This window comes from Bradyrhizobium sp. Rc3b (assembly GCF_900114915.1).
GTDB lineage: Bacteria > Pseudomonadota > Alphaproteobacteria > Rhizobiales > Xanthobacteraceae > Bradyrhizobium.
In genome coordinates, this window is sequence record NZ_FOUS01000010.1 from 170,943 (window position 1) to 227,278 (window position 56,336).

Consider the following 56,336-nt stretch of genomic DNA (forward strand, 5'->3'; position numbering starts at 1 on the left):
TGTCTTCGAGCGGATAGGAACCGCGCCAGTGCAGGAGATAGCAATCGAGACGGTCGGTCTTCAGCCGCTTCAGCGACCGCTCGCAGGCGGTGATGGTTCCGCCGCGCGACGCGTTGCTCGGCAACACCTTGGAGACGAGAAACACTTCATCACGACGACCCGTGATCGCATCGGCAATGACGAGCTCGGCATCGCCATACATCTCGGCGGTGTCGATGTGGGTCATACCGAGATCAAGCCCGCGCTGAAGCGCGGCAATCGCGCGCTTGCGGTCGCCGTGGTCGAGATACCAGGTGCCTTGCCCGATGACGGAGACGTTGGCGCCGGTTTTGCCGAAGAGTTTTGCGTTCATGTTCGTCTCCGCTGTCGCTCCTCCGCTCGGGCAACTGCCACGAAGCTCAGGAGTTCAATCCGCTGATATCAGCAACCAGCACGCTGCCGGTCGATGACTCCGTGATATAGAGACGGTCCTTGCTTTCGCCACCGATCGCGACATTGGTGCAATTCGGCCCCGCACATGACCTGATCCGCGCGATCAGCTCGCCGTTCGGCGCGAACACGAAGACGTGGCCGAGCGAGGCATGACCGACGAACAGGCGGCCCTTGGCGTCAATGGTCAAGCCATCGGGACCGCTGGTGCCGAACAGCGAGCAGAAGCGGCCGACCTTGGACACACTGCCGTCCTTCATGAACGGCAACCGCCACACCGCGTTGTCGCGCGTCATCGCGACGAACAGCACGGTTTCTGTTGGGTCGAGCACCAGGCCATTCGGGCTGATACCGGTGTCGATCAGGCAATCGAGCCGGCCATTCGATGCGAGACGATAGACGCGACCGCTGGGGTCGTGCAGGCCGGTCTGGCCCTGATCGGTGAAATAGATGTCGCCGTTGGAAGCAAGATGCAGATCGTTGCAGCCGCGAAACGATTCCGAATTGCGCGCAGTCAGGATGGGCTTGATGCGGCCAGCCTTGGCGTCGAGCTCCATGATGCCGTGCCTGTAGTCGGCCACCAGGATGCGCCCGTCCGCGGCGATCTTCAGTCCGTTCGGCCAGCCCTCATATTCGACGACCTGCGACCACTCACCGTCAGGCGCGATGCGAAAGATGCGACCGAAGGGAATGTCGACGATGTAGAGATTGCCGTCCCTGTCGAAGGAAGGCCCCTCGATGAAGCTGTCGGTCGGCACATTCGGCCGGTTGGCATCGGCCCAATCGGTCCGCACGCCCTTGCGGCGGAACTTTTCGGGCATGGTGGAGAAGAGCTTGGTTTCGATCAGGCGCGGCGGCGTTTCCAGGTACATCATTGTTGTTTTGGACGTGTTGAGGGGGAGCGCGCAGCATAGGGCACAATCGACGGCGCGTCGATTGAGGCGGAGGCATGGCGCCTCGCCCTCACTGTCATTCCCCGCGAAAGCGGGGAATCCAGTACGCCGCGGCCTCACCGCTTCATCACAGATGTCTCGGCGTACTGGATCGCCCGGTCAAGCCGGGCGATGACAGCCGAGCCTATGCGACGACCTTCGCCTGCTTCACCGGTGCCACGTCCGTCGTTGCAATCAGGCGTTTCAGCTCCGGAATGCAGGAGCCGCAATTGGTGCCGGCCTTGAGCTTGGCGCCGATCTCGGCAGCCGAGCGCGCGCCGGCCGCGATGGTCTCGCAGATGGTGCCGCGGCCGACACCGAAGCAGGCGCAGACGATCGGCCCGGTCGAGGCGGCGCCCTCGCCGGACTTGCCTGACAGCAACATGCGGCGCTGATCGTCGCTGACGTGGTCGGCCACGAACAGGCTCTTCACCACCTCCCAATCGCCGGCGTCATGCGCGGGACCGACGAACAAGCAAGTTTCGATCTGATCACCCGTGAACGAGGCCGCACGATAGACCCCGCCGCCGAAATCGCGATAGTCGGCGACGTCCTCGCCGGCGACGCTCTCGACCCAGGCCGGCCAGCGCGAAAGGTCGGCGTTGTCGGCGAAGAGATAGCCGAAACCGCCGGTGACCGTGACGCGGGTCCACAACAGGTTCGGCGGCAGATCGAGCTGCTTCCGCGACAGCGCAAAGCCACGGAAGACGAATTCGTAAGGCGCGATCGCGGCCGGCGTCGCCTTGGATTCCGGCTGCCCCGAGAACGGATCGGTGAAGGACTGAACCAGTGCTCCGACGCGGCCATGCGAGGCATTCATCGCGCTCCAATGGATCGGCGCGAACAACGTGCCACGCTGAGTGCTGTCGCTGACGACGACCTTCAGGATGCACTGACCGTAATCGGTGGTAACGCGGGCATAGCCGTCGTGAACGATGCCGTATTTGCCGGCATCATCAGGATGGATCTCGACGAAGGGCTCCGGCAGATGCGCGCCCAGCCGCTGGCTGAGACCCGTGCGCGTCATGGTGTGCCACTGGTCGCGGATGCGTCCGGTATTGAGCCTGAGCGGGCGCGAGGCGCCGGTCTCGCCGCGCAGCGACGGCACCTCCGGCGCGACGAAGCGGCCCTTGCCGTCATTGGTGAAGAAGCCGCCCTTTGCAAAGAAGCGCTCGCTGGACGTCTCGCCTTCGCGCACCGGCCACTGCACCGGCTTCAAGGCGTCGAAGGCCTCGTTCGACAGCCCGGTGAGCGCGCCGATGTCGAAATCGCGGCTACCGTCGTTCTCGAACGCCGAGAGCGCAGCATGCTCGCGGAAAATCTCCGCGGCGGATTTGTAGTTGAAGCTGTCGCCGAAGCCGAGACGCTTTGCCGTCTCGCTCAGGATCCACCAGTCCGGCCGCGCCTCTCCCGGAGCCGGCAGGAATGAGCGCTGGCGCGAGATGCGGCGCTCGGAATTGGTCACGGTACCCGACTTCTCGCCCCAGGCGAGCGCCGGCAGCAGCACATGCGGACCGGCATCGACCGTGTCGTTGGAGAGCACGTTCTCGGAGACCACGAACAGCTCGAGCTTCTTCAACGCCTCGCGCACGAAGTCCGCATCGGGCAGCGACACCGCGGGATTGGTGCCCATCACCCAGAGCGCCTTGACCTCGCCGCGATGGATCGCCTCGAACAGCTGCACCGCCTTCAAGCCCTCATGGGTGGCGATGCGCGGCGCCTTCCAGAACCGCCTGACACGATCGATGTCGGGCGGCGTGAAGCCCATATGCGCGGCGAGCATATTGGCGAGACCGCCGACCTCGCGGCCGCCCATCGCGTTGGGCTGGCCGGTGAGCGAGAACGGCGAGGCGCCGGGCTTGCCGATGCGTCCCGTCGCGAGGTGACAGTTCAGGATCGCGTTGACCTTGTCGGTGCCCTGAGCCGACTGGTTGACGCCCTGCGAATACAGCGTGACGACGCGGTCCGTGTCGCGGAACATCTTGAAGAAGGTGGCGACGTCCTGCTCGGAGAGGCCCGTCGCGAGCGCCGTCGCAGTGACGCTGCCGGCGATGCTGCGCGCACGCGCCAGCGCATCGTCGAAACCGCTCGTGTTCTGCGCGATGTAGTCCTGGTCCAGCGCACCATTGTCGGCGAGATGGACGAACAGACCGGAGAACAGCGCGGTATCGGTGCCGGGCTTGAGGCCGAGGAACAGATCGACATCGCTCGCAGTGTCGGTGCGGCGCGGGTCGATCACGATCATGCGCGCACCGCGCTCCCCACGGTTCTTCAGCATGCGCTGGAACAGCACCGGATGGCACCAGGCCGCGTTCGAGCCGACGAAGACCAGCAGATCGGCCTGGTCGAGATCCTCGTAGCAGCCGGGGACTGTGTCGGCGCCAAAGGCGCGGCGATGGCCGGCGACCGAGGACGACATGCAGAGCCGTGAATTGGTGTCGACATTCGCCGTGCCGACAAAGCCCTTCATCAGCTTGTTGGCGACGTAGTAATCCTCGGTGAGGAGCTGACCGGAGAGATAGAACGCGACCGCGTCGGCGCCGTCGCGCGCCACGATGTGCTGCATGCGATGGGCGACATGATCGAGCGCATCGCTCCAGGCGACGCGTTCGAGCGCGCCCTTACAGCGGATCATTGGATAGAGCAGACGGCTTTCGAGGCCAACGGTCTCGCCGAGCGCTGAGCCTTTCGAGCACAGCCGGCCGAAATTGGCGGGATGGTCAGGATCGCCCGCGATCGCCGCACCGCCCTTGCCATCCGGCGTCGCCAGCACGCCGCAGCCGACGCCGCAATAGGGACAGGTCGTCTTGGTGGCACGAAGCGCGGGATCGATCGCCGTCATATCAAGCTGCCTTGTCACGCCGGCTCTATCAAGCCGCCTCGGAAGAACGCGCAAGCGCGCGGCCGAACATCATGTCGGTGCGGATCGCCGCCACCTTTTCGCGATTGCGGATCAGCTCGAGATACCAGAGCGCATCGACGGTATCGCCGATCAGCACCGCGCCGGTGAGCCGGCCGTCGGCGATCACGAGCTTCTTGTAGGTGCCGCGCCTGCGGTCGGTCAGCACCAGGCTCTCGCTGCCCTCCCCGCCCATGAAGTCGCCGGCGGAGAACACGCTGACGCCAGAGACCTTCAAATTGGTCGAGACCACGCTGCCCTGATAGGCGGCGGGCCGGCCGGCCAGATGCCGTGCCAGCACCCGCGCCTGCTCATAGGCGGGCTCGACCAGGCCATAGCAGGTGCCGCGATGCTCGGCACATTCGCCGAGCGCGAAAATGTCGGGCGATGCCGTCTGCATCACATCGTTGACGACGATGCCGCGGTTGACGGCGATGCCGGCGTCCTTGGCAAGCGCCACGTTCGGCTTGATCCCGGCGGCGAAGATCACCGCATCGGCCTCGATGCGGCTGCCATCGGCAAGCTCGACGGCCTCGACATGACCATCGCCATGGATGCGGGCGGTCGAGGCATTGAGCAGGATGCGGATGCCCTTGCGCTCGACCAGCGTCTTGAGCAGGTCGGCGGCCGGCCCATCGAGCTGACGCTCCATCAGCCGGTCCATCAAATGCAGCAGCGTCACCGGCGCACCGGCCTTGGCAAGGCCGTAGGCTGCCTCGAGCCCGAGCAGGCCGCCGCCGACGACGACAACGCGCTTCTTCGCAGCGGCCAGCGTCAGCAAAAGGTCGACGTCGCGCGTATCGCGAAACGTGTGCACACCGGCGAGATCGGCACCCGGCAAATTCAGCCGCAGCGGCGTCGATCCGGTGGCGAGCACGAGCTTGGAATATTCCATGCTCTCCTCGCCTTCGATCTTGAGCTCGCGGCGGCCGGTGTCGATCTCGGTGACGCGATAGCCGTAGCGCACCGTGACGCCGCGATGGCGCCACCAATCGGCCGGGCGGAGCTCGATCTCGTGCGAGCCGGTCTCGCCGGCCAGCACGGATGAAAGCAGCACGCGATTGTAAGCGAGCCGCGGCTCTTCGCCGATCACGGCGACCGCGTAGCGGCCGAGTGCGGACTTGGCGAGCTCGTCGACCAGACGCGCGGCTGCCATACCGTTACCGACGATGACCAGCGGTTCACTCACGAGGCATCTCCTATTCAGCGGCCTGCGCTTGCGCGCCATAGGCCTCGGACATCATGTAGCCGGACAGCACGCCGTAAGCGTCGGTCCAGGCCTTTGCCAATTCCGGCGTCCAGGCGTCGCCAAGGCCCTTCTCAAGGGTCCACAGCAGGGTCTCGCCGACCACGGGGTAGTGCTTGGCGGTGGCGCCATAGGCGACATGACGCTTGGCGAGCGCGGAGGCCGCGGGAAGAATCGTCTCCAGGTTCGAGAGGCCGCTGACGACGGCGGCGAGCATGCCCATCAGCTTCTTGCGCTGCTCGGTCATGTCTTCAGGGAACATCGCACGCACGGACGGCGCCACTTCGAACAGACGATCGTAGAACAGCACGGAGGCAGCTTGCGAAATCGGCGCGACCTTGGCGAAGCTCTGCTGGATGAGGGTGATCTGTTCTGGCGTCATGATGTTCTCCTGCCTGTTGGGTTTGCCTTGGTGCGCGCCATTGCGAACCAGGTTCATGGTCAAACTGTCGGGCAATGCTTCTCCCCGCGTACGGGGAGAAGCGAGATTCGTACCAAGTGTCAGACTCGCGCCTCCGCGAGGCTTGACGCGCCCTCACCCTGCGGGCCGCGACGCAGGTAGAACCACCACGTCAAGCCGAGGCAGCTGGCGTAGAAGCCGAGATAGATCGCGAGCGCGAGCTGGGGGCCGCCGGTCAGGGCGATCGACTTGCCGAAACCGGTCGGGATCAGGTAGCCGCCAACGGCGCCGATCGCGCCGATGAAGCCGACCGCCGCACCACTCTCGATGCTCGCCGTCTTCAGCGCGAGCGCGCGCGCCGCATCGCCCTTGCCGCGCACCTTGAACAGGTTCTCTTCGCGGAAGATCGAGGGGATCATGCGATAGGTCGATCCGTTGCCGATGCCCGTCGTCACGAACAGGATCAGGAACATCGACAGGAAGCCGATGAAATCCTTTTGCCCGACGAAGTAGAGCACGCCGACCGTTGCGCCCGCCATCACGATGAAGTTCCAGAAGGTGATGACCGAGCCACCGATCTTGTCGGCAAGCCAGCCGCCGAGCGGCCGCGACAGCGAGCCGACCAGCGGCCCCAGGAACGCGATCGCAATCGTGATTTGCGGGAACTGGGTCTTGATCAGCAGCGGAAACGCAGCCGAATAGCCGATGAACGAGCCGAACGTGCCGATATAGAGATACGCCATGATCCAGGTGTGCTTGCGCTTGACGATCGCAAGCTGGTTCTTCACCGACGACTTCGCCGTGGTCAGGTTGTTCATGAAGAACACGGCACCGAACACCGCGATCGCGATCGGCAGCACCCACATCAGGCCGGCGTTCTGCAGGAAGATGCCGTCGACCGGCGTCGCCTGGAACAGGTTGAAGACGGCGAGCGTCATCAGGATCGGGGTCAGGAGCTGCACGCTGGAGACGCCGATATTGCCGCCGGCCGCGTTCAGGCCGAGCGCCCAGCCCTTCATCCGGTCGGGGAAGAAGAAGGAGATGTTGGTCATGCTGGAGGCGAAGTTGCCGCCGCCGAGACCCGCGGTCGAGGCGATCAGCAGCATCAGCCAGAACGGCGTATCGGGCTGGCTCACGAAATAGGCAAGCGACAAGGTCGGAATGAACAGGATCGCCGCGCTGAAGATGGTCCAGTTGCGACCGCCGAACGTGGTCACCGCGAAAGTGTAGGGAAAGCGCATCAGGGCACCGATCAGCCCCGGCACCGCGATCAGCTGGAACAGCTGGTCGGTCGAGTAGTGAAAGCCCGCCTGCGGCAGCTTGGTGGTGACGATGCTCCAGATCAGCCAGACCGAGAAGCCGATATGCTCGGCCACGATCGACCAGATCAGGTTGCGTCGCGCGATAGTCTTGCCAGTCGCATTCCAGAACGCCTCATCTTCGGGGCGCCAGTCTGAAATCCAAGTAGGATTCTTCGTCATTGAGTATCCCTTCCAGGCTCACCGCTGCGTCGTTGCAGGCTCTGCCTCACATGGAGGCGCGCTCCGAGGCTTCACCCCGGTGGCGAGTTCACGATGCTGATTGATGATGTTGAGGGACGTCGTCGTTGGCGTCGCGCAAAGACATTTCAATTTCCGTGCCAGTTGCGCGCACGCTGGAAATACAGGGATTTCAGGACGTTATTCGTATTGCCAGAAATTTTTGCAGGGCTTTTTCGCACGCAAAATTTGCGATTCGCTCAATCCTTGTGCGACGCACAAGGATTGAGCGGGATGTCGATTATTTGTGCGCAGGCATCCGCTTGCGTTAACTCTTCGTTACGCGGCCTCGACGAAGCGATGACGCTCATAGAGGAATTCGAGCACGCGCTGGCGGCACTTCAGATAGGTGGTGTTGGTGGCGAGCTCGAGCCGCTTGCGCGGGCGCACCAACGGCACCTCCAGCACCTCGCCGATGCGCGCGCTCGGCCCATTGGTCATCATCACGATGCGGTCGGACAGCAGCACGGCCTCGTCGACGTCGTGAGTGATCATCAAAATGGTGTTGCCGAGCTTCTGATGCAGCGCCATCACCGAGTCCTGCAAGTGAGCACGGGTCAGTGCGTCGAGCGCGCCGAACGGCTCATCCAGCAGCAGCACCTTCGGCTCCATCGCCAGCGCCCGCGCAATGCCGACGCGCTGTTTCATGCCGCCGGAGATTTCGGAAGGACGCTTGTCCTTGGCATGGGCCATCTGCACCAGATTGAGATTGTGCAAGACCCAGGCGTCGCGCTCGGCGCGGGACTTGGTCCTGGCAAAGACCTTGTCGACGCCGAGTCTGACGTTCTCGTACACGGTGAGCCACGGCAACAGGCTGTGGTTCTGGAACACCACGGCGCGGTCGGGCCCCGGCGAGTTGACCTCGCGATTCTCCAGCAGCACGCCGCCGGTGGTGGCGTTGGTCAGCCCCGCGATGATGTTGAGCAGGGTCGACTTGCCGCAGCCGGAATGGCCGATGATCGAGACGTATTCGCCCTTCTCGATCGTGAGATTGATCTCCTTCAGCACCTCCGTGGTGGCGGCGCCGCGGGTGAAGACCTTGTCGATGTGGTCGAGCTTCAGATAGGCGGTCATGTACCCTCTCCTCTCAGTTCAGCGCGGTGCCGCGGGTGACGACCTTGCCGAGGCCCGCGATCACGCGGTCCAGCACGAAGCCGACGATGCCGACATAGAACAGCGCCAGGATGATCTCGCTGATATGCGAGGAGTTCCAGGCGTCCCAGATGAAGAAACCGATGCCAACACCGCCGATCAGCATTTCCGCCGCGACGATCGCCAGCCACGACAGGCCGATGCCGATGCGAAGGCCGGTGAAGATGTAGGGCGCGGCCGCCGGGATCATGATCTTGGCGAAGAATTCCAGCGGATTGAGCTGCACCACCGCGGCGACGTTGCGATAGTCCTGTGGGATGTTGCGGATGCCGACCGCGGTGTTGATGATGATCGGCCAGATCGAAGTGATGAAGATGACGAAGATCGCCGAGGGCTGACCGTCGCGGAAGGCCGCGAGCGACAGCGGCAGCCAGGCCAGCGGCGGAATGGTGCGCAGCACCTGGAACAGCGGATCGAGCCCGCGCATGGCCCAGACCGACTGCCCGACCAGGACGCCGAGCGCGATGCCGGCGATCGCCGAGAGCGAATAGCCCAGGGCAACGCGCTGCAGACTGGCGGACAGATGCCAGAACAGGCCCTTGTCGATGCCGCCATGGTCGAAGAACGGATCGAGGATCAGCTCCTTGGTGTCCTTGAATACTTTCGACGGCGGCGGCAGCGCCGAGCCGGCGCGGCGGCAGACCAGTTCCCAGACCAGCGTCAAAAGCGCGATCACGACCAGCGGTGGGATCACGCGCACGGCAGTTTCCCGCGCCATCCGTGCATAGGCTTCCGTGCGCGGCGGGCGCTTCGGCGTCAGCGCGACGACCGGCGCGGCAACGGCCGCAGGCGACGCGATCTCAAGCTCAATCTTGGTGGCAGGAATGTTCATCGAAAATCCCTCTCCGGCTTCAAAGGACGAAGCGGCCGCCTGACGGCGGCCGCAGGCTCCATCAGACTTCGACGCGCTTGATCGCGAGCGACTTCAGATAGGCTGCCGGATTTTCGGGATCGAACACCTTGCCGTCGAAGAAGGTCTCCTTGCCACGCGAGGTGGAGGTTGGAATTTCCGCGGCGGCGACGCCCAGAGTCTTGGCCGCATCGCGCCACATGTCCTCGCGATTGACCTTGGCGATCAGCGCCTTGGTGTCGAAGCCAGGCTCGTACTTGCCCCAGCGGATATCCTCGGTGAGGAACCAGAGGTCGTGGCTCTGGAACGGGTAAGAAGCGAAGTCGCGCCAGTACTTCATGATGTGCGGCGAGTTTTCGACCACCTTGCCGGGGATGCCGTAGTCGAACTTGCCGGCGCTGCGATCGAGCACGTCCTCGACCGGGCAGTTCATCCACTGCCGTTTGCCCATGATGGCGGCGAGCTCGGCCTTGTTCTCGGCCTTGTCGGCCCATTGCTGGGCTTCCATCACGGCCATCAGCAGCGCCTTGGCAGCCTTCGGATATTTGTCGACGAAGGCGGCGCGCATGCCGAAGGACTTTTCCGGATGCTTGTTCCAGAGCTCGCCGGTGTTGACCGCGGTGTAGCCGATCTTCTGATTGATCAGCTGCAGATTCCAGGGCTCGCCGACGCAGAAGCAGTCCATGGTGCCGACCTTCATGTTGGCCACCATCTGCGGCGGCGGCACCACGATGGTCTCGATGTCCTTGTCGGGATCGATGCCACCCGCGGCGAGCCAATAGCGGATCCAGAGATCATGCGTGCCGCCGGGGAAGGTCATCGCGGCCTTCACGGCCTTGCCGGAGACTTTCTTCTTCTCCAGCGCCGCCTTGAACGGCGATGCGTCGACACCGAGCTTGAGGTCCGCATATTCATTGGCGACCGAGATGCACTGACTGTCGAGATTGAGCCGCGCCAGGATGTACATCGGCGTCGGCTGGTTGTTCTGCGTCACCTTGCCGGCCGAGATCAGGTAAGGCATCGGGGTCAGGATGTGCGCGCCGTCGATGCCGTTGCCTTCGGAGCCGAGCACGAGATTGTCGCGCGTGGTGCCCCAGGAGGCCTGCTTCTGCACGTCGGTGTCGGGCATGCCATATTTGGCGAACAGGCCCTTGTCCTTGGCGACGAAGAGTGGGCCGGCATCGCTCAGCGCGATGAAGCCGAGCTTGGCACCCTTGACCTCGGGGCCTGAATCCTGCGCGAAAGCGCCGGCGGGGAAATTCAGTTTTGCGGCGGCGAGAAGTGCGGCGGTCGAGCCGGTGGCCTTCAACAATTGACGGCGGCTGAGGCCACTCTCCGAGGGCCGGCGGGTGCGCTTGGTCATAGGCAGTGTCGTCCTTTGCATCGTTGCAGAATTGATGGCGTCAGTGCACACGAGCAGCCCGTCCGTCCGGCGGCGCCGCCTTTGGCGCATGCGAACGCACGGCGGGGAGACCCCCGCCTGATGGCGTCGGCAAGTCGGATGAGAAGTCTCGCGGGACGGCTTCAATGGCGTCGGCATGGAACTATTCAAGCTTCATGCCAAGCCCGACACACCGAAAACTTATTATAGATCAGTACATTAAAGAGACTGCGCGCGACTGTCGCAGGTCCAGCCCGCATGCGAAAGTTGCGGCCTGCTTAATTCTTGTGCGGCGCACAAGCCTTGTGCAACCGATCAAGCAACAGGCCGCCAAGTGCTGTGACGCCGGATTGGGCCTAGATCCATGTTATTGATGTGACTATATTTTTCTTGCCGGACGGCGCGGCACGCAACTTGCTTCTCTATGAACGTCAACGAAGACTGCGGCTCGCCGCATTGTGCAGCCTCTGGCGGCTGCATCCGGAAGCTCAACTGCCTCGCGGCCGTTCCTGGCTTTAGTCCTCGTGACGCGATTCCCAAGGCTTCCAGACATTCCATAGCCCTCGTGCGCGGCAGGCCAGCCGGCACGGCCCATGACGTTGCAGCCGCGCTCCCGGGCGCGTCGATCTCTCTTACGAAGCAAAAGGAACCATTGATGTCGTATCTCGCGCCTTCGGAATTCGTCACCAAGATGGTGGATGCGGGCGAGTCCAAGATCTTCATGTCCACCCGGGATACCATCATCCGCGCCTACATGGCCGGCGCCATCCTCACGCTCGCCGCATGGTTCGCCGTCACGATCAACGTCAACACGGGTCAGCCGCTGGTCGGCGCGCTCTTGTTTCCGGTCGGCTTCGTCATGTTGTACCTCCTCGGCTTCGACCTCCTGACCGGCGTGTTCGTGCTCTCGCCGCTTGCCCTGATCGACAAGCGTCCCGGCGTCACGATCGGCGGCGTGCTGCGCAACTGGGGCCTTGTCTTCATCGGTAATTTCGCCGGCGCGTTCACGGTCGCCTTCATGATGGCCTTCGTCACCACCTTCGGCTTCACGCAGCCGCCGGACAAGGTCGGCACCGCCATCGGAATCATCGGCGAGAGCCGGACGCTCGGCTACGCCGCGCACGGTGCAGCCGGCATGGCGACGCTGTTCATGCGCGGCATGCTCTGCAACTGGATGGTCTCGACCGGCGTCGTCGGCGCCATGATCTCGACGTCGGTCCCCGGCAAGGTCATCGCGATGTGGATGCCGATCCTGGTGTTCTTCTACATGGTGTTCGAGCATTCCGTCGTGAACATGTTCCTGTTCCCGTCCGGCCTGCTGCTCGGCGCAAAATTCTCGATCCTGGACTATCTGATCTGGAACGAGATCCCGACTGTGCTCGGCAACCTCGTCGGCGGCCTCGCCTTCACCGGCATGACCCTTTACGCCACGCACGTCATGACCCTGCCCAAGCGGCAGGTCGACAAGGCCGCGAAGCCCCGCGTTGCGGCCTGATCAAACACGTCTCGACAGGGGAGCCTCGCCCAGCCAGGGTGAGGCTCCTCTCTCCTGGTGATGACGATGACCCGCGGACTCCTGATCTCGGTCGGCCAGCACTCCGACAAGGGCCGCAAGCCGGTCAACCAGGATTTCCACGGCGTCCTGATTCCGGAGGAGCCGCTGCTCGGCCTGAAGGGCATCGCGGCGGTCCTCGCCGACGGCATCTCCTCTAGCACGGTGAGCCAGATCGCCAGCGAGTCGGCGGTCAAGAGCTTCCTGATGGACTATTACTGCACGTCGGAATCCTGGACGGTGAAGACGTCCGCCCGCCGCGTGCTGGATGCGACCAATTCCTGGCTGCACGCGCAGACGCGCAAGAGCCAATACGCCTATGACCGCGACAAGGGCTATGTCTGCACGCTGAGCGCCATGGTCATCAAGGCGACCACAGCGCACATCTTCCATGTCGGCGACTGCCGCATCTACCGCGTCGCGGGCAAGGCGCTCGAGCAGCTCACCGACGATCACCGGATCATCGTATCGTCGGAGCAGACCTATCTCGGCCGCGCGCTCGGCATCAATCCGCAGCTCGAGATCGACTACCTGGCGTTCGAGGTCGAGGCCGGCGACACGTTCCTGCTGGCGACCGACGGCGCCTACGAATTCGTCGACGCGCGCTTCATCACAAGCGCGCTGAACGAGCACGCAGGCGAGCTCGACGGAGCGGCCAAGGCGATCGTCGAGGAGGCCTACCGGCGCGGCAGCGACGACAACATCACCGTCCAGATTATCCGCATCGACGCGGTGCCGCAGCGCGAGCCGGCCGGCATCTTCAATCAGACCTCACAATTGCCGCTGCCCCCGCTGCCAGAGCCGCGCGCGATGTTCGACGGCTACCGCATCGTCCGCGAGATCCACGGCAGCAGCCGCAGCCACATCTATCTCGCCGTCGATGTCGAGACCGAGGAGCCGGTCGCGCTCAAGCTGCCGTCGGTCGATTTGCGCGACAATGCCGCCTATCTCAAGCGCTTCCTGATGGAGGAGTGGATCGCGCGCCGGATCGACAGCCCGCACGTGCTGAAGCCGCTGTCACAGTCGCGGCGCCGCAATTATCTCTATGTCGCGACCGAGTTCGTCGAGGGGCAGACCCTGAAACAGTGGATGACCGACAATCCGCGCCCCGATCTCGAGACGGTGCGTGGCATCATTGAGCAGATCGCCGCGGGCCTGCGCGCCTTCCACCGCATGGAGATGCTGCATCAGGATCTCAGGCCCGACAACATCCTGATCGACAAGACCGGCACCGCGAAGATCATCGACTTCGGATCGGTCAGGGTCGCGGGCGTCGCGGAGGCCGCGCCACGGGACGAGGCCGACGAAATCCTGGGCACGGTCCAGTATACGGCGCCGGAGTATTTTCTCGGGCAAGGCGGCTCGCCGCGCTCCGACATGTTTTCGCTGGCGGTGATCTGCTACCAGATGCTGACGGGAAAGCTTCCCTACGGCGCCCAAATTGCCAGGATCCGGCGTAAGGCGGACGTGCGGAAGCTCAAATATCGCTCCGCGGACGACGACCGCAGCGTGCCGGCCTGGATCGACGGCGCGCTCCGCCGCGCGCTTCATCCCGATCCCTACAAGCGGCACGAGGACCTGTCCGAATTCGTCTTCGAGCTTCGTACGCCCAATCCGGCCTATCTGGACACGCGGATCACGCCGCTATTGGAGCGCAGCCCGCTGATGTTCTGGAAGCTGACCTCGGCCGCTCTCGCCTGCGCCGTCGTCGTGCTGCTGGCGCTGCTGCACGCCCGCTAGGGCCGAAGCGTCGACTCTTGACGGTCATGCAGGAACTTTATCGAGGTCTCCCTAGATCAATCTTTTGTCGGACGCGTCCATCGGCGCCGACTATCCGCCAGCGTGATAGCGCCTGCAGCCACTAGGACAATGATGATGACCGTGGCAAGCGCCTCCACCGACGCCAGGGTGTCGTACCAGCTGTTCCAAAGCTCAAGCATGCGCTGGCCTCTATCGAGCGCCGCCCATCAGCGATAGAATACACTTTGTCAAAAGGACGCGCCTTCGCGCGCAAGTACAATGCTGCGTTTCGTCGCGTGCCTTTTGATCGCGCGGCAACGTGACCCATGCCGGAGGCCGGAACGTCGAGCGAACCTAGTTGAGGTCGCCCCGTGGTGAGGTCGCCGGCCCCTATGTCGAAGATGTTGACCAACTGTGAAGTGGTTTACATCCTTGGGTCTTGGCTCGGGCTAAAGTGACGAAAGCTTCTTACTTTGAAGGAGGCATCCAATGCTCGCGGCAATCAAATGGAACTCCCGATATAACGCTCGCGAATGGGTGATGAAGGCCGGGGCGCTCGTCGTCCAACTCCGCGCACCGAATGCAAACCGACAGAGCGGTGAAAGTAAGTCAAGGCGGCCACTCTGGAAACAGTTCGACGACACCCATCATTGGGACTCAACCGCGGAGGAATGGGTCCCAAACCCTGATCGGTGATCGTGCAACGCATCGTGCGCGCACCGGCCGAATTCCGAGACTTCAAGATCCCCGTCGCTGACGGGCCCATCTAGCGGTGAGGCCGCGTCTTGAGTTTTGTTTGCCTGACATCCGTATCACGGACAGACGCGGTCGGCCCTACGGGGCTTGATCGTAGGCCTGCAGGATCCTGACAAAATCAGCCATGCTGGATCGATCCTGGTTTTCAGCGATAGCCGCAATCTGAGTATTGGACGCGGGTCGGCTTCCCTGCCAGAACCGCATCAGGAGATCGGCGATGTTTCTCATGGCGTACTCTCTGCACCAACCATGGCAATCAGCAGCAATTGAGCGGCAAAGCGCCGGTTAGTTCGGGAGAAGGGCCGGCGGGCGCTACGCCGCCGGCCTTGTCCCGCAACTGCCGGCTCGCAGGCCGGTTCCGTTGCTTTTCACTCTGGATGCATCGGTACCACCAAGCACTTGGCCGGCGCCATCGCGCGCAGGTATGAAGTGACCATACCTAGGTAGACTTGGGTGGTGAATCGGGATCAGTCGACCAAGTGGCGACTTAATCGCTGGTAGGTTGACGACTTCCGTGGATGGCCCAACTCCGAACGCTGAGGTCCGTTATTGCGCCGCTATCAGAAACACAGCGGACTTCGTACGCGCCCGGAGTGCCGCGGCATCCCGGCGGGCCATCAGGCCCGCTCCACAGCCTTCACACCAAGCGGCGTCGGCGCCATGCCGCCACCGGGCTTGAGGTGGAATTCATAGCTCATCAAATGCCACTGACCGTCCGCCTTGGAGCCGTCAGGCATCGCGGGATCGTTGCGCGGCTCGACCTTGGCGACGAGATCATCCTTGACCCCGAACACCACGTCGGAATCCAGATATTTGTCGCCGTCCATGAAGACGTGCGTGATCAGCGGCTCGTATCCCTTCGCGTTGACCAGGAAGTGCACATGCGCCGGGCGCATCGGATGACGCTTGGTCTGCATGATCATCTCGCCGACCGGGCCGTCGGTCGGGATCGGATAGCTGCATGGCAAGATGGTACGGAAGAAGAAGCGGCCATCGTCATCGGTGATGAAGCGCGCCCGCGCCGAAGCGCCGACCTCGTCATAATTCGGCTTCTGGGAATCGTAGAAGCCGTCGTCATCGGCATGCCAGACGTCGACGGGGACATTGGCCAGCGGCTTGCCCTTGAGATCGGTAACGCGGCTCTGCACGAACATCCGCTCGCCGGTTTGATTGTTCGGCGAGATGTCGGTGCCGTGCGCGGCCACCTTGTGCTCGCCGACATAGAACGGGCCGAGCACGGTTGTCTGGGTGGCGCCCTCGCGGTCGCGATGGTTGACCGCGTCGACCAGCATGGAGACACCGAGCACGTCGGACAGCAGGATGAACTCCTGGCGGGTGTCGGTGCATTTCTGCCCGGTGCGGGTCAGGAAATCGATGGCGTAGTCCCATTCCTCGAAGGTGAGACCCGTCTTGCTCACGTAATCGTGCAGCGACTTCACCAATTCCTGGAGCAGGAATTTCGCGCGCGGATCGGGCGTGCTGTCGAAGCTTTTGACGACGGCCTGGGTGAGATCAGTCTCGTTGAACTGGGTCATGATGGTTTGCCCTGCGTTTTCTCATTGGCCCCGGGGGGGCCTGGAGGCGTTCCAGGGGCCAGCCTACACCAGCCGGCCCGCTCGCGTTAAGCGCGAGCGGCTTGGAATGGGGCCGTCATTTGGCTATCAACGGACCGACAAAACTGCCCGGAGGAACTGATGCTCGCCCCCACCCCCGCCTCGCCCGAATCCGTCGGCATGTCCAAGGCCGCGCTCGACCGCATCGATGCGCATCTGAAGAACCGGTACATCGATGCCGGCCGCTTCCCGGGCACGCATCTCCTGGTCTACCGCCGCGGCAAGGTCGCGCACAGCTCGGTTCAAGGCTTTGCCGACGTCGAGCGCAAGCTGGCGGTCAAGGACGACACCATCTACCGCATCTATTCCATGACCAAGCCGCTCACCAGCGTCGCCTTCATGATGCTGGTCGAGGAAGGCCTGGTCGCGATCGACGAGCCCGTCGCCAAATTCATTCCGGAATGGAAGGATCTCGGCGTGTTCGTCGCCGGCACTTCGCCTGCCTTCCTGACCCGCCCGCCGTCCCGGCCGATGCTGATCGTCGACCTCCTGCGCCACACCTCCGGCCTCACTTACGGCTTCCAGCAACGCTCCAATGTCGATGCCGCCTACCGCGCCGAGAAAATCGGCGAGGTCGAGAAGTCAGGCACGCTCCAGACCATGATCGAGAGCCTCGCAAAAATCCCGCTGGAGTTCTCGCCGGGCGAGGCCTGGAACTATTCGGTCTCGACCGACGTGCTCGGCTATCTCATCGGCAAGATCTCGGGAATCCCCTTCGAGCAATTCCTGAAGCAACGCATTCTCGACCCGCTCGGCATGACCGACACCGATTTCCACGTGCCTGCTTCCAAGGCCCACCGGTTCGCCGCCTGCTACTCGGCCGACCCCGGTGGCGGCATGACCTTCCATGCCGGCCAGCGGCGCGAGGGCCTGACGCTTCAGGACGACCCCGCAACGAGCTCGTTCCTTACCCCGCCCTCCTTCATATCCGGGGGCGGCGGCCTCTGCTCGACAGTGGCAGACTATCTCACCTTCTGCCGCGCGCTTCTCAACGGCGGCGAGCTCGGCGGCGTCAGGCTGATCGGGCCGAAGACGCTGGCGCTGATGACCAGCAACCACATTCCGGGCGGCGGCGCCCTGCCCGAAGTGTCGCGCTCGCTCTTCTCCGAGGCCACCTATAACGGCATCGGCTTCGGCCTCGGCTTCGCGGTGACCATGCGCCCGTCCGAAACGCTGATCGCCGGCAGCCCCGGCGAATACAATTGGGGCGGCGCAGCCACGACCTCGTTCTGGATCGATCCGGCCGAAGAGCTGATCGCGATCTTCATGACGCAGGTGCTGCCGTCGAGCGCCTACCCGATCCGGCGCGAGCTGCGCAGCATGGTCTACGCCGCGATCACCGAGAGCAATCTGTAACCAATCCAACCGATCCCGCGGCCCACCGCCGCGGGATCGCGCCGTCAGACGCTCATTTAAGCATCTCCGGCACGATCAGACGCGGCAGGAACAGCGACACGCTGGGCCAGACGATGACTGCCGCGAGCACGAGCAGCATCGGAATCAGCATGATGACCGTGTCCTTCAGCGCATAACGCAGCCGCACGCCCGCGATCGAGCAGGCGATCATCAGACACAGGCCGTAGGGCGGCGTCACCAGTCCGAAGGCCAGCGACACGATGGAGATGATCGCGAACTGAACCGGATGGAGATCGACCGACTTGGCGAGCGGCTCCAGCACCGTGCCGACGATGATAATGGCCGGGATGGCGTCGAGAAAGCAGCCGACGACCAGAAAGCAGAAGGAGATGAAGAAGCCGGCCGCAACAGCGCCCATGCCCCATGTCGAGACATTGGCCAGCAGTTCCTGAGGGATCTTGTAGTAGGCGAGCAGCCAGCCAAACGCACTTGCGGTGCCGACGCAGAACAGTGCCACGCCGGCGAGGCGCCCGGTATCGAGCAACGCCTTGTACAATTCGCGTAGACCCGTCTCGCGATAGAAGAATGCTGAGAGCACCACAGAATAGAGCACCGCAACACAGGCGGACTCGGTCGCGGTGAACCAGCCGAGCAGGATGCCGCCAACGATGATGAACGGCGTCATCATGGCCGGTATCGACCGCCAGATGGCGCATCGCATCTCGACCCAGCTTGCCTTCGGATAGGTCGGGTAGCCGCGGCGCACGGCATAGACATGCACCGTCGCCATCTGCGCGCCCGCGATCAGCAGGCCCGGCACGATGCCAGCCAGATACATCGCCGCAATCGAGGTCGAGATCAGCCCGCCCCAGACGATCATCAGGATCGACGGCGGGATGATTACCGCCAGAACCGCCGACACCGCCGTGATGGCAATGGAGAACGAGAGGTCGTAGCCCTCCTTGGTCTGCGCATCGATGAAGATCTTTGACTGGCTCGCCGCGTCGGCGGTCGAGGAGCCGGAGATACCGGCAAAGAACACCGATAGCACGACGTTGATTTGCGCCAGCGACCCCGGCCAGTGACCGACCATCGAGCGCGACAGCGCAACCAGGCGGTCGGTGATGCCGCCGATGCTCATCAGGTTCGCCGTCAGCAGGAAGAACGGCACCGCCAGCAGGATGAATGAATTGTACGCATTGAAGGTCTCCTGCGCGAGCGTCATCAGCGACAGATGCGGCTCGATCAGCAGGATCGGCACGCAGGCAAGGCCGAGCGCGAAGGCCACCGGCACGCGCACGATGAGCAGGCCGATGAAAACCCCGAACAGCACCATCGCGGCCTGTCCGGCAGAGAGTACATTGCCGCTCATCGCCCTGCCCCAACCAGAATGCGCATTTCATCGACGATCTGTTCACCCGCGAAAACGATCCACGTGACTCCGGCAACGGGCCAGGCGACGTGAATCAGCCAAAGCGGCAGATCGGCCAGTTCCGAAGTCCTGTTCCAGGCGAAGCGGGTGAACTCGAGGCCGGCCGATACGAACACCAGCGCCAGCGCCAGTATGCCGAGCCGCGCGAGGATTCGCACCGCGGCCTCCGACCGCCGCGACAAATCGGGCCACACATCGACCTCGAAATGCTGCGCTTCGCGCACGCCGACCATGGCGCCGATCATGATCGTCCAGACGAACAGGAAGCGCGCCATCTCCTCCGTCCAGATGTAGGACGGAATGAAGGGCGTGTAGCGTGAGATGATTTGCAGCGTGACCGGAACGACCAGGACGCCGACGCAGACGGCCAGCAGGAATTCCAGCAGCTTCGCATAGGCCGCCGAGACGCGACGCCACAGCGACGGTGTGGACGGGACGGGCATTTCAGACATTGGGGCTCCGTGCAGCAACTCATCCGCCAGTTCCGGGCAAGAAGCGGGGCTTGCCCGGAGATGCTGTCGGCGGACGCAAAGACCTCAGACGACGTTGATCTTCTCGAAAATGCCCTCCGCACCGATTTCCTTGGCGTAGGTGGCCATCACGGGGTCGGCGAGCTTCTTCATGGCGTCCCGCTCCTCGAAGGGAACGCGCTTGAGCTTGCCGGCCTTCTCGAGCGTGTCGAGCTTGACGACCTCTTCGCTCGACTCGAGCTGACGGCCGTAGTCGCCGGCCTCCTTGCCGGCCTTCATGATCGCGTCCTGCAACTCCTTCGGCAGGGTCTTCAGCGTCTTCACCGAGAAGCAGATCGGCCGGATCGACACGGCGTGCTGGGTCAGGTTGAGATGCGGAGCGACTTCGTAGAACTTCATCGCCTCGACGCCGGCCGCCTCGTTTTCGCCGGCCGATATCACGCCGTTCTGGATCGCGTTGTAGATCTCGTTATAGGCGATCACCGTCGGGCTCATGCCGACCGCCGCAAAGGTCTTCGACCAGATCGGCGCGCCCTGCACGCGAACCTTGAGTCCCTTGAGATCGGCGAGATTCTTGAGCGGCTTGTTGGCGAAGATGTTGCGGATGCCGCCGCCGGCATAACCGATCAGGACGACCTCGGCCTTCGCCGCGACCTCGTCAGCGATCGGCGCCAGGATGTTGGCCTCGACGACCTTGTTCATGTGCTCGATGCCCTTGAACACGAAGGGCGCATCGATGAAGGGGGCCGCCTTGGCGAAGGTCGACATGTGAGCCGGCGAGACGATGCCGTAATCGACCGCCTTGCCCTGCGACATGTACTCGAAATACTGCTTCTCGAGGCCGAGCGAGGAGTTCCTGTGCAGCGTGAAGTTGACGGGCTTGCCGTAATACTTCTTCACCAGCTCCTCGAACCGGAGCAGTGCCCGGTTGAAGGCGTGGTCGTCGTTGAACTGGACCGCGCCGTTCAGCGAGATCGGCGCTTGCGCCCTGAGGATCGACGGCATCCCAATCGTAGCCGCCGCAGTGGTCGCACCGATACCAGCGAGAAATGACCTTCGCTTCATCGTCTCCCCTCCCTTTGATGCTCCGGCCCTGTCGCCGGGCCGTGAGCGCAGCCGGTATCCGGCTTGCGAAGGGGAAGGGTATGAAAAACGTCGGCGGGACGGAAGTCATTTCGCGCGCGCTGGAGGTACTCTTCGTCGCAGGGCTAAGCCCCCACCACCTGTTGCACTGCAACTCGCGCCCCTGCCGGCGCGGGCGGGCTGTATGGGCACAGTCGCACTCCCGGAGGAGGCCGGCCACGAGCGGACCTAATGTGCGGCACGCACGGACCCGCTCGCCCGCTGCTGCAGGCCTAGTGTGTATGCCCGATCAGATAGATGCCGCCGCCGATCACCAGCACGGCCGGCACAGCCCACAAGATCAATACCGGCGTTTGCCGCTCTCAGCTTCGGTCCGCGATTTGTAGATCGTGCCCGACGGGCTGACGACGGTCATCGACGTGTCCGTCGGCTTCTTGTCGACGAGTACACTTCTTCGTCTTGACGTCCTGCACGACGCAGAATTCGTCGGCCGCGCGGCGCTTATTCTCGTGAGGAGGACAAAGATGAAGAAGCTGCTCCTGCTATCCGCCGCGGCGGTTCTGATCTCGACCAGTGCGTTTGCGCAATCCACCGTGGTGACAACCACCGGAACCGGTCACGAGGCAGCTGTTCAGATCGAGCCGCAATACCGGACCAGGATCAAATCCTACGTCACCGAGCATCACCTTCGCCCGATCACGACAAAGGAAAAGATCATCGTCGGCGCGACCGTGCCGGGCGACGTCGAGCTGGAGGCCGTGCCGTCCGATTGGAGCGCGGACATCCCGAACTGCGCTGCAACATCTCGTTTCCGAACCGCTCGCCATCTGCGAAAAACATGGCGCCGCGCAAGTCCCGCACGTATGGTCTGCCCAAAATCATAATCCGGCGCCGCTGCGCCGGAACCGGGACGCCCGCGTTTGTCAAAGCTCACCCTGCCGGTCCGGCTCGCTCTTCTGGTGACAGGAACGATGTTGCCGCTGATCGTCTTTGCGGTTGGCATTGTATTCTACAATTACAAACAGGATCGAAGCGACGCGACCCGCCGGGTGCTGGAGAACGTGCGTAGCATGCGCCTCGTGCTCGACTCCGAGGTGCAGCGGATGACCGGCGGCTTGCAAGTCCTTGCACTGACGAATTCGCTGCGTAACGACGACTTCCAGAACTTCCGCCGCATCGCGCTCGGCTTCGTCGACCAATATGGCAAGGGCGGGTTGGTGCTGATCTCCGATCGCAAGGGCCGGTTGCTGTTCTCCTCCGCAACGGAAGACACCGCAAGCCTGCCGCCACGCGGCCATCTCGAGATCATCGAAAAGGTATTTGCGACCAGGTCGCCGCAATATTCCGACCTGTTCACCGGCGCGATCAACGGGCGGCAGGTGCTCACCGTCGAGGTTCCGGTGTTCCGCGACGGCGAGGTGATCTACGACCTCTGCTTCAGCCCGCCGATCAGTATCTTTCAGGAGCTGGTGGAGAAGCAACGGCCCGACCCGCTCTGGACCGTGACTCTGCTCGACACCAAGGGCATCGTGTTTGCGCGCGCGCCGAACCCCAGCGAGACCTTTGGCAAGCGCGCCTCGCCCTCGCTTTATGCCGAGATGTTTCGCCGCAGCGAGGCATCGCTCCCGACGGTGTCACTCGACGGCGTCGCTCTGGCCGCGGCCTACACACGATCGCGGCTGACGGGCTGGACGATCGCCGCCGGCGTCGACGAAAGCTCGCTGATCGCGCCGCTCTGGCGCAACATCGCGATCACCAGCCTGATCGGCGGCATCCTGCTGCTGACCGGCCTGACCTTCGCGGTCAGGATGGCGACCACGATCGCGCGCGGCGAGATGCTGCACAATCTCCTGATCGATGAGCTCAACCATCGCGTCAAGAACACGCTTGCCTTGATGCAGGCGATCGCCGTGCAGACCTTCCGCAGCGCCAGCCGGGACGAGCGGATGAAATTCGAGGGACGGCTTGGCGCACTGGCCGAAGCGCATAATTTGCTGAGCCAGGAGAAATGGGCGGGCTCCGAGCTGCGGGAGGTGATCGCCCGCGCGCTTCAGCCGTTCCTGATGAACAGTCCCGACCGCATCCGCATGGCCGGACCCGCCGTACCGCTGTCGCCGCGGCTCGCCGTCGTGCTGTCGATGATCGTGCACGAGATCGCCACCAACGCCGCGAAATATGGCGCGCTGTCCAACGAGACCGGCCGGGTGACGCTGGATTGGGAGATCATCGCCGATGCCCCGAAACCGCGGCTGCGCCTGATCTGGACCGAGATCGGCGGACCGCCGGTGACCGCGCCGGTACAGCGCGGCTTCGGCTCGCGCCTGATCGAGCGCAGCGCACGCGACCAGCTCGGCGGCGAGGCCACCGTCGATTTCCTGCCGCGCGGCGTGGTCTGCACGGTGGTCTGTACGCTGGACGAGGCGCGGTGAGCGGGAGAGCAGAACTCCCGCGGCAAGCCTGGCAGACCATCACGAGAGCCGGGGAGCCCCCCTGGGATCGGCCTTCATGGCGGCCTGTACGGCATAAGCGCCGGGTCCATAGCAGGCGATGAGAGCAAGGGCGCCGAGCAGGCCGAGATTCTTCAGGAAGTTGATGGTCTGCATGACGACCGCGGCTTCCGGCACGGCCCAGAAATTGTGGAACATCAGCGTCGCGGCGACGGTGAACGGAATCAGAGCCATCGCCGCCTGGCGCGCGAACAGCCCAAGCAGCAGGGCCATGCCGCCTCCGAGCTCGACCGCAATCGCGCCCGCGGCGAGAACGGCCCCTAACCCATCCGCTCCTCCCGGAAGCCTGCCGGCGGTCACGGCAAATGCCAGCACCTTTCCGACGCCGCTGTAGAGAAACAGCGGCGCGATCGCGACGCGCGCGAACAGGAGCACCCAGGCATCGAACTGGCCTGCGGCGTCAGTGGAACGAGTGGATATCGGCATTCGGGATCTCCTTCTAGTTTTTAGTTTTCGTCGGGGAAAGCGGAGGGATGATCCACATCACCCCCATGGATGGATCAACGCGCCTCGTCACTCCGCGGCGGCGACATCGGCCGTCGGCAGGCGCGTTGCAGCGGCAAGACCAAGCGATCCGATCGCCAGCGCGCCGACGATCGACGCTCCGCCGATCGCCCAGAACACGGCATCCGGACCGCCGGTGGCTTGCTGGAGGAGACCGATGACATAGGGGCCGAGGATCGCTCCGACACGGCCGATGCCGAGCTCCATCCCGACGCCGCTGGCGCGGAAGCAGGTTTCGTACGAGCCGGCGGTGAAATTGTTGAGGACGTGCTGCGCGCCGATGATGCAGAAGCCGGCAATTGCGACGATGGCGAGATTGACGCCGTGGCCGCTGACGAAGACGAGCGCCAGCACCGCGATCCCGCCGCTCAGCCACCATGTCGCCAGATAGCGCGGCGTCAGCGTAAAATTGCGGTCGGCCAGCATGGCCAGCGTGAGACCGCCGATGAAGGACATCGCCTGCATCAGGGCCCCGAAGCCGAACGAGGCGGCAAAGGTCTCGCCGCGCTTCAGCATCACCGTCGGAATCCAGCTGGTGAGACCGAAGATCGCGAACAGGCTGAGGAACGCCGTGACCCAGATGGTCAGCGAGACGCGGCGATAGCGCGGACCGAGCAAGGCACCGATCGTGCTCTGCGGCGTCCCGCCGCCGGCCGCGGCGAATGTCGCAGTCTGGTAGACGGACGCCCGCTCCGGCCGCAATCGCGCAAGCAGCGCGCGCAGCTCCGGGACCCGCGACCTCGAGGCCAGAAATTGCGGGCTTTCGGGCAGGACGGCGTGCGCCACGAAGGTCAGCGGGATCGACAACGCGCCAACATAATAGAGGATCTGCCAGCCGTGTTGCGGCGTCAGGAAAACGCCGACGAGACCGGCGCAGACGCCGCCGAGCGACCAGCCCAGCGTCACGCCCCAGAGCGAGAACGTGTTGCTGACACGCTTCGGCGCAAGCTCGTTGATGAAGGTCGTGCCGAGCGGCAACAGCACGCCGAGGCCGAGCCCGGTGACGAAGCGGAGGGCGCAGTAGCTCCAAAAATCGTTCGCCAGCACGGCAGTCAGCAGCGTGAAGACGTTGACGATCCACAAGCCCGCGAGCAGCGTGCCGCGCCGGCCGAAGCGATCCGCCACGCTACCGTGTCCGATTGCGCCGAACAGGAATCCGACGAGACCCGAGCTTACCAAAAACCCCGCCTGGCTTGGTGCGAGCCCCCAGGGCTGGACCACGTAATGGATGACATAGGCCGGATTGAAGGTGTCATAGCCGTCGAACAGCGTGATGAGCGTGATGAGAATGCCGAGCAGCTTGTGGAACGGGCCGATCGGAGCGGCGGACAATTCCTCATGCACGTCGATTTCGGACGAGATGCTCACGGGGTTCCTCCATGGAAATTGATGAATTGCTCTGCTCTGCGGCAGATTGAATTGAGGCCTTGCCGAGCCCGAACAGGGCGCACGCGTTGTCGCGGCCGATCTTGATGCGGTCGCCTTCGGAGATGGCAGCCGTGTCAAACCAGTCGGCGGCGTGGCCGATGTTCTCGAATGGCCAGTCGGCGGAGAAGAGGATGCGGTCGGCGCCGATTTCGAGCATCGCGTCGATCAGCGCCTGGGTGCGGAAATTGCCCGACGTGGTGATGTAGAAATTTTCCCTGAAGTAGTCGGCGATCTTGCGCCGTGCGGGATAGACGTTCTGCGCCCGCATCCACTTGTTGTGGTTATCGACGCGCCACATCGAATAGGGCAACCCCTCCCCCATGTGGCCGAGGATGATCTGGAGCCGCGGGTGCGCGTCGAACAGGCCGGATCCCATCAGGCGCAACGCATGCACCGCGGTCTCCTGCCCGAACGCCCAGGTTGGGCCGAGCAGCCAGCGATGCCCCTCGTAGATGGCCGCGTCCTTCGGCAACGGATTGCGCGGATGCAGGTAGAAGGGAACGCCGAGACGCTCGACCTCCGACCAGAACGGCCAGAACTCCTTGCGATCGTAATAGATGGCCTGATCGACACCGGCGAGCTCGCTGAAACCGTTGACGAGCGCGCCGCGAAAGCGAAGCGCGCTGACGCAGCGATCGAGTTCGCTTGCCGCCGCCTCGGGATCCTGCATCGGCAGCGCCGCGAGGCCGCGGAAGCGGTCAGGCCGTCTTGCGACCTGCTCCGCCAGAAAGTCGTTAGCGCGGCGCGACAGGTCCAGCGCCCGGTTGCGGTCGGGAATGGCCTGCACGGCGGGCGCGTTCAGCGACAGCAGCATCATCTCGATGCCGTGGGCGTCCATCTCCGCGAGCCGGCGATCGTGGATGTCGAGCAGCCGGGCCTTCAGCTCGACCCAGTCCTCGGTCGGCGCGAAGCCCGCGCTGTCCTGGACGGTCTCGTCCATCGCGAAATGCTCCTCGAGCGCAATCTTTCCCTGCATGGCGTCGTTCCTTCGGCTCCGCTTTCGGCGTTGACAAAGCAAAGCGCCTGATCCAGATACTTGTCAATGAGAAAGTTGTATTTGCAAATGATTGATATGCAAATATTGCACATGCGAAGGTTGACGCTTATTCCGGGCGTAGCTCTCCCGCCAGGACCCAAGCCCGGACCTAAACTCATGTACCGATTTTCGAATTCGCTTCCCTATCTGCTCGCCCGGCTGGGCGTGCGCATGGGCGACCTCTTCGCGCGCGTGATCCGTCACGAGAAGTTGACGCTTCCGATGTACCGCGTGCTGGCCGCTCTATCCGAGCAGGGTCACCCGCTGCGTCTCGGCGAAATCGCCGAGCTGACATCGGCCGACGTGTCTACCTTGTCGCGCATCGTCGCGGAGATGAGCCGTGCGGGCCTGTTGACGCGCGACCGTCCCGAAAACGACCAGCGCAGCCTCCAGGTCGTCCTGACGCCCAAGGGCACCGAGTTGGCGGGAAGGCTGATGCCGCTCGCCGCCTATTATGAAGAAGTCGTCACCGGCAGCATGTCCGCCAAGGAAGCGGCGGAGCTCAAGCGCGTGCTGGTCGAGCTCTACAAGAACATCGACCGGCTCGAGCAGGAAGTCGAAGCCGGATCGATCAAGGTCCCGCCGCCCGCGCGGCCGAAAGAAATCCGCGACGAGCGGCCCGAGGCGAAAGCCAGGACGAGCCAGCCGCGCGGCAGGACATCTAGAAAATAGGGAAACCAAGGAGAGGCCATGCGACAGGATCCCATCATCATTGCAGGCGGCGGCATCGGCGGGCTCGCAGCCGCGATCGCGCTGGCGCAGAAGGGTTTCCAGGTCACGGTCCTCGAGCGCGCGTCGCGCTACCAGGAGATTGGCGCCGGCATTCAGCTCGGTCCCAACGCATTTCACGCCTTCGATCGTCTCGGGCTCGGCGATGCCGCGCGCGCGATTGCCGTCTTCATCGACAAGCTCCGCCTGATGGACGCGATCTCGGCGGAGGAGATCACCCATGTCGATCTCGCCAGCTATTTCCGTAGGCGCTTCGGCAATCCCTACGCGGTGGTCCATCGTGGCGACCTGCACGGCATCTTCGTCCGCGCCTGCGAGGCGCATCCCAATGTCACGCTGCGAACCGACTGCGACGTAGTCGCCTATGAGCAGAACGGCACAGAGGCCTCGGCAGCGCTCAAGTCCAGCGAGCGCGTCACCGGGTGTCTGCTGATCGGCGCGGACGGGCTTCGCTCCCGCATTCGCCAGCAGATGGTCGGCGACGGCGCGCCGCGCATTGCCGGCCACACCACCTATCGCTCGGTCATCCCGACCGAACAGATGCCCGAGGATCTGCGCTGGAACGCGGCGACGCTGTGGGCCGGCGCGAAGTGCCACCTCGTGCACTACCCGCTTTCGGGCTGGAAGGTGTTCAACCTCGCGATCACCTGCCACAACGACCCCGCCGAGGCCTTCGCGGCGAGGCCCGTGACCCACGAAGAAGTCCTCGCAGGTTTTCCGGATGTGCATCCGCGCGCAAAGGCGATCATTCATCACGGAAGGGACTGGAAGGCGTGGGTGACCTGCGACCGCGATCCCACCGAACGCTGGATCGACGGCCGCGTCGTTCTGCTGGGCGATGCCGCGCATCCGATGCTGCAATATTTCGCGCAAGGCGCCTGCATGGCGCTGGAGGACGCGGTTTGTCTCGCTGATGCGCTCGACGAGACGCAGGACGACATCGCGCATGCGCTCGATCGCTACAGGAATGCCCGCCTGCTGCGCACCGCGCGCGTCCAGCTCCAGGCCCGGGAGCTCGGCACTCACGTCTATCACCCGGCCGGCGTCCATGCGCTGCTGCGCAATCAGCTGATGCGCGAGACCAGCCTGGAGCGCTTCTGCGAGAATCTCGCCTGGCTCTATGAGGACCCGTTCTCCGAGCGGCCGTCAGATGCGGCACGGCGAGTCGCGCAGTCCTGAGCCGATGTGGCTTACCCGGCCGGGCTTGGCTCTATCCGAACGTCTGCAGCGCCGGGAACGTCTCCAGCAGCCAGATGCTCACATTCGAGACCGCGCCGGTGAGAAAGCCGATGCCGGTGATCACCATCAGGACGCCCATGGCGCGCTCGACATTGACGAGATGGCCCTTCATGCGCGCGAACAGCGCGGAGAACTGCTCGATCATCAGCGCGGCGATCAGGAAGGGAATGCCGAGACCGGCCGAATAGACCGCAAGCAGGCCCGCGCCCTTCGCCACCGTGGCCTCAGCGGCGGCGATCGACAGGATCGCGGCGAGGATCGGGCCGATGCAGGGCGTCCAGCCGAAGGCGAAGGCGAGCCCCATGATATAGGCGCCCCAGAGGCCGACCGGTTTGGGGATCGGCAGCCGTCCCTCGCGCATCAACAGGCCGATGCGCGTCAGTCCGAGGAAGTGCAGGCCCATGATGATGATGACGATGCCGGCGAGGATCGACAGCTCCGCCGACCAGGCACGGATCAGCCCGCCGATCAGCGAGGCGCTGGCGCCGAGGGCGACGAACACCGTGGAGAAGCCGAGCACGAACAGGAGCGCCGACATCATGATCGCGCGCTTGGAGGCCGAGCCCGGCTCGTCGCTCTCGACATGCTCGATCGTGGCGCCCGTCAGGTAGATCAGATAGGGCGGGACCAGGGGCAGGACGCAGGGCGAGAGGAAGCTGACGAGGCCGGCAATCAGCGCCGCCGGGATCGAAACATTTTGCATGATGCCGTCTGAGCCATCTCAGGCACCGGTGCGGCGCGCCGGGAATGCGCGCGGCCAGGAGCCGAACCGGCTCTGGTGTAACCGATGCCGGAGAATGCGCAACAGAGGCGCACCAAACCAGGGCTCCTCCCGATGCCGCCTGCGATCACAGGTGCGGCATCGGGACGCGCACAAACCTCGCCAAAAAGCGAGATTCGGCGGCGTGGCTACTTCACCACGCGGAGCAGCGGACGCCGGGGCTGGTCCTGCGTCTGCTTGGAAGGGGACGGCGGCTCGCTCGCAGCGCTCCGCAACATTTCGTCGCACAGTGCCTTGAGTTCGGCACTGTCAATTCCTTTGAGTTTCATCCTGACGTCGAGGATGACAATCGACAGCAGCTCGGCCGACTCACGGCTGTCGCACGCGTTGAGAACCCTGCGGCACCCCTCGAGCGTTTCCAGCACCGACTGCAATTGTTCGTCTGAATGCGACACCGGCGTTCTTTCCGTTAATTCGGCCTGCGAGACGTGTTGGTGACGACCCCTTCGGCCCCCATGGAATACGGAGGATAGCACGAGGCCACAGCGCCTCTGAACCTGATTTCAGTGGGTTTCTGCCGCGGAACAGCGGTTCTGGCTATCTTCGCCGCGCTGCGCCGTTGGCCGCGATCGAAGCAGTCCGAGAGCAAACGCCCGGCCTGCTGTGATTGATCCATTGAAGGAGACGGCGCCGGCTTTCGCGCAAGCACATTCATTACGGACAGCGCCTGCAATCCCGCAGCCATTTCACGGCTCGCAACGGAACTCACGCCACACCCCTCATCCGGGCGATGGTCCGCCCGATTCCCAGCCTTGGCAGCATTCAGATACCACCCACGAGGTAGTAAGGATGACGTTCAAAACTCATCATCCCCCAACTCGCAGTAGTTGTGGTTTGCGCCAGATTCTGCCAGTTTAGCCACCCGAAGGAAATTGTATGCACTCCTTGGCGGAAAGGGGCGTTCCTGTGGCGGAACGCCCAAAAACAAATCTCAGCGGCCTCTCTGATTGGGATGCCGCCCGCATATTCCTTGAAGTCGTCCGATCCGGAAGTTTCCGATCGGCGGCCGAGCGCCTGTCGCTGTCGATCAACGCCGTGCGCCGGCGAATCGACGATTTCGAACGCCAGACCGGCACCACACTGTTCACGCGTGACGTCCACGGCACCCATCTGACCGATGAAGGCGCGCTGGTGGTCTCCGCCGTCGAGCGCATGGAGGCCGCCACCTTCGACGTGCTGCGCGCCAGCGATTCGATGGCCAACGCGCTGTCCGGCGAGGTGCGCGTCGCCGTCACCGAGGGGCTCGGCACGTTCTGGCTCGCCCCGCGCCTGGTTGAATTCCAGCAGGCCTATCCGAAGATCCTGGTCGACCTGCATTGCGCGATGCGCTCGGCCGACGTCTCGCGCCACGAGGCCGACGTCGCCATCCATCTGTCGCGTCCCTCCGCGCTCGACATCAAGCTGGTGCGGCTCGGCCGCATGCATCTGATGTTCTGGGCCTCCGAGAAATACATCGAGAAGCATGGCGCGCCGCGCACGGCGGCGGAATTGATCAAGCATCGCCTGGTGCTGCAATTCGCCGACCAGCTTGCCGCCAAGGAATCCTTCGAGAGCTTCTTCCCGGGCGTGTCGGAACGTGACCTTCTGGTCATGAAGACCAACGTCTCGAGCGCCAACTACTGGGCGGTCGCGAACGGCGCCGGCATCGGCGTCTTTCCGAGCTACGCCATTGCGCTTGGCGGGAAGTTGATTCCACTGGAGGTCGAGTTGAACCGACCGCTGGATATCTGGTTGTCCTACCATCCCGGTAGCGGCCGTATTCCGCGCGTGCGGCACATGATTGATTGGCTGATCGAAGCTTTCAGTCCGGCTCGCTTCCCGTGGTTTAAGGAAGAGTTCGTGCATCCGCATGAATTCAAGGACTCGTATATGGGCGAACCCCTGACCCAGCTCTTCGGGGGATTTTCAACCGAAGAACAAAGGTGAAAACGAAGATGAAAGCAGCGGCGAAAAGAATGAAGCAGCGCAGCGCTGGCAAGCCGGACATCGAGCTTGGCAAGCGGATTCGTCTGCGGCGCGTCGAGATGAAGATCTCGCAGGCCGAGCTCGGCGAGAAGCTTGGCGTCAGCTTCCAGCAGGTCCAGAAATACGAGAAGGGCGTCAATCGCGTCGGCGCGGCTCGTCTGCAGCAGATCGCTTCCGCCCTCGACGTGCCCGTGACCTTCTTCTACGACGGTGACAACAAGGCGCGCGAAGTCGAGAGCCTGCTGTTCCTCGATTCGGCCTTCAGCCTCCGCTTGCTGCGCGCCTACAGCAAGATCAAGGACCAGACCGTGCAGCGTCAGCTGGTCTCGCTGATGGAATCGATCGCGGCGAACGAGAGCTGAGACCGGTCGGCGGTCTGGCCTTTACGGCCGATCTTCAATCCGCCGCGTCGCGGGGACGCGGCCGGATTGAACGATCATATTCCGGCTCGCGCGCTTGCGCGCGGCCTTTGCGGGGCGGCACGACCGCCCCTTTTCTTTGCACGCGCGACACTCGGGACGACGCGCCATGCAATCCCGGTACAGGCGGATGCAGACTCGCCCACCCTGCCGCGGTTGACCCCGGAAGCGCCACCGCAGCACATTGCCCCTCGCACATGACGAGCGAGCGCGCGATGTCCGACATATTCAGCACGACCGGTATCCCCTACGCGGGCGGCAAGATTTTCCAGCACACCACCGACGGCGTCGGCGTGATCACCTTCAACAATCCCGACAAGCGCAACGCGATGTCGCTGGAGATGTGGGAGGGATTTGGCGAGGCGCTGACCGCCTTGCGCGACGACGAGACGGTGCGCGTCGTGGTCCTGCGCGGAGCCGGCGGTAAGGCCTTCGTCTCCGGCGCCGACATCAGCCAGTTCGAGAAGACCCGGCACAACGCGGCGGCCTCTGAGGAATATGCCAGGCGCAGCGCCGCCCAGCGCGCACTGCTCGCAGACTATCCCAAGCCGACGATTGCCTGCATCGAGGGTTTTTGCCTCGGCGGCGGCATGCAGGTCGCGATGCTCGCCGACATCCGCATCGCCGCGCACGGCAGCCAGTTCGGCATTCCCGCGGCCAAGCTCGGCATCGCCTATGGCTTTGACGGCCTCCGCCACCTGGTGTCGCTGGTCGGCCCGTCCTGGGCGCGGCTCCTGATGTACACGGGCATGCGCATCGATTCCGCCGAAGCGCTGCGCATTGGCCTTATCGAGCGCGTGTTCCCGGTCGACGAGCTCTGGGGCGAGACCATGACGATTGCCGAGACGATCTCGCAGAACGCCCCGCTCGCGATCAAGGCCGCCAAGATCACCATCGCACAGGTGCTGAAGGATGAGAGCCAGCGCGACATGGACGCGATCAAGGCGATCGGCAACGCCTGCATGGATTCCCGGGATTTTCGCGAGGGCCGGCAGGCCTTCATGGAAAAGCGCAAACCGCAGTTCCAGGGGCGTTGAAGCTGAACCGACGTTCAGGAAGATTAAATTCCTCGTGCAACTCCGGGCGGTTGCAACCAGTTGATCTGACGAAAGTTCTCCCGTCACAACGAGGGAGATCGCGATGACACTGAAATCTGCTGTTCTTGCTCTGGTTGCCATCGGCGGTGTGACGCTCGCGTCGGGCGAGGCGCTCGCGGCCATGCCGAATGGCATCCCGCAGGCGGACAGGATTGCAAGCGGTCCGGCCGCTGACGTCGATCAGGTGCGCTGGGTATGCAACCCCTGGGGCCGCTGTTTCTGGCGTCCGAACTATTACGGCGCCTACGGCTATTACGGCGGCCCGCGACGCTTCTACGGCCCGCGTCCGTGGGGCTGGGGCCATCGCCACCATCATTGGCGCCGCTGGTGAACGACAAAGGGGCCGCGAGGCCCCTTTTTCTTTTGTGATGAACTGGCGCCGCGACTCGGCTGCTTCTCAGAGCGCCCCTAGCACCGCCTTCGTGATATCGGCGGTGCCGTTGTTGCCGCCGAACTCCATCGGCTTGATGCCGCCGGCATAGATCTGATCCACTGCACGCTCGATTGTCTCGCCGGCTTCCGCCGCGCTCTCGACGCCGTGCTTGTCGGCGAGCCAGTCCAGCATCATCGCCGCCGACAGGATCATGCCGGTGGGATTGGCCTTGCCCTGCCCCATGATGTCGGGCGCGGTGCCGTGGCAGGGCTGGAACACGGCGTATTTGTCGCCGATGTCGGCCGACGGCGCCATGCCGAGGCCGCCGATCAAGCTCGCGGTGATGTCGGAGACGATGTCGCCGAACATGTTCTCCATCACCATCACGTCGAAATCCCAGGGACGCTTCACCAGCATCGCCGAGCAGGCGTCGACATAGAGCCGGTCGGTCTTCACCTCGGGATGCTTCTTGGCGATCTCGTCGAAAATGCCGCGAAAGAACGCGAACGCCTTGAACACGTTCGCCTTGTCGACGCAGGCAAGCGCGCCGGGCTTGCCGCGCGCCTTGCGCCGCTCGGCGAGGCGGAACGAGAAGTCGAACAGGCGCTCTGATGTCCTGCGCGTGATCACCATGGTCTCGCGCGCGTCCTCATGGGTGACGACACCCTTGCCCATCGAGGCGAACAGGCCTTCGGTGGATTCGCGGATCACGACGAGATCGATGCCGCGCGCATCAGCGCCGATGATCGGGCTCGGCACGCCCGGAATGAGGCGCGCCGGCCGCACGCCGGCATAGAGATCGAAGATGAAGCGCAGCTCGATCTGCGGCGCGATCTCGGTATTGTCGGGGTAGCGCACCGACGGCAGGCCGCAGGCGCCGAGCAGGATTGCGTCCGCCTCCTCGCACAGCTTGATGGTCGAGTCAGGCATCGACTTGCCGGTGGCACGATAATTGTTGGCGCCGGCGGGTGCCTCGGTGAAGCGAAAGCGCAAATCCGATTTCTGCTCGATCTTGCGCAGCACCTCGAGGGCCGGCGCCATGACTTCGGGACCGATGCCGTCACCGGCGAGCACGGCAATGTGGAAGGCGTTGTTTGCGGACATTTAGGGCCTCAAGGAAAGGAGCTAGCCAAGTCGTCACTGCGAGCGAAGCGAAGCAATCCAGAAATCCATCCGCAGAGGCAGTCTGGATTGCTTCGTCGCTTCGCTCAATGACGGAGGAGAGAGTGTTCACTACGGCGTCAGCACTGTGCGCCCGACCACCGCGCCCTGCTGCAATTGCACCAGCGCGTCGTTGGCCTTGGCGAGCGGTGCCGTCGTCACCGGGATCGGCGGCACCTTCTTGGTGCGGACGAGATCGAGCAATTCCTGCGTCTCGCGCAGGTTTCCGACATAGCTGCCCTGAATCGTCACTGCCTTGATCGGAATCAGGGGCAGCGCCCAGGTCGCCCCGCCGCCGAACAGGCCAACGATCACGAGCTTGCCGCCCTTGGTCAGGCAGTCGAATCCAAGCTGCGTCGTCGCGGCATTGCCGACGAGGTCGATCACGGCGCGGATCGGCCCGCCCGCCTTCTTGGCAAGCTGCTCCAGCGCATCCGGCGCCTTGGGGTCGACGGTGGCGAGCGCGCCGGCCTTCTCCGCCGCCTCGCGCTTCCTGGCATCGATATCGACCATGATCGCGCCCTTGCCGCCCATCGCCTTCAGCAGCGACAGCGCCATCAGGCCAAGCCCGCCCGCGCCGAACATCACGATCGGGGTGTCGAAATGCTGCTCGACCTTCTTGAGCGCGCTGTAGGTGGTGACGCCCGAGCAGGCATAGGGCGCGGTCGTCGCCGGGTCGAGCCCTCTCAGATTGAGCAGGTAGCGCGGATGCGGCACCAGCATGTGATCGGAATAGCCGCCGTCGCAATAGACGCCGAGCGAGCGCGGCGTCAGGCACATGTTCTCGTCACCGGCCAGGCACGTCGCGCATTTGCCGCAGCCGATCCAGGGATAGACCAGGCCGACTTCGCCGAGCTTGAGGTCGCCCTGGTCGGTCGGTTTCACGTCGGGGCCGAAGGCCAGGATTTCGCCGACCGTCTCGTGACCCATGGTCAGCGGCAGGTTGATGCCGCGGTCCTTCAGCGACAGCGGCTTGCGGCCGTGGCCGAGATCGTAGCCGCCCTCCCAGATGTGGAGGTCGCTGTGGCAGACGCCGGCGGCCTTCACCTTGATCAGCACCTGCGTGCCCGACGGCTGCGGCGGCGCCTCGTCGAACTCCTGCAGCGGCGCCTTGAAATCGGCAACCTTGAAACTCTTCATCGGCGTCCTCCCGCATTCTTCTTGTCGCCGCGCCACCATGCCATGGCCGGCAAGGCGAGACAAACCGGTCTTAGTTCAGGCCAGCGGATGATGGCAAGCCGCGAACTGGCCGGGTGCGATTTCGCGCAACTCCGGTATCTCAGCGCTGCATCGCTGGTCGGCCCGCGGGCAACGGGTTCGGAAGCGGCAGCCGGACGGCGGCGCAATCGGCGATGGTGGCTCACCCGCTGCCACACTCCCGGCGGGACGCATATCCGGATCGGGCACCGGGATCGCCTGCAACAAGAGCCCGGTATAGGGATGCGCCGGATTTGCAAACAATTGCTCCGACGGACCGACCTCGCAGAGCCGGCCGAGATACATCACCGCAACGCGGTCGCTGACCGCTTTGACCACCGCGAGATCATGCGCGATGAACAACAGCGTCAGGCCGAAGCGCGCTTTCATCTCCTCCAGCAAATTGAGGATTTGCGCACGGATGGAGACGTCCAGCGCCGAGACCGGCTCGTCGCAGACAATGAACTCGGGGTTGAGCACCAGCGATCGCGCGATACAGATGCGCTGGCACTGCCCGCCGGAGAACTCATGCGGCAGGCGGCCCGCGACGAGATCAGGATCGAGCCCGACCGCAGAGAGCACCTCGTAAACCCTACGCTTGCGCTCGGCGGCATCCCTGACGCCGGCGATGATCAGCGGTTCGGCCACGATGTCGCCGATGCGACGGCGCGGATTGAGCGAGGCGATCGGATCCTGGAAAATCAGTTGCACGCGGCGTCGCATCTTGCGCAGCGCCTCGCCCTCCATCGCGGTCAGGTCCTCGCCGTCGAACAGCACCCGGCCGGATTTGGCGCGACGCAATTGCAGCACGGCGCGCCCCAGCGTCGACTTGCCGCAGCCGGATTCTCCGACCAGCCCGAGCGTCTCGCCGCGCGCGACCTGGAGGCTGACGCCGGAGACGGCGTGCACCGTCTTGTTGCCGAGGCCATATTCGACCACGAGATTGTCGACGTTCAGCAGCGGCTCGACGCGCGCGGCAAGCTGCATCATGCGCCGATTCCTTCCGCCATCTGGATCGGGTGGAAGCAGGCATAGAGATGATCGGGCCTCTCAGCGCTCTTCAGGTCGGGCTTGGCCTCATGACAGCGGCTAGCGGCATAGCGGCAGCGCGGCGCAAAGGAGCAGCCCTTGAGCGGTCGTGTCGGATCGGGCGGACGTCCGGAGATCGCCGGCAGCGGCGTATGCGGCGCGGCATCCAGCTTCGGGATCGCCGCCAGCAGCGCTTCGGTGTAGGGCATGTGCATACGCTTGAACAAGGCTTGCGTCGGCGCGCGCTCCACCACCCTGCCCGCATACATCACGGCGACCTCGTCGGCGCGGCCCGCGACAACGCCGAGATCGTGGGTGATGATGATCATCGCCATGTGGCGGCGGCGCTGCTCGCGCGCGAGCAGATCGAGGATCTGCGCCTGGATGGTGACGTCGAGCGCCGTGGTCGGCTCGTCCGCAATCAAGAGCTTCGGCTCGCAGGACAGCGCGATCGCAATCGCAATGCGCTGGCGCATGCCGCCGGAACATTGATGCGGATATTGCGCGAGCCGCTGCTCCGGCGCCGGAATACCGACAGCCGCCAGCAGCTCGATGCTGCGCTTCCGCGCCGCGGAGACGTCAAGCTCGAGATGCTCCTGGATCGTCTCCATCAGCTGCGTGCCGATGGTCAGCACCGGGTTGAGCGAGGTCATGGGGTCCTGGAACACGACTGCCAGATCGCGCCCGCGCAAGCGACGCAAGCGTTCCGCATCGAGTCGCACCAGGTCCTGGCCGTCGAACATCACGCGTCCCGTGAGCCTTGCTTTTTTCGGCAGCAGTTGAAGCACCGCGCGCGACAGCATGGTCTTGCCGCAGCCGGACTCGCCGACGATGCCGAGCGTGCGGCCCGCCTCCAGCGACAGGTCGACATGATCCACGGCGCGCAGATTACCGCGCGGCGTCGGTAGCTCGACTGCAACGTCCTCGATGGTCAGCAGCGCAGCGCTCACAGCGCCCCCTGACGCGGGTCGGTCAGTGCCCGCAAGGTGTCGCCGACCAGATTGAAGGCCAGCACGGTGAGGAACAATCCGGCCGCGGGCAGGAACGCAAGCCGCGGCGCGACGTCGAGGCTGTCGCGCCCCTCGCCGATCATGCTGCCCCAGCTCGCCATCGGCGGTGGCACGCCGAGACCGAGGAAGGACAGCGCCCCCTCGACCACGATGGTGACGGCGACGCCGAGCAGGAAGAAGGCAAGCAGCGGCAGGATCACGTTCGGCAACAGCTCGCGCAGCAGGATGCGCGCATGGCTGGCACCTAGCGCCTCGGCCGCGATCACGAATTCGCGGCGAGCCAAGCTCAGCGTCGCCGCGCGCGCCACGCGCATAAACGCGGGAATGCCGAGCACACCGAGAATCAAGGTGAGGTTGGGGACGGACTGGCCGAGATAGGCGGTCACCGCGAGCGCGAAGATCAGCGGCGGAAAAGCGAGCAGCACGTCCATGCTGCCCACCACCAATGTCTCGAACCGGCCGCGGAAATAGCCGGCGAGCAGGCCGAGCGCGCCGCCGAGCGTAAGGCCGATCATCGGCGCGATCAGCCCGACAGTCAGCGACACCCGCGCCCCGAAAATCAGGCGGGAGAGTTCGTCGCGGCCGAGCCCATCGGTGCCGAGCCAGTGCTCGGAAGAGAACGCCGCACGGCGCTCCAGCATGTCCATATCTACAGGGTTCTGCAGCGGCAGCACCGGCGCGAGGATCGCGAGCGTCAGGATGATCGCGAGCCAGGCACTCGCGATCCAGAACAACAGGCCGAGCCTGCGCTTGCGGCCGACCGGCACGGGCACCGCCTCGTCCTGCATCGAGAGCTCAAGCGTGGCCATGGCGGATCCTGGGGTCGAGCACGGCGTAGAGCATGTCGACGATGAAATTCACGATGACGAAGCCGCAGGCGACCAGCAGCACCACGCCCTGGAGGATGACGAGATCGCGGGTGTAGATCGCCCCGACTAGAAGCCGGCCGATGCCCGGTAGCGCGAAGATCGATTCCACGATCAGCGTGCCGCCGAGCAGGCGGCCGATATTGATGCCTGTGACCGTCACCAGCGTCAGCGACGAGGGCTTGAGCGCATGCACGAACAGGATACGCGCGGGCTTGAGACCCTTGGCCTTGGCGAGCGCGATATAATCCTCCTGCAGGGTCGCGATCATGTCGGAGCGTAGCACCCGCATGATTCCAGGCCATTCCGCCAGTGCCAGCGTCAGTGCCGGCAGCACGAAGAAGCGTAAATTCGCCAGCGGCGCTTCGGTGAACGGCACATAGCCCGTCGCCGGCAGCCAGTGCAGTTCGACCGCGAACAGATAGATCAAGAGGATCGCCACCAGGAAGGACGGCATCGACAGCATCGCAAACGCACTGCCGGTCATGACGCGGTCGAAGGCGCCGCCGGCGCGCGCGGCGCAGGCGATCGCGACGGGAACGCCGATCAAGAGGCCTATGAACTCAGCCATCAGCATCAATTGAAGTGAAACCGGAATGCGCTCGGCGACCGCCTGAAGCACCGTCTGCCCGGTACGGAACGAGCGGCCGAGATCGCCCTGCAAGACGTGACCGAGCCAGCTCAGGTAACGCCACCACAGCGGCTGGTCGAGCCCCATGTCCCGGCGTAGCGCCGCGACATTCTCCGGCGTCGCCTGATCGCCGAGGATGACGAGAGCGAGATCACCCGGCAGCAGCGAGGCGATCAGGAATGTCAGCAGCGAGACGGCGAGCAGCACCGGCAGCATGGCAAGCAGCCGCCGAACGACGAAGTTCAGCATCGCGCCATCATTCCAGCCAAGTCGTCGAAACGTCGATCACGCCATTGTAGATCTTTGGGAAGCCCTTCAGCTTAGCGCTCGATAGCGCGTAGTAAGTATTCTGGAAGGTCCAGAACCAGATTGCCTCCTTGTTGATCAGGCGGCTGATGGCGCAGTAATCCTCGGTGCGTTGCCCAAGGTCGGCGGTGACGCGCGCGTGGTCCAGCAGCTTGTCGAGCTCCGGGTTCGAGAAACCGGCCAGTGCCAGCGGGCTGCCGCTGCGAAAATTCGCGTACATCTGCGGGTCGGGATCGGCGAGATCGACGATGCGCCATGGCGTCATCTGGAACTGGCGTGTAAAGGCGCGCGAGGGAATGGTGGCCTGATCGACCTGCTCGATCTCCATGTTGGCGCCGACGCGCTTCCAGAATTGCTGGAGCACCTGGCCGATCATGCGGCCGCGCGGCGTCGCGGTCACCAGCATCTTGAACTCGACCGGCTTGCCGTACTCCTTGATCAGCGCCTTGGCCTTCTCGACGTCGAACGGCAGCGCGCCGTCGTCCTTGCATTTGACCCAGGAGCCATCGCCATAGGGATTGGTCGCGGGCCGGCTCAGGCCGTTGCTGATCGCCTGCGACATTTTCGGGCGGTCGAGCGCCATCACCAGCGCCTGACGCACGCGGACATCGTCGAACGGCGCGACCTTGGTGTTGAAGGCGTAGACCTGGGCGCCCGAGCCCTTGTAGGTGTGCACCGTGAGCTTGGAGTCCTTCTGCGCCCTCATGATGTTGTCGGCGTCGTTCTCGTCGTCCCAGATGATGTCGGCCTCGCCCGATTGCAGCGAGGCGAAGCGCGACTGTGCATCGGGCAGCGGCTTCAGGATGATGCGATCGAGATAGGGCCGGCCCTTGTCCCAGTAATTGGGATTCTTCTCCAGCACCATGCGGTCGCCTGCGGTCCACGATTTCAGGATGTAGGGACCAGTGCCGACGGGATTGCGATTGTAGTCGTCACCCTTGGTCTTCCACGCGGTCGGCGAATGAATGACGTTGTTGGAGCTCTGGATTGTGATCACCGCCGGCCAGTTCACCGAGGGATCGGTCAGATTGAAGACAACGGTGGTTTCGTCCGACGCCAGCACCTCCTTGACGTTGGTGATGTAGAAGGCACAGCGGCACTTGTTGGCGGGGTCCTTCTGTCGGTCGAAATTCTCCTTGAAGGCCTGCGCATTGAACGGCGTGCCGTCGTGGAATGTCACGCCCTGGCGCAGCTTGAAGGTCCAGCTCTTGTAATCGTCGGAATGAGTCCAGGACATCGCAAGCTTTGGCGCGGCTTCGCCCTTGTCGTCGAGCGTGGTCAGCGTATCGAAGATCGCGGCGGCCGCGGTGAAGGTGGAGGTATCGTAGACACCGACCTTGAGCGGATCGAAGCCCGCAATCTCCAGCTCCTGGCCGACTGTGATGCTGCCGCCCGGCTTCTGTGCCTGCACCGGCCCGGCCAGCGGAAGGAGGGCAAATGCCGCAACAAGGAAAATCGGCGCGTGCTTGCGCGCTGCGGCAGCGATGTTCGTCATGGTTCCTCCCGGGATCCCTCGTCCGATGTTTCGGATCGTTGAATGACTGAGGACGAGATTGGCGACAAAAGCTCGCCACGGCAAGAGGAACGCGCGACAGATCACACGCCGCACGTGCGGCGTAATGGTGCTCAGCCTGTCGCGGCAGTTTTGCCTGTCGGAATTGATGCATCATCAGCGAGGCTGATCTCCTCGCGCAGCGCATCCGTATGCTCGCCGAGCACGGCCATCGTCTTGGCCGGCGTGATATCGGCACCCGACATCCGGAATGGCAGGTTGAGCACCTGAAAGGAGCCGCCCTCGTCCCGCACCTCGGAGAGCGCCTGCCGGTGCGCGAGCTGCGGATCGGCCAGCGCCTCGGACACGGTGCGATAGGCCGACGCCGGCACGCCGGCAGCCCCTAGCGCTGCGAGACACGCATCGGTCGTGAGTTCCCGCGACCAGGCTTCGACGCCGTCCATCACCTCCGCCCAATTCTCGCGGCGCGCGGCATAGGTCGCAAAGCGCGGATCGGAGATCCATTCGGGGTGACCGATCACGCCCATCAATCCCTGGAACGTCTTCTCGCTGGCGACCGTGATCATGACATAGCCGCTTGCCGTCTCGGTCGGGCCGAACATCGGGCGCGGCGGTGGCTTCACGGCGAATTGTGCGCTCTGCAATTCGGTCAGCGTCAGTGACAGCATCGATTCCAGCATCGACACGTCGATGTGCTGGCCGAGGCCGGTCACGGTCCGCTGATAGAGCGCGGACGCGATCGCGCCGAAGCCATAGGTGCCGGTGACGACGTCGGCGTGATAGATGCCGCAATAATCAGGGCGATTGCGGCCGGGCTGGTAGGCCAGATGCGCCATATCGTAGCCGGAGGCCGCATGGATCACCGGAGCATAAGCCGGCAGCTCGGCCGAGGGGCCGGTCTGCCCGTAGCCTGAGATCGAGCAATAGATCAGCCTCGGATTGACGGTGCGCAGCCTATCGTAGTCGAGCCGCAGTCGGTGCATCACGCCGGGGCGAAAGTTCTCGACCAGGATGTCTGATGTCGCGGCCAGCCGGCGCACCGCCTCCTTGCCGTCCTCGGACTTGAGGTCGAGCACGACGCTCTTCTTGCCGACATTGAGCTGGCCGAACGCGGTGCTGCACCCCTTGCGCAGCGGCGGCCGGGTCCGCATCGTCTCCCCGCCGTCGGTCTCGATCTTGATGACCTCGGCGCCCATGTCGGCAAGCATCCGCGCGCAGTGAGGACCGGCGATGGTGGTCGAAAAATCCAGGACCCTGAGCCCCGCGAAGGCTTTTGTCGTCGTCCCCTCATGCTTATCTGCTAGCTGCATGCCTGCTCACGTCCTTGGGTCTTAGGAACTCTCGAAGTTCTCTGTTGTTGATGCGGCGACCCTAGAGGGCGGCGGCCGAGTAGGAAAGTGTTTACCGAACCGATGCGCCGCGTAGGCGGGCTTTAAGAATTCCCGGACAACTGGACCCGTTCTTGCATAGCAGCGAACGGGATCGACAGAGGGCAGCTGTTCTTGAGGGTCTTGTTCGTCACCACGGAGTTGGACGACTTCGTCCGCGTCGGCGGCCTTGGAGCCGTGTCCGCTGCGCTGCCCCGCGCCCTTCGCTCCTTTGCCGATATCCGGATCATGCTGCCCGGCTATCGCGACATCATCGAGCAACTCACGCATATTCAGATCGTTGGGCGCTGCCCGGCCTTCGCGGAGATGCCGGCCTGCTCGCTCGGACGGGCAGCGACCAAGGACGGCCTGCCGGTCTACGTGCTGCTCTGCTCGCAACTCTACGACAGGCCCGGTAACCCCTATGGCGACGAGTCCGGGCGTGACTGGCCGGACAACGACGTCCGCTTCGCGCGCTTTGCCTCGGCCGCCGCTGAGCTGGCCATGGGCAAGCTGGACAAGAATTGGGCAGCAGACCTGATCCATGCCAATGACTGGCAGGCCTCGCTCGTGCCGGCCTATCTCGCCTGGCGCGGCTCCAAGCTGCCCTCGATCCTGACCATTCACAACCTCGCCTACCAGGGCCTCTTCCCGAAGGACTCGTTGCGGCGGATCGGCGCACCGGAAAGCTCTTTCCACATCGACGGCGTCGAGTTCTACGACCAGCTCTCCTTCCTCAAGGCCGGCCTCGTCTACGCCTCGCACCTCACCACCGTGAGCGGCACCTATGCGCGCGAGATCACCACGGCCGAGTTCGGCTGCGGCCTGGAGGGCCTGCTCCGCCTGCGCTCGGACGCATCCGAGCTCACCGGCATCCTCAACGGCATCGACGAGAGCTGGGACCCGCGCTCCTGCGCCCAGCTCGCCCAGCAGTTCGGCGCCGGCGACTGGGTCGGCAAGAGGGCCAATGCGGATTACGTCCGCAAGCAGTTCGGCTTAGCGGTGTCGCGCGGCCCGATGTTCGGCATCGTCGCGCGTCTCGTGCATCAGAAGGGCATCGACCTCGTGCTGTCGGCGGCCGACGAGATCGTCGATGCCGGCGGGCAGATCGTGGTCACCGGCTCCGGCGAGCCGGCGCTGGAGCAGGCTCTGATCGACGCGCATCGCCGCCGACCAGATGCCATCGGCGTGGTGATCGGCTTTAACGACGCCCAGGCACGCCGCATCTTCGCCGGCAGCGATTTCACCCTGATGCCCTCGCGCTTCGAGCCGTGCGGGCTCAGCCAGATGTACGCCCAGCGCTTCGGCTCGCTGCCGATCGGTCACCAGACCGGCGGCCTTGCCGAAACCATCACCGACGGCGAGACCGGCTTCCTGTTCTCGAGGCCCTCGCGCGAGTCCTTCCTTGGCGGTGTCCGCCGGGCTTTCTCCGCTTTCATGGCCCAGGACCAGCTCGACACCATGCGCCGCAGCGCCATGGGACGGTCGTTCTCCTGGAGCATCTCGGCGGGGAGCTACAGCGCGCTGTACCGGAAGCTGGCTTCGGTGTGAGGCAGAGGCGCTTCCGCACGCTCGGTCATTGCGAGGCTTATCTCTCCCCGTCACCCTGAGGTGGCCGCTTCTTCAGCGGCCCTCGAAGGGCGACGGCCCGGCTGCAGCAGCGGGGCCGTGCATCCTTCGAGGCTCCCGGCGCGATGCTTTTGCATCGCGCCATTCGCACCTCAGGATGACGGGGCTACAGGCGGCGAACCTCACCCTCTCCCGCGCACATCCATTTGCGGCCGCCCGATCCACGCCCTGTTGAGACAGCGCGTCATCCAGTCCGGCTGCGCTTCGCCTCGCAGCCGCGCCTGCGCTTCCTGGTAGGGGCCGACATAGCGCAGCCGGTCCGGCAATGTCGGATAGATGCGCCGGATCCATCGCAGCGCGTTGTCGGCCGATCTGACCTCCCGCTCGCCGAGCTCAAACCCGAAGCCGGCGCGCAATCGTTCCGGCAACAGGCTCGCCGTGAGCGCGCGATACCATCGCGGCGGCCGCAACCACGGACGCGCGCCGTCAAAAATCTGCGCCGCGATCTCGCGCGCCGCCGGGCTCACGGTCAGCGTGTCCGACTGCGCCATCGCCGCGGTGTAGGCCGTAAAACCGGCCCAGTCCGCGGGCAGATCATCCGCCGTCAATCCAAACAACGCACCGAACATCCGGCTCTCGGTCCAGTAGCGCTCGCGCTCCTCCACCGAGAATGGCGGCAGAACCAGCTCGTGCGCCATCAACGCCGTCTCGACCAGCGTCGCATGGACCCAACGCAGCGAGGGGATATCGTTGGCGCAGTAGCGCGAGCCTGCCGCAAAGGGGCCGACCGTATCGGGCATCTCTCCGACGATCATGCCGTGCCGCCGGTGCAGCTGCCGGGACGAGCGCAAGGCACGGTCGAGCGAGCCGAACACCATGGCAAAGACGATATCGAAGGTGCGATGGAAGCGGCCGATCGGATCGGCCAGGGTTTTCGAATGCTCGGCGATGGCGGCGGCGACCCAGGGATGCGCCAGTTGCAGTAACAAGGCGCGGCCGGCGCCGAGAAAGATGACGGCCTCCCGGTCGATCCGCCAGGTCAGCGTCTCAGGACCGAACACGCCCGCCACCGGCCCCGCCGCGTTGGCGCGGACCAGATCGAGCGTTGCCTCGAGATCCTTTTCAGCAACCAATTGCAAGCCTCGCGACCAAGACGGCGCAACAATAGCCCAGACCGCTCCGCCGGGAAATCGTCACTGCGCCAGACAACAACGCGCAAGGCCCTCACTCCGCCGCAATCGGCATCTCCTCCATATGCTCGTGCAGCACCACGCCGGCGAGCGGGTCGAATTCGCCGATCCAAGGCTTGCGCGCAAGCACCGACTTCGTGTGCGCATAACCAGCGTGCCAACGCCGCGTGATTCCCGACGGGCTGAAGTCGATATCCTTGGTATGGGTCTCGCGCTCGAGCTGCGGCGCGAGCAGCCGCACCACGTGCATGCGGGTCGGACAACCGTAGCTCGTCAACTCCCTCACAGCAGGATCGTTGCGCTCGACCTCCGAAAGCCGTGCCGCGAGCTGGTTGATGACATGACGCAGACGATGGGCCTGCTGCTGGCGCGCAATCTGGCTCGAAATGCGGCTGGAATATTGCACGTCCTTGTGCCGGTTCAGCACCTCCGCCATGGTGCTCGGCTCGGCCCCGACGGGATTCCACAAATGCACGGAGAAGATCAGCGAATCCCTGCGCGGGTTGTCATCGAACACCGCTTCCGTCGGCGTGTTCGACAGGATGCCGCCGTCCCAGTAGAGCTCGCCGTCGATGCGCACCGCCGGGAAAGCCGGCGGCAGCGCGCCCGACGCCATTATATGCTTGACCGTCAGTTCGCCGTCGCGGCTGTCGAAATAGCGCATTTCACTGGTCCCGACGTGGGCCGCACCGACCGTCAGGCGCGGCGCGCAGCGATTGGCGAGGTCGAAATCGACCAGCTCGCTCAGAGTCTTCTCCAGCGGTACAGTCGAATAATAGCCCGCATTGTCGGCACCGAGCGGATAGGAATCGCCGGCATGCGCCAGCGGGTTGGGTCGAAAGAAACCTGGAATGCCGTGAGTGACCGTCGACCAATAGGCCAGCTTCTCATTGAAGCCTGGAAACGCGGCGCGCCAGTCCCAGACTGGATTCTGCTCCATCCGCTTCCAGAATTCCCTCAAGCGCGCGACCCGATGCTCCGGTGCGTTGCCTGCGATGAGGCTCGCATTGATGGCACCGATCGAGGTGCCGATGACCCAGTCCGGCTCGATGCCGGCCTCATGCAGCGCCTGGTAGACACCCGCCTGATAGGAGCCAAGCGCACCGCCGCCTTGCAGCACGAGGACGACCTGACCCGGCAGGTCGTGGCTCTCGCCTCGTGCGTTGTCCTGTGTGCCATTCATATCTCGCTCCTGGTGAGCTTGCATTGGCTGAAGATTCGACTTGTTGCGCTGGCTCATGTCAATGGGCGGTCCAGCCGCCGTCGACTGGCAGAGCAACGCCGGTGATCGAAGCCGCCGCATCCGTCGACAGGAACACCGCGAGCGCGCCGAGCTCCTCGACCGTGGCAAAACGCTTGTTCGGCTGCTGCGCCAGCAGCACGTCGCGGATCACCTGATCGCGGGAGATGCCGTGCGCCTTGGCCTGCCCGTCGATCTGCGCTTCGACCAGCGGCGTATAGACGTAGCCGGGACAGACCGCATTGCAGGTGATGCCCTCCTCCGCGGTCTCCAGCGCCGTGACCTTGGTCAGGCCGACGATGCCGTGCTTGGCGGCGACGTAGGCCGCCTTGAACGGTGAGCCAACCAGGCCATGCGCCGAGGCGATGTTGATGATCCGGCCAAAACCGTTCTGGCGCATCGCCGGCAGCGCGAGCCGCGTCGTGTGGAAGGCCGAGCTCAGGTTGATCGCGAGAATCTGGTCCCATTTCTCGACCGGAAACTGGTCCAGCGGCGCGACATGCTGGATGCCGGCATTGTTGACGAGGATGTCGAGCCGACTGGATTGGGCGATCGTCGCAGCGACCATCTCGGCGATCGATTTCGGCCTCGTCATGTCGGCCGGCGAGTAACTCGCTTTGACGCCGAACTCGGCGGCGATCTGCTCACGCGTCCGGCCGATCTCGCTGGCGACACCAAGGCCGTTCAGCACGACATCGGCGCCGGCCGCAGCCAAGGCACGTGCGATGCCGAGTCCGATGCCGCTGGTCGAGCCCGTGACGAGTGCCACCTTGCCGGCTAGCACGCGTGACGAAGCGGGCGCCTGCGTCTTGATGGGGATATTCATGATCCAGACCTCTTCTGGGCGCGATACCGCGCCGTGATTGGAGCGAAATCTGCGGGATCATCCCCTTTCACGGAAATGCCAGTTGGCTTCCGACTCCATACGTCCGCGCTATCGCCGCCGGGATGTCATTTCCCGCTCCGATCGGTTAGATTTGGGGCCGATTTCGCCGGGAGCCGATCCATGGAAATGCATCAGGTCCGCTATTTCCTCGCGGTAGCGCAGCTGCTCAATTTCACGCGCGCGGCGGAGGAGTGCAACGTCACGCAACCCTCGCTCACGCGCGCGATCAAGCAGCTCGAGGCCGAGCTTGGCGGCGACCTGTTCCGCCGCGAGCGGCCGGCCGCGCAACTGACCGAGCTCGGCCAGCGCATGCATCCGCTCCTGAAGCAATGCTTCGACGCCGCCGCCGGCGCGCGCTCACTCGCCTCTTCGTTCAAAAGCGGAGAGGTCGGCGCGCTCCGTATCGCTCTGACCCATTCGATCGATCTGGCATTGCTCATTCCCCACCTCAACGAGATCAGGCGGCAGTTCAACCGGCTCGAACTGCGCTTCCTGCGCGGGACGAGCCGCGAGGTCGGTGAATTCCTGAAGAAGGGCGAGGCCGAGCTCGGCATCGCCGCCGAGATCGACGAGGCCTGGGACCGGCTCGACGCCTGGCCGCTGTTCACTGAGAGCTTCGAGCTCGTCGTTGGCGACGGACATCGGCTGGCCGGACGCAGCAGCATCGAACTGGACGATTTGCGCTCGGAACAACTGCTGAGCCGGACCTTCTGCGAGCACTCGCGCCGCATCTCCGCCAGCCTGCGTGAGCACGGCATCGAGCATGGCCACGAGATTTCGAGCGAGCGCGACGTGATCGAGCTGGTCGAGGCCGACATCGGCGTCGCCATGATTCCGCACACCTCGCCCCTGCCGCAGACGCTGACGCGCGCCACGGTCACCGGGCTCGACGCCCGCCGCACCGTCAGCCTTTACGGGGTCGCCGGGCGGCAGCGCACGGCGGTCGCCAACGCCGTGATGCGCATGCTGCGCGGCGCCGACTGGCGGGAGATTGCGGGATAAGCCCGTGTCGCGAGCGCTCAGTTCTCCCTGTCCGCGCTCTCTAGCGCTGCGAGCAGATCATCGATCTCCATGCGCTTGCGGAAATCGGGATCGACGAAGCGGGCCTTCACGATCCCGTCGCGGCCGACCACGAACACGGCCGGGATCGGCAGCATCCAGCCGTCATTGCCGTGGAATTTCGCCATGTCCTGGTAGGACAACAGGTCCTGGATCTCGGCGCCGAGCCAGATCGCGAGATTGAGCGACAGCGCATAGCCGTTATCGAGATCGGTCAGGATCGGAAACGGCGCGCCGGATTCAGCCTTGAGCTGCCTCGTGTATTCCTGCGTCTCCGGCATCACTGCAACGATCTGCGCACCCATGGCCTCGATGCGATCGAGCGCCTGAACCACCGCGCGGACATTGAGCCGGCAATAGGGACACCAATGGCCGCGGAAGAACATCACGGCGAGCGGACCGCGCTCCAGCAGCGACGGCAACGTGACGAGACGCCCGGACTCGTCCGGCAGCATGAACGGCGGCATCGCATCGCCCGGGCGCGGCGCGGTTTCACCACCGCCGTTCCCGCCCAATCTCGCCACCAGTCGATCGACGGCCTCACCATACGCCGGAAAGACCTCACGGCTGGCATCGGCATAGGCGCGGAGCTGATCGTTCAGCGTACCGTCCATGTCGCGGCAGCGCTGGAAGGCAAGCCTGAGCTGTTCCGCGTCGGCTGGCGAGAGAGCTGTCATCTTTCTGCTCCGGCATTCCCTTCGGCGAATATTAGTTTCCCGGTTCGGCCGCCCGCAAGGGGGCGGCCACGATGCCAGGGCCCGTTCAGTTCACGTAGAAATTGCCGGTCGGATCGAGCCGTCCCGAGGTGGTGTACATCGACCCATTGCTCATGAAGAAGACGGTGTTGTCGGGCACCTTCTTGGCGTTCTTCATCATCGCCTCGTGGTTCTTCTCGGCCGGCGCCATGGCCATCGCCGACATCTTGCCGGGGCCGCCATAGACATAGGCCATCCCGGCCTTGAAGTCCCAGGCGGCCTCCGAAAAAGCCGAGGTGGCGATGACCGCAAACGCGGCGGTGGCGATTAGGGTCTTGGACAATTTCGGCATGGGGTGCTCCTCCAAATTGACGTGAACGCCCGCCAATCGGGCGCCCTGTCATCGAACGCCGGATGCTACGAAAGCGGAAATGCCATTGCCCAATCGGATCGATAGCCGCTGCGCATCGACATAGCGCGCCGCTATCGCATCGAGAGCAAGCCGGCATTTCAGGATGGACGCGATCTCGATGAAGCTCCCGTCATCGCCGGCGACCAGCGGGGTTGCGGCCAACACAGGAGACCTTTCCATGTCCAAGAGCCATGCCTTGTCGCGTCTGATCTGGCCGGGCCTTGCCATCGTCGGCGCGCTGACGCTCTCGGCGCAGCCGGTCGTTGCCGGCGAATGTCCGGCCGGCAAGATCAAGCCGAACGCCCAGCAGATGGTCGACTACAAACCCGTCGGGGTGACCGACGTCACGCTGGGCGCGATCGACCTCGGCAAGCAGCCGGCGCATATCGAGGGCCGCGAGCTGCGCTTCCGCAAGCTGACCATCGAGCCCGGCGGCATCGTGCCCTGGCATAGCCATGACGACCGCCCCGCTCTCATTTTCGTGCAACAGGGCGAGATCGTCGAATACGCCTCCAACTGCGTCGATCCGATCGTGCACAAGGCCGGCGACATCCGCCCCGAGGTTCACGGCACCTCGCATTGGTGGAAGAACCTCGGCAAGGAGACCGTCATTCTCTATGTCGGCGATGTCCGCAAGGATCCCAACGACCACCACATGTAACCGACCGGCCCCATCGCATTTCGTTACGAGAGGTGGCGCCCGGACTTTCCCCGGGCGCCGCATCCCTACAGGACAATCGCCATGACCGATCTTTCCGCGCCGATCAAACCGGCCGCCATGACGATGGAGGCGCAGGCGCCGGGTCTGGCGCTACGCTCGCTCGTGATCGGCCTCACTGCGTTCCTGACCGTCGTCGATCTCTTCGCAACGCAGGCGATCCTGCCCTCGCTCACACGCCATTACGACGTCACGCCCGCGGCGATGAGCTTTGCCGTCAACGCCAGCACGTTCGGCATGGCCGCAGCCAGCCTCGTGATTGGCTTTCTCAGCCCGCATATCGACCGCCGTACCGGCATCCTGCTCAGCCTGATGCTGCTGGCGCTCCCGACCGGCCTGCTGGCGATCGCGCCAAATCTCGCCGTCTTCACCGCCCTGCGCGTCGCGCAGGGCCTGTGCATGGCCTCGGCCTTCGCGCTGACACTGGCTCATCTCGGCGAGCAATGCAGCGCGATGGACGCCGGCGGCGCCTTTGCCGCCTACATCACCGGAAATGTCGCCAGCAACCTCGTCGGCCGGCTGATCTCGGCCGCAATTGCCGACGGCCTGGGCCTCGCCTGGAATTTCTATCTGTTCGCAGCGCTCAATCTGGCCGGCGCAGTGCTGGTCTACTTCACGATCAGGCGCGTGCCGCCGATGCATGCGGCGGCGCCGGCGGCATCGCCGCTGGCCGCCACGATGGCGCATTGGCGCAATCCGCGATTGCGCGCGGCCTTCGGTATCGGATTCTGCATCCTGTTCGCCTTCATCGGCACCTTCACCTTCGTCAATTTCGTTCTGGTCCGGCCGCCGCTGTCGCTCGGGATGATGGATCTCGGCCTCGTCTACCTGGTGTTCCTGCCCTCGGTCGTCACGACATTGCTGGCGGGGCGGGTTGCCTCACGCATCGGAGCACGCCCGACGATCTGGGGCTCGCTCGCCGTTGCCGGCATCGGGCTGCCACTGATGCTGACTGGGCGGCTACCTGAAGTGCTCACCGGGATGGTGCTGGTCGCGGTCGGAACCTTCTTTGCGCAGGCGGCAGCGACCGGCTTCGTCGGACAGACGGCGACCGAGCACCGCGGCGTCGCCAGCGGCACCTATCTAGCGTGCTACTTCTGTGGGGGTCTAGTCGGCACCGCCGTGCTCGGCCGACTGTTCGATGCCTTCGGCTGGCACGCTTGCATGACTGGCGTGGGCATAGCCCTTGCGGCCGCTGGCCTGCTCGCACTGAAACTGAAGCGCTAGCGCTTGGCCGGCACTTCCTGCGGCGGTTCGTCGTCGGCGATGGCGCGCCAGGCGGCGCCGTCGAGATCGTCGTACTGGCCGCTTCTGAGCGACCACAGGAAGGCGACGAGACCAGCGCCGCCGAGCATCAGCGCCAGCGGGACCAGGATGACCAGGATCTCCATCACAAGATCTCCCGCGAGGCGCTACGCGCGCGCAGCGAATTCAGCATCACCAGGATCGAGGATCCGCTCATGGCCGCCGCCGCGATCAGGGGCGTCACGACGCCGCTGATCGCAACCGGCACCGCGAGCACGTTGTAGCCGATCGCAAGCCAGAGATTCTGCCGCATCAGATGCAGCGCCTTGCGCGAGGCGTCGATGGCGGCAACCACCGGTGCCAGCGGCCGGCCGAGGAAGACGAGATCGGCGGTGGCCTGGCTCAAATGCGCCGCCGAAATCGGCGACATCGAAACATGGGCTGCCGCCAGCGAAGGCGCGTCGTTCATGCCGTCGCCAACCATCAGCACCTTGGCGCCGCGCCGCTTCAATTCCTCGATCCGCGCGATCTTGTCGGCCGGCGTGACGCCGGCACGCCATTCCGCGATGCCCAGCGCATGGGCCGCCGCGATCACTGCCGGCTCCCGATCGCCGGAGAGAATCTCAATGCCGATGTTGCGCGCCTTCAGCGCCGCGATCACGGCCTGCGCATCCGGACGCAGGCCCTGGCGGACCGAGAGGATGAACCTTTCGCTGCCCTTGCTGAAAGCGACGATGGAAGCTTCGGGATCGACAACGGCGCTCCCAACCAGCGCCTCGGCACCGCAGAAGGAGGGGCGGCCGAGGCGAAGCTCGACGCCCTCCACGGTCGCACGGACGCCCTGCCCGGCCTCTTCGACCGCACCGACAACAGGCGATCTGGCGCCGGCCGCCTGCGCCACGGCGGCGGCGACCGGATGATGGCTCGACAGCGCGAGCCGGCCGGCGAGTTCGAAGATGTCGGCGGGGATATTGGCGGCATTCATCACTTCGAGATCGGGCAGCGTCAGCGTGCCGGTCTTGTCGAAGATGACATGGTCGGCTTCGGCCAGCCGCTCGATCGCATCGCCGGAATTCAGCAGCACCCCGGACTTGAACATCGCGCCGGAGGCGACCGTCTGCACGGTCGGAATGGCGAGCCCCAGCGCGCAGGGACAGGTGATGATCAGCACGGCAACGCCCGTCACGATCGCATCATGCCAGGACGCGCCGGCGATGACCCAACCGAGGATGGTCAGAAGCGCGGTCGCATGCACCACCGGCGCGTAGAGACGCGAAGCACGGTCGGCAAGCCGCATGTAGCGCGAGCGCGCCTGCAGCGCGTTGTCGAGCAGCCGCGTGATCTCGGCGAGCAGCGTCGCCTCGGACGCCGCCGAGACCCGCACCCGCAACGTGCCGGAGATGTTCATCGAGCCCGCATAGACCGGCGCGCCCTGCCCGGCCGTGACATAGAGCGTCTCGCCGGTGATCAGGCTCTGGTCGATCTCCGAACGGCCCTCGATCACGGTGCCGTCGACCGCACAGCGCTCGCCGGGCCTGAGCAGCACGATGTCGCCCGGATGGATCGCGGCCACCGGCACCTGCGAGATCTCGTCGGAGCCGACGAACTTCGCGGCCGTCTCCGCCTTCAGCGCCGCGAGATTGCCGGCGACCGCGCGGGTCCGCCGCCGCATGTTCTGGTCGAGGAAGCGGCCGACGAGCAGGAAGGTCAGCAGCATGATCGCCGCGTCGAAATAGGCGTGCTCGGCGTGGTGGATGGTCTCGACTACAGACATGCCGAGCGCGAGGATCACGCCGATCGAGATCGGCACGTCCATGTTGGTCGTCTTCGCCGACAGCGCACGCCAGGCCGAGCGAAAGAACGGCTGGCCGGCATAGGCCGCCGCCGGCAATGCGATCAGCGCCGACAGCCAGTGGAAGAAGTCGCGCTGCTCGGGCAGCATGTCCGAGACGTTGCCCGACCACACCGGGATCGACAGCATCATCACGTTCATGGTGGCAAAGGCGGCGACGCCGAGGCAGCGTAGCAGGAAACGTGATTCGGCGACCTCGGACGCTTCCGCGCTCTCGGTCTCGAACGGATAGGCCTTGTAGCCGAGCTCCTCGAGGCGATCGATGAACCGACCTGGGTCGAGCGTGCCAGCCTTCCATTCCAGCGCGACGCGGCGGTCGGTGAGGTTGACGCGCGCCAGCGTGACGTCAGGAACGGCGGACAGGCCGCGTTCGATCTTGGCCATGCATCCGGCGCAATGAACGCCTTCCACCGCGAGATCGATGTGCTGGACGCCCTCGGCCGCAGCCCGGACGTAGTGCGAAAAATCCCGCGTGACGTGCATGTCGAAGTCCTTCAGTTCAGGATCACGCGATTACGCGACAGGAACACGCGCGTCCCCCGCGCCTCGCCCTCGATCACCAGATCCCATTGGCCCGGCGCGACGGAGGCGGCATTGCCGCGATAGAGGCCGATGCCGGCTTCGGTGAGCTCGACGGCGAGATCGGCGCGCTTGTCGGTCGGCCGCTCCAGCCGGCCGCCGAATTTAAGTCCGGCGATCGGCTGGCCGCCGGCATCGCGTGCTTCGACCTGAAGCAAGGCACCGCCGTCGCTGCGGCGCTCGATATGGGCGTTGACCTTCCATTTGCGCGCGGTCTGGTCCTGCGCTGCCGAGATCTCGCGATCATAGGTCAGTCCCGCGGCATAGGGGCTGTCGACCTCGGTGCCGGGCAGCGTCGCGATCGCGAGCTTCATCATGGTGACGTTGACGCCGATCACGAGGCCGAAAAAGGCGACCAGCATCAGGAAGACCTTGGTTCCGGTCAGCGGCTTGGATGCCATGATAGTCTCCTGGATCTACGGCGCGACGAAATTGTCGACGGCGCTCGCGGCGACGCCGAGGCCAATGTCCATGACGTGAAAGCGGACGGGAATCGACTTCTCCGGATTGTTCTCGGCCGGCGCGGTGACGAGCAGCCGCAGCTCACTGGTGGAGTCGCGCGGAATCACGATGATCGGCCTATCAGGCGTCACCGAATCGACGCCGACGACATGCATCGTGGGGTTGGCTGGCCCCTCCACGTCGATGGCGATAGCGCGGTCGTAGCCGCTCTTGTTCAGCAGGCGCACCGTGTAGGCGTTGCGGATCGAGCCGTCGCTGAGCTTGACCGCAACCGGATTGCGATCGTGCAGCACGTTGACGTCGAGCAGGCGGCGCGTCGCCAGCGTGTAGACCATGAAGCCGCCGATGGCCGCGATGATCGCGCTGTAGACGATGGTGCGGGGCCGGACGATCCGGTAGATCGGCGCCTTGCCCTCCTGGCGGCGATGGATGTTGATGTCGTTGTCGTAACCGATCAGTCGCTTCGGCCGGCCGATCTTGGTCATGACGTTGTCGCAAGCGTCGATGCACAGGCCGCACTGGATGCATTCCATCTGCGGTCCGTTGCGGATATCGATGCCGGTCGGGCAAACCGCGACGCATTGGTAGCAATCGACGCAATCGCCAACCTGCTCGCCGAGCGCGCGCAGTTCGGCGGCCTTCTTGACCGAGGTGCGCTTCTCGCCGCGATCGTAGCGGTAGGTGACGTTCAGCGCCCATTCGTCGGTGAGCGCGGCCTGGATGCGCGGCCACGGGCACATATAGGTACAGACCTGCTCGCGCATGTAGCCGGCGAGCAGATAGGTCGTCGCCGTGAGGATTCCGATCCAGACATAGGCAATCATCGGGCCCTGGAAGGTGACGAGCTCCTTCACCAGGGTTGGCGCGTCGTTGAAGTAGAGCACCCAGGCGCCGCCGGTCCACCAGGCGATCATGAGCCAGATCGAATGCTTGAGCACGATCTCGGAGATCCGCTCGAGCTTCAACGGGTCGGACGATTTGTCCTTCTTCATCCGCTCGCGCCGGTCACCCTCGACCAGGCGTTCGACGGCATAGAACAGGTCGGTCCAGACCGTCTGCGGGCAGAGATAGCCGCACCAGATGCGACCACCGACCGAGTTCATCAGGAACAGCGCTACCGCGGCCACGATCAACAGGCCGGTGAAGTAGTAGACCTCCTGCGGCCACAGCTCGATGAAGAAGAAGTAGAAGCGGCCATTGGGAAGATCGATCAGCACCGCCTGGCTGGGGGCGCCGAGTCCGCGGTTCCAGCGCACGAACGGCAGGAAATAATAGACGCCGAGGCAGATCGCCATCAGGCTCCATTTGATCCGGCGGAACGTGCCGGAGACGCTCTGGGGATAGACCTTCTTGTGGGCTGCGTAGAGCGGCCCGTTGTCATCGTCCAATGTGAGGTCTTTGGGGTTCACGGTCTTGTTCATCGCCTGGTGCTTCTCGAAAAGGTGCGATTGAACCTAGACCCGACACCGCCGCGTCAGTTGATCCAGCGCAAACGGGGGCACTTTTGTTCACCCCCGTCTGCAGCGAGATCTGCTATTTTCCACCGCCCAGCGAATGGACGTAGACCGCCATTGCCTTGATGGTGGCGGGATCGAGCCGCCCTTCCCAGGCCGGCATCACGCCGGCGCGGCCCTGGCTGATGGTCTCGATCAGAGCCGCTTCGTCGGAGCCGTAGAGCCAGATCTTGTCGGTGAGGTTCGGGGCGCCCATTTCCAAATTGCCCTTGCCGCCGTCGCCGTGGCAGGCGACGCAATTCTCCGCAAAGATCTTCTCGCCCTTGGCGGCATCAAAGCCGTTGCGGGTCGAAAGGCCCGACAGCGACCGCACGTAGTTGGCGACCGTGACGATCTCGTCGGCCTTCAGCACGCCGTCCTTGCCGAAGGCGAGCATCTGGCCCTCATGGGTCTTGGCATGACCGGAGCGCGCGCCGAACTGGATGGTCTGCATGATCTGGTCGAGCGTGCCGCCCCACAGCCAGTCGTCGTCGTTCAGGTTCGGATAGCCCTTGGCGCCGGCGGCACCCGAGCCGTGGCAAGGCGCGCAATTGTCGCCGAACACGGTCTTGCCCTTGGCGCGGGCGAGCGCCAGCAAGGCTGGGTCCTTCTCGATGTCGGCGAGCGAGGCGACGCCCAGCGCCGCCATCTTGTCACCTCGGATCTTCTCGAGGTTGGCGAGCTCGACCGCGACGTCGGCGCGCGAGGAGTAGCCGAACATGCCCGTGGTATTGCTGGAGATCAGCGGCCAGGCCGGATAGACGATCCAGTAGCCGATCGACCAGATGATGGTGAGGTAGAACGAGATCACCCACCAGCGCGGCAGCGGTGTGTTGAGCTCCTTGATACCGTCCCACTCGTGTCCAGTCGTGGACTTGCCGGAGACGGAATCGATGTCGCTATGATGATCGGTCATGGTCTCTCACTCCTCCCGCAACGGCAGGTGCGC

General features: G+C 64.4%; 54 protein-coding genes (2 of these 54 cut by a window edge). 15 read left to right on the forward strand and 39 right to left on the reverse strand.

Translation table 11 applies throughout. The annotated features are described in order from the left end of the window. From BM190_RS23970 to BM190_RS24010, 9 genes are all read right to left on the reverse strand, one after another. On the reverse strand, window positions 1-352 hold the 5' end (the start) of the coding sequence (locus tag BM190_RS23970) for an aldo/keto reductase (RefSeq protein ID WP_092259668.1). The gene continues 488 nt to the left of window position 1, outside the view; only the first 352 of its 840 coding nucleotides appear in the window; its start codon is at window positions 350-352; its stop codon lies off the left edge, out of view. A gap of 46 nt (window positions 353-398) precedes the next feature. Then, window positions 399-1,301 carry an SMP-30/gluconolactonase/LRE family protein gene (locus BM190_RS23975; RefSeq protein ID WP_092259670.1) on the reverse strand — a complete coding sequence of 301 codons (903 nt, stop codon included), beginning with the start codon at window positions 1,299-1,301 and terminating at the stop codon, window positions 399-401. A 205-nt stretch (window positions 1,302-1,506) separates the two neighbouring features. Then, window positions 1,507-4,203 (reverse strand): nitrate reductase, encoded by a 2,697-nt coding sequence (locus BM190_RS23980; protein WP_092259672.1) that lies wholly within the window; start codon window positions 4,201-4,203, stop codon window positions 1,507-1,509. 28 nt (window positions 4,204-4,231) lie between these two features. Then, window positions 4,232-5,449: an NAD(P)/FAD-dependent oxidoreductase gene (locus BM190_RS23985; RefSeq protein WP_177237257.1), complete on the reverse strand. Its 1,218-nt coding sequence runs from the start codon at window positions 5,447-5,449 to the stop codon at window positions 4,232-4,234. Window positions 5,450-5,459: 10 nt separating this feature from the next. Continuing rightward, window positions 5,460-5,888, reverse strand: coding sequence for a globin family protein (locus BM190_RS23990; RefSeq protein WP_092259963.1), 429 nt, complete (start codon window positions 5,886-5,888; stop codon window positions 5,460-5,462). Between the two features lie 119 nt (window positions 5,889-6,007). After that, complete coding sequence (locus tag BM190_RS23995; protein WP_018322790.1) at window positions 6,008-7,387, reverse strand: MFS transporter; 1,380 nt, start codon at window positions 7,385-7,387, stop codon at window positions 6,008-6,010. A 336-nt stretch (window positions 7,388-7,723) separates the two neighbouring features. After that, entirely contained in the window at window positions 7,724-8,518 is a 795-nt protein-coding gene (locus BM190_RS24000; protein ID WP_092259676.1) for an ABC transporter ATP-binding protein, read from the reverse strand. Between the two features lie 13 nt (window positions 8,519-8,531). After that, on the reverse strand, window positions 8,532-9,428 hold the full coding sequence (gene ntrB / locus BM190_RS24005; RefSeq protein ID WP_092259678.1) for a nitrate ABC transporter permease: 897 nt from the start codon (window positions 9,426-9,428) through the stop codon (window positions 8,532-8,534). Window positions 9,429-9,489: 61 nt separating this feature from the next. Continuing rightward, window positions 9,490-10,809: a CmpA/NrtA family ABC transporter substrate-binding protein gene (locus BM190_RS24010; protein ID WP_092259680.1), complete on the reverse strand. Its 1,320-nt coding sequence runs from the start codon at window positions 10,807-10,809 to the stop codon at window positions 9,490-9,492. A 673-nt stretch (window positions 10,810-11,482) separates the two neighbouring features. On the opposite strand from BM190_RS24010, the gene BM190_RS24020 reads away from it, so the two are divergent. Beyond that, window positions 11,483-12,322, forward strand: a complete 840-nt coding sequence (locus BM190_RS24020) for a formate/nitrite transporter family protein (RefSeq protein WP_092259682.1) — start codon at window positions 11,483-11,485, stop codon at window positions 12,320-12,322. A 60-nt stretch (window positions 12,323-12,382) separates the two neighbouring features. After that, entirely contained in the window at window positions 12,383-14,119 is a 1,737-nt protein-coding gene (locus BM190_RS24025; protein ID WP_018322785.1) for a bifunctional protein-serine/threonine kinase/phosphatase, read from the forward strand. A gap of 834 nt (window positions 14,120-14,953) precedes the next feature. On the opposite strand, the gene BM190_RS40625 is transcribed toward BM190_RS24025, so the two are convergent. Further along, window positions 14,954-15,103, reverse strand: coding sequence for a hypothetical protein (locus BM190_RS40625; RefSeq protein WP_177237258.1), 150 nt, complete (start codon window positions 15,101-15,103; stop codon window positions 14,954-14,956). Between the two features lie 389 nt (window positions 15,104-15,492). Next, window positions 15,493-16,410 carry an intradiol ring-cleavage dioxygenase gene (locus BM190_RS24030; RefSeq protein WP_092259684.1) on the reverse strand — a complete coding sequence of 306 codons (918 nt, stop codon included), beginning with the start codon at window positions 16,408-16,410 and terminating at the stop codon, window positions 15,493-15,495. Window positions 16,411-16,569: 159 nt separating this feature from the next. On the opposite strand from BM190_RS24030, the gene BM190_RS24035 reads away from it, so the two are divergent. Further along, on the forward strand, window positions 16,570-17,844 hold the full coding sequence (locus BM190_RS24035) for a serine hydrolase domain-containing protein (RefSeq protein WP_092259686.1): 1,275 nt from the start codon (window positions 16,570-16,572) through the stop codon (window positions 17,842-17,844). A gap of 52 nt (window positions 17,845-17,896) precedes the next feature. On the opposite strand, the gene BM190_RS24040 is transcribed toward BM190_RS24035, so the two are convergent. From BM190_RS24040 to BM190_RS24050, 3 genes are all read right to left on the reverse strand, one after another. Beyond that, window positions 17,897-19,216 carry a TRAP transporter large permease gene (locus tag BM190_RS24040; RefSeq protein WP_092259688.1) on the reverse strand — a complete coding sequence of 440 codons (1,320 nt, stop codon included), beginning with the start codon at window positions 19,214-19,216 and terminating at the stop codon, window positions 17,897-17,899. After that, entirely contained in the window at window positions 19,213-19,728 is a 516-nt protein-coding gene (locus BM190_RS24045; protein WP_018322779.1) for a TRAP transporter small permease, read from the reverse strand. Before BM190_RS24045 ends, BM190_RS24040 begins: the two co-directional genes overlap by 4 nt. Before the next feature lie 84 nt (window positions 19,729-19,812). Beyond that, window positions 19,813-20,811 (reverse strand): TRAP transporter substrate-binding protein, encoded by a 999-nt coding sequence (locus tag BM190_RS24050; protein ID WP_092259690.1) that lies wholly within the window; start codon window positions 20,809-20,811, stop codon window positions 19,813-19,815. A gap of 542 nt (window positions 20,812-21,353) precedes the next feature. On the opposite strand from BM190_RS24050, the gene BM190_RS41195 reads away from it, so the two are divergent. Together BM190_RS41195 and BM190_RS24065 are read left to right on the forward strand one after the other, a co-directional pair. Beyond that, window positions 21,354-21,713, forward strand: a complete 360-nt coding sequence (locus tag BM190_RS41195) for a DUF1236 domain-containing protein (protein ID WP_143109074.1) — start codon at window positions 21,354-21,356, stop codon at window positions 21,711-21,713. Between the two features lie 87 nt (window positions 21,714-21,800). Then, window positions 21,801-23,258, forward strand: a complete 1,458-nt coding sequence (locus BM190_RS24065) for a sensor histidine kinase (protein WP_092259692.1) — start codon at window positions 21,801-21,803, stop codon at window positions 23,256-23,258. A 39-nt stretch (window positions 23,259-23,297) separates the two neighbouring features. Here BM190_RS24065 and BM190_RS24070 read toward each other — a convergent pair whose 3' ends face one another. The 3 genes from BM190_RS24070 to BM190_RS24080 all read right to left on the reverse strand — a co-directional run bounded on the left by BM190_RS24070 (window position 23,298) and on the right by BM190_RS24080 (window position 26,244). Continuing rightward, entirely contained in the window at window positions 23,298-23,762 is a 465-nt protein-coding gene (locus BM190_RS24070) for a DoxX family protein (protein ID WP_092259694.1), read from the reverse strand. 87 nt (window positions 23,763-23,849) lie between these two features. Next, complete coding sequence (locus BM190_RS24075; RefSeq protein WP_092259696.1) at window positions 23,850-25,208, reverse strand: MFS transporter; 1,359 nt, start codon at window positions 25,206-25,208, stop codon at window positions 23,850-23,852. Then, window positions 25,177-26,244: an amidohydrolase family protein gene (locus BM190_RS24080; RefSeq protein WP_092259698.1), complete on the reverse strand. Its 1,068-nt coding sequence runs from the start codon at window positions 26,242-26,244 to the stop codon at window positions 25,177-25,179. Before BM190_RS24080 ends, BM190_RS24075 begins: the two co-directional genes overlap by 32 nt. A gap of 177 nt (window positions 26,245-26,421) precedes the next feature. On the opposite strand from BM190_RS24080, the gene BM190_RS24085 reads away from it, so the two are divergent. Both BM190_RS24085 and BM190_RS24090 read left to right on the forward strand, forming a co-directional pair. After that, window positions 26,422-26,976: a MarR family winged helix-turn-helix transcriptional regulator gene (locus tag BM190_RS24085; RefSeq protein ID WP_177237259.1), complete on the forward strand. Its 555-nt coding sequence runs from the start codon at window positions 26,422-26,424 to the stop codon at window positions 26,974-26,976. A gap of 18 nt (window positions 26,977-26,994) precedes the next feature. After that, window positions 26,995-28,212, forward strand: coding sequence for a 3-hydroxybenzoate 6-monooxygenase (locus tag BM190_RS24090; protein WP_092259702.1), 1,218 nt, complete (start codon window positions 26,995-26,997; stop codon window positions 28,210-28,212). A 31-nt stretch (window positions 28,213-28,243) separates the two neighbouring features. On the opposite strand, the gene BM190_RS24095 is transcribed toward BM190_RS24090, so the two are convergent. Then, on the reverse strand, window positions 28,244-28,975 hold the full coding sequence (locus BM190_RS24095) for a cytochrome c biogenesis CcdA family protein (RefSeq protein ID WP_092259704.1): 732 nt from the start codon (window positions 28,973-28,975) through the stop codon (window positions 28,244-28,246). A 206-nt stretch (window positions 28,976-29,181) separates the two neighbouring features. Then, complete coding sequence (locus BM190_RS24100) at window positions 29,182-29,448, reverse strand: hypothetical protein (RefSeq protein WP_018322768.1); 267 nt, start codon at window positions 29,446-29,448, stop codon at window positions 29,182-29,184. Between the two features lie 481 nt (window positions 29,449-29,929). Here BM190_RS24100 and BM190_RS24110 point away from each other — a divergent pair, with 481 nt between their 5' ends. The 4 genes from BM190_RS24110 (at window position 29,930) to BM190_RS24125 (ending at window position 32,865) form a co-directional block, all read left to right on the forward strand. Next, on the forward strand, window positions 29,930-30,979 hold the full coding sequence (locus BM190_RS24110) for a LysR family transcriptional regulator (RefSeq protein WP_092259708.1): 1,050 nt from the start codon (window positions 29,930-29,932) through the stop codon (window positions 30,977-30,979). Window positions 30,980-31,008: 29 nt separating this feature from the next. Beyond that, complete coding sequence (locus tag BM190_RS24115; RefSeq protein WP_020608151.1) at window positions 31,009-31,380, forward strand: helix-turn-helix domain-containing protein; 372 nt, start codon at window positions 31,009-31,011, stop codon at window positions 31,378-31,380. A 272-nt stretch (window positions 31,381-31,652) separates the two neighbouring features. Continuing rightward, window positions 31,653-32,474, forward strand: coding sequence for an enoyl-CoA hydratase (locus tag BM190_RS24120; RefSeq protein ID WP_092259965.1), 822 nt, complete (start codon window positions 31,653-31,655; stop codon window positions 32,472-32,474). 103 nt (window positions 32,475-32,577) lie between these two features. Beyond that, entirely contained in the window at window positions 32,578-32,865 is a 288-nt protein-coding gene (locus tag BM190_RS24125) for a hypothetical protein (RefSeq protein ID WP_092259710.1), read from the forward strand. Between the two features lie 66 nt (window positions 32,866-32,931). Here the strand turns inward: BM190_RS24125 and BM190_RS24130 are convergent, their stop codons facing one another. From BM190_RS24130 to BM190_RS24165, 8 genes are all read right to left on the reverse strand, one after another. Beyond that, window positions 32,932-34,011 carry an isocitrate/isopropylmalate dehydrogenase family protein gene (locus tag BM190_RS24130; protein WP_092259712.1) on the reverse strand — a complete coding sequence of 360 codons (1,080 nt, stop codon included), beginning with the start codon at window positions 34,009-34,011 and terminating at the stop codon, window positions 32,932-32,934. 129 nt (window positions 34,012-34,140) lie between these two features. Further along, a complete protein-coding gene (locus BM190_RS24135; protein WP_092259714.1) occupies window positions 34,141-35,208 on the reverse strand; it encodes an alcohol dehydrogenase in 1,068 nt (355 codons plus the stop codon). Between the two features lie 75 nt (window positions 35,209-35,283). Further along, window positions 35,284-36,255 carry an ABC transporter ATP-binding protein gene (locus BM190_RS24140; protein ID WP_092259716.1) on the reverse strand — a complete coding sequence of 324 codons (972 nt, stop codon included), beginning with the start codon at window positions 36,253-36,255 and terminating at the stop codon, window positions 35,284-35,286. Further along, window positions 36,252-37,244, reverse strand: coding sequence for an ABC transporter ATP-binding protein (locus tag BM190_RS24145; RefSeq protein ID WP_092259719.1), 993 nt, complete (start codon window positions 37,242-37,244; stop codon window positions 36,252-36,254). The genes BM190_RS24140 and BM190_RS24145 overlap by 4 nt, the downstream gene beginning before the upstream one ends. After that, a complete protein-coding gene (locus BM190_RS24150) occupies window positions 37,241-38,113 on the reverse strand; it encodes an ABC transporter permease (RefSeq protein ID WP_092259721.1) in 873 nt (290 codons plus the stop codon). Before BM190_RS24150 ends, BM190_RS24145 begins: the two co-directional genes overlap by 4 nt. Next, window positions 38,100-39,050: an ABC transporter permease gene (locus BM190_RS24155; RefSeq protein ID WP_092259722.1), complete on the reverse strand. Its 951-nt coding sequence runs from the start codon at window positions 39,048-39,050 to the stop codon at window positions 38,100-38,102. Before BM190_RS24155 ends, BM190_RS24150 begins: the two co-directional genes overlap by 14 nt. A 7-nt stretch (window positions 39,051-39,057) precedes the next feature. Further along, window positions 39,058-40,602, reverse strand: a complete 1,545-nt coding sequence (locus BM190_RS24160) for an ABC transporter substrate-binding protein (RefSeq protein WP_092259724.1) — start codon at window positions 40,600-40,602, stop codon at window positions 39,058-39,060. Between the two features lie 131 nt (window positions 40,603-40,733). Next, a complete protein-coding gene (locus BM190_RS24165; RefSeq protein WP_092259726.1) occupies window positions 40,734-41,930 on the reverse strand; it encodes a CaiB/BaiF CoA transferase family protein in 1,197 nt (398 codons plus the stop codon). Between the two features lie 192 nt (window positions 41,931-42,122). Here BM190_RS24165 and glgA point away from each other — a divergent pair, with 192 nt between their 5' ends. Next, window positions 42,123-43,538, forward strand: coding sequence for a glycogen synthase GlgA (glgA, locus tag BM190_RS24170; protein ID WP_092259728.1), 1,416 nt, complete (start codon window positions 42,123-42,125; stop codon window positions 43,536-43,538). A gap of 200 nt (window positions 43,539-43,738) precedes the next feature. Here the strand turns inward: glgA and BM190_RS24175 are convergent, their stop codons facing one another. The 3 genes from BM190_RS24175 to BM190_RS24185 form a co-directional block, all read right to left on the reverse strand. Further along, entirely contained in the window at window positions 43,739-44,689 is a 951-nt protein-coding gene (locus BM190_RS24175; protein WP_177237260.1) for an oxygenase MpaB family protein, read from the reverse strand. Window positions 44,690-44,780: 91 nt separating this feature from the next. Beyond that, entirely contained in the window at window positions 44,781-45,929 is a 1,149-nt protein-coding gene (locus tag BM190_RS24180; RefSeq protein ID WP_092259969.1) for a patatin-like phospholipase family protein, read from the reverse strand. A 58-nt stretch (window positions 45,930-45,987) separates the two neighbouring features. Further along, window positions 45,988-46,812 (reverse strand): 3-hydroxybutyrate dehydrogenase, encoded by an 825-nt coding sequence (locus tag BM190_RS24185; protein ID WP_092259730.1) that lies wholly within the window; start codon window positions 46,810-46,812, stop codon window positions 45,988-45,990. 180 nt (window positions 46,813-46,992) lie between these two features. Here BM190_RS24185 and BM190_RS24190 point away from each other — a divergent pair, with 180 nt between their 5' ends. Further along, a complete protein-coding gene (locus BM190_RS24190) occupies window positions 46,993-47,874 on the forward strand; it encodes a LysR family transcriptional regulator (RefSeq protein WP_177237261.1) in 882 nt (293 codons plus the stop codon). Window positions 47,875-47,891: 17 nt separating this feature from the next. Here BM190_RS24190 and BM190_RS24195 read toward each other — a convergent pair whose 3' ends face one another. The 3 genes from BM190_RS24195 to BM190_RS40630 all read right to left on the reverse strand — a co-directional run bounded on the left by BM190_RS24195 (window position 47,892) and on the right by BM190_RS40630 (window position 49,203). Continuing rightward, window positions 47,892-48,608 carry a peroxiredoxin-like family protein gene (locus BM190_RS24195; protein WP_092259734.1) on the reverse strand — a complete coding sequence of 239 codons (717 nt, stop codon included), beginning with the start codon at window positions 48,606-48,608 and terminating at the stop codon, window positions 47,892-47,894. Window positions 48,609-48,693: 85 nt separating this feature from the next. Next, entirely contained in the window at window positions 48,694-48,978 is a 285-nt protein-coding gene (locus tag BM190_RS24200) for a hypothetical protein (RefSeq protein WP_026202807.1), read from the reverse strand. A 48-nt stretch (window positions 48,979-49,026) separates the two neighbouring features. After that, window positions 49,027-49,203, reverse strand: coding sequence for a hypothetical protein (locus tag BM190_RS40630; protein ID WP_177237262.1), 177 nt, complete (start codon window positions 49,201-49,203; stop codon window positions 49,027-49,029). Between the two features lie 13 nt (window positions 49,204-49,216). Between BM190_RS40630 and BM190_RS24205 the strand changes: the two genes are divergently transcribed. Further along, entirely contained in the window at window positions 49,217-49,699 is a 483-nt protein-coding gene (locus BM190_RS24205) for a cupin domain-containing protein (protein ID WP_026202806.1), read from the forward strand. Between the two features lie 81 nt (window positions 49,700-49,780). After that, entirely contained in the window at window positions 49,781-50,983 is a 1,203-nt protein-coding gene (locus tag BM190_RS24210; RefSeq protein WP_092259736.1) for an MFS transporter, read from the forward strand. Here the strand turns inward: BM190_RS24210 and ccoS are convergent. The 6 genes from ccoS to BM190_RS24240 form a co-directional block, all read right to left on the reverse strand. Next, a complete protein-coding gene (ccoS, locus tag BM190_RS24215; protein ID WP_018322747.1) occupies window positions 50,980-51,147 on the reverse strand; it encodes a cbb3-type cytochrome oxidase assembly protein CcoS in 168 nt (55 codons plus the stop codon). The two genes, BM190_RS24210 and ccoS, sit on opposite strands and share 4 nt — an antisense overlap. After that, window positions 51,147-53,336, reverse strand: coding sequence for a cation-translocating P-type ATPase (locus tag BM190_RS24220; RefSeq protein WP_092259738.1), 2,190 nt, complete (start codon window positions 53,334-53,336; stop codon window positions 51,147-51,149). The genes ccoS and BM190_RS24220 overlap by 1 nt, the downstream gene beginning before the upstream one ends. 11 nt (window positions 53,337-53,347) lie before the next feature. Beyond that, on the reverse strand, window positions 53,348-53,833 hold the full coding sequence (locus tag BM190_RS24225; protein ID WP_092259740.1) for a FixH family protein: 486 nt from the start codon (window positions 53,831-53,833) through the stop codon (window positions 53,348-53,350). 15 nt (window positions 53,834-53,848) lie between these two features. Next, window positions 53,849-55,315, reverse strand: a complete 1,467-nt coding sequence (gene ccoG, locus BM190_RS24230; protein ID WP_092259742.1) for a cytochrome c oxidase accessory protein CcoG — start codon at window positions 55,313-55,315, stop codon at window positions 53,849-53,851. Between the two features lie 112 nt (window positions 55,316-55,427). Then, window positions 55,428-56,303 (reverse strand): cytochrome-c oxidase, cbb3-type subunit III, encoded by an 876-nt coding sequence (gene ccoP, locus BM190_RS24235; protein ID WP_018322743.1) that lies wholly within the window; start codon window positions 56,301-56,303, stop codon window positions 55,428-55,430. Window positions 56,304-56,309: 6 nt separating this feature from the next. Beyond that, a protein-coding gene (locus BM190_RS24240) for a cbb3-type cytochrome oxidase subunit 3 (protein WP_018322742.1) crosses the window boundary here: on the reverse strand, window positions 56,310-56,336 show its final stretch. Its footprint extends 138 nt past the window's final position; 27 of the gene's 165 nt are visible here — the last part of the coding sequence; its start codon lies off the right edge, out of view — the gene reads right to left on this strand; its stop codon occupies window positions 56,310-56,312.

What these genes read in the sequence shown, in the direction of transcription:
- BM190_RS23975 (WP_092259670.1), bottom strand. Translation starts at nt 1,301, where the DNA reads ATGTACCTGGAAACGCCGCCGCGCCTGATCGAAACCAAGCTCTTCTCC.
- BM190_RS23980 (WP_092259672.1), bottom strand. Translation starts at nt 4,203, where the DNA reads ATGACGGCGATCGATCCCGCGCTTCGTGCCACCAAGACGACCTGTCCC.
- BM190_RS23990 (WP_092259963.1), bottom strand. Translation starts at nt 5,888, where the DNA reads ATGACGCCAGAACAGATCACCCTCATCCAGCAGAGCTTCGCCAAGGTC.
- BM190_RS23995 (WP_018322790.1), bottom strand. Translation starts at nt 7,387, where the DNA reads ATGACGAAGAATCCTACTTGGATTTCAGACTGGCGCCCCGAAGATGAG.
- BM190_RS24000 (WP_092259676.1), bottom strand. Translation starts at nt 8,518, where the DNA reads ATGACCGCCTATCTGAAGCTCGACCACATCGACAAGGTCTTCACCCGC.
- ntrB (WP_092259678.1), bottom strand. Translation starts at nt 9,428, where the DNA reads ATGAACATTCCTGCCACCAAGATTGAGCTTGAGATCGCGTCGCCTGCG.
- BM190_RS24010 (WP_092259680.1), bottom strand. Translation starts at nt 10,809, where the DNA reads ATGACCAAGCGCACCCGCCGGCCCTCGGAGAGTGGCCTCAGCCGCCGT.
- BM190_RS24020 (WP_092259682.1), top strand. Translation starts at nt 11,483, where the DNA reads ATGTCGTATCTCGCGCCTTCGGAATTCGTCACCAAGATGGTGGATGCG.
- BM190_RS24025 (WP_018322785.1), top strand. Translation starts at nt 12,383, where the DNA reads ATGACGATGACCCGCGGACTCCTGATCTCGGTCGGCCAGCACTCCGAC.
- BM190_RS40625 (WP_177237258.1), bottom strand. Translation starts at nt 15,103, where the DNA reads ATGAGAAACATCGCCGATCTCCTGATGCGGTTCTGGCAGGGAAGCCGA.
- BM190_RS24030 (WP_092259684.1), bottom strand. Translation starts at nt 16,410, where the DNA reads ATGACCCAGTTCAACGAGACTGATCTCACCCAGGCCGTCGTCAAAAGC.
- BM190_RS24035 (WP_092259686.1), top strand. Translation starts at nt 16,570, where the DNA reads ATGCTCGCCCCCACCCCCGCCTCGCCCGAATCCGTCGGCATGTCCAAG.
- BM190_RS24040 (WP_092259688.1), bottom strand. Translation starts at nt 19,216, where the DNA reads ATGAGCGGCAATGTACTCTCTGCCGGACAGGCCGCGATGGTGCTGTTC.
- BM190_RS24045 (WP_018322779.1), bottom strand. Translation starts at nt 19,728, where the DNA reads ATGTCTGAAATGCCCGTCCCGTCCACACCGTCGCTGTGGCGTCGCGTC.
- BM190_RS24050 (WP_092259690.1), bottom strand. Translation starts at nt 20,811, where the DNA reads ATGAAGCGAAGGTCATTTCTCGCTGGTATCGGTGCGACCACTGCGGCG.
- BM190_RS41195 (WP_143109074.1), top strand. Translation starts at nt 21,354, where the DNA reads ATGAAGAAGCTGCTCCTGCTATCCGCCGCGGCGGTTCTGATCTCGACC.
- BM190_RS24065 (WP_092259692.1), top strand. Translation starts at nt 21,801, where the DNA reads ATGTTGCCGCTGATCGTCTTTGCGGTTGGCATTGTATTCTACAATTAC.
- BM190_RS24070 (WP_092259694.1), bottom strand. Translation starts at nt 23,762, where the DNA reads ATGCCGATATCCACTCGTTCCACTGACGCCGCAGGCCAGTTCGATGCC.
- BM190_RS24080 (WP_092259698.1), bottom strand. Translation starts at nt 26,244, where the DNA reads ATGCAGGGAAAGATTGCGCTCGAGGAGCATTTCGCGATGGACGAGACC.
- BM190_RS24085 (WP_177237259.1), top strand. Translation starts at nt 26,422, where the DNA reads ATGTACCGATTTTCGAATTCGCTTCCCTATCTGCTCGCCCGGCTGGGC.
- BM190_RS24090 (WP_092259702.1), top strand. Translation starts at nt 26,995, where the DNA reads ATGCGACAGGATCCCATCATCATTGCAGGCGGCGGCATCGGCGGGCTC.
- BM190_RS24095 (WP_092259704.1), bottom strand. Translation starts at nt 28,975, where the DNA reads ATGCAAAATGTTTCGATCCCGGCGGCGCTGATTGCCGGCCTCGTCAGC.
- BM190_RS24110 (WP_092259708.1), top strand. Translation starts at nt 29,930, where the DNA reads ATGCACTCCTTGGCGGAAAGGGGCGTTCCTGTGGCGGAACGCCCAAAA.
- BM190_RS24115 (WP_020608151.1), top strand. Translation starts at nt 31,009, where the DNA reads ATGAAGCAGCGCAGCGCTGGCAAGCCGGACATCGAGCTTGGCAAGCGG.
- BM190_RS24120 (WP_092259965.1), top strand. Translation starts at nt 31,653, where the DNA reads ATGTCCGACATATTCAGCACGACCGGTATCCCCTACGCGGGCGGCAAG.
- BM190_RS24125 (WP_092259710.1), top strand. Translation starts at nt 32,578, where the DNA reads ATGACACTGAAATCTGCTGTTCTTGCTCTGGTTGCCATCGGCGGTGTG.
- BM190_RS24130 (WP_092259712.1), bottom strand. Translation starts at nt 34,011, where the DNA reads ATGTCCGCAAACAACGCCTTCCACATTGCCGTGCTCGCCGGTGACGGC.
- BM190_RS24135 (WP_092259714.1), bottom strand. Translation starts at nt 35,208, where the DNA reads ATGAAGAGTTTCAAGGTTGCCGATTTCAAGGCGCCGCTGCAGGAGTTC.
- BM190_RS24140 (WP_092259716.1), bottom strand. Translation starts at nt 36,255, where the DNA reads ATGATGCAGCTTGCCGCGCGCGTCGAGCCGCTGCTGAACGTCGACAAT.
- BM190_RS24150 (WP_092259721.1), bottom strand. Translation starts at nt 38,113, where the DNA reads ATGGCCACGCTTGAGCTCTCGATGCAGGACGAGGCGGTGCCCGTGCCG.
- BM190_RS24155 (WP_092259722.1), bottom strand. Translation starts at nt 39,050, where the DNA reads ATGCTGAACTTCGTCGTTCGGCGGCTGCTTGCCATGCTGCCGGTGCTG.
- BM190_RS24160 (WP_092259724.1), bottom strand. Translation starts at nt 40,602, where the DNA reads ATGACGAACATCGCTGCCGCAGCGCGCAAGCACGCGCCGATTTTCCTT.
- BM190_RS24165 (WP_092259726.1), bottom strand. Translation starts at nt 41,930, where the DNA reads ATGCAGCTAGCAGATAAGCATGAGGGGACGACGACAAAAGCCTTCGCG.
- BM190_RS24180 (WP_092259969.1), bottom strand. Translation starts at nt 45,929, where the DNA reads ATGAATGGCACACAGGACAACGCACGAGGCGAGAGCCACGACCTGCCG.
- BM190_RS24185 (WP_092259730.1), bottom strand. Translation starts at nt 46,812, where the DNA reads ATGAATATCCCCATCAAGACGCAGGCGCCCGCTTCGTCACGCGTGCTA.
- BM190_RS24190 (WP_177237261.1), top strand. Translation starts at nt 46,993, where the DNA reads ATGGAAATGCATCAGGTCCGCTATTTCCTCGCGGTAGCGCAGCTGCTC.
- BM190_RS24195 (WP_092259734.1), bottom strand. Translation starts at nt 48,608, where the DNA reads ATGACAGCTCTCTCGCCAGCCGACGCGGAACAGCTCAGGCTTGCCTTC.
- BM190_RS24200 (WP_026202807.1), bottom strand. Translation starts at nt 48,978, where the DNA reads ATGCCGAAATTGTCCAAGACCCTAATCGCCACCGCCGCGTTTGCGGTC.
- BM190_RS24205 (WP_026202806.1), top strand. Translation starts at nt 49,217, where the DNA reads ATGTCCAAGAGCCATGCCTTGTCGCGTCTGATCTGGCCGGGCCTTGCC.
- BM190_RS24210 (WP_092259736.1), top strand. Translation starts at nt 49,781, where the DNA reads ATGACCGATCTTTCCGCGCCGATCAAACCGGCCGCCATGACGATGGAG.
- ccoS (WP_018322747.1), bottom strand. Translation starts at nt 51,147, where the DNA reads ATGGAGATCCTGGTCATCCTGGTCCCGCTGGCGCTGATGCTCGGCGGC.
- BM190_RS24220 (WP_092259738.1), bottom strand. Translation starts at nt 53,336, where the DNA reads ATGCACGTCACGCGGGATTTTTCGCACTACGTCCGGGCTGCGGCCGAG.
- BM190_RS24225 (WP_092259740.1), bottom strand. Translation starts at nt 53,833, where the DNA reads ATGGCATCCAAGCCGCTGACCGGAACCAAGGTCTTCCTGATGCTGGTC.
- ccoG (WP_092259742.1), bottom strand. Translation starts at nt 55,315, where the DNA reads ATGAACAAGACCGTGAACCCCAAAGACCTCACATTGGACGATGACAAC.
- ccoP (WP_018322743.1), bottom strand. Translation starts at nt 56,303, where the DNA reads ATGACCGATCATCATAGCGACATCGATTCCGTCTCCGGCAAGTCCACG.